The following is a 57,671-nucleotide window of genomic DNA, read 5'->3' as shown; positions in this document are numbered from 1 at the left end:
CCGTGCTCCAGGTAGCCGGCCACCTCCTCGGGGGTGGGCAGCAGGGCGCGCTCGGCGTCGGTGAGCCGGAAGGTTGCGGGCGGGGTCGTCGTCACGTGCGGGCTCGTCATGGGCCGGGCCTCCTCGTTCGGTCGGTGCGTGCTCGGGCGGTGCTGGTGCGGGTGTCCGGCGGTGGTGCCCGTGGTGGGCCGGACGGGCGCCGTCAGACGGAGGCGGTGGCGTTCTGCCGTTCGACGGCCTCGTAGAGGGCCTTGATGTTGGCGGTGCCGAAGGTTCCGGCGCCCTGCCGCTCGATCAGTTCCAGGAAGAAGGTCCGCCGGGAGTGCACCGAGCGGACGAAGATCTGGAACAGCTGGCCGCCGTGGTCCTGGTCCACCAGGACGTCGAGCTCGCGCAGGGTCGCTACCGGGATCGCGGTCTCGCCGAGGCGGGCGGTCAGGCCGTCGTAGTAGGCGGCGGGGGTGCTGAGGAAGTCGACGCCGCGCTCCCGGCAGGTCCGGACGGCGGCGGCGATGTCCCGGGTGCGGAAGGCCAGGTGCTGGACGCCCGCGCCGTCGTGGGCCTCCAGGAAGGTGTCGATCTGCCCGGGCCGGCGGGTGGTGTCGGGCTCGATCAGGGTGAAGGTGACGGCGCCGGAGCCGCTCTGCACGACGCTTGAGTCCATCCCCTGCTCGCCGACCGAGATGTACTCGCCGAAGATCCGGTGGAAGCCCAGCGCGGCCTCGCAGAACTGCACCGCGGGGGCCAGTTCGCCGGCCGGGACGCAGATCGCGACGTGGTCGAGCTCCTCCAGCAGGTGCTCGGACGAGGCGGCCGCGGCCTCGGCCGGGCTGTCGGCGACGAACCGCAGGGCGACGTCGCCGAAGCCGGCGACCAGCCCGCCCGCGCGGTCCAGCACGACCGCGCCGTGCCGCTCGGCGCGCTCCAGGGCGGCCTGCGGGTCGGTGCAGCCGAGCGCGATCACGGCGACGCCGTCCCCGTGCCGGGCCACGAACCGCGCGACCGGGTGGTCCGCCCCGGTGGCCGAGCTGAGCCGCAGCCGGATCGCGCCCTGGTGCAGGTGGACGGTGTGCAGGCCGGGCTGCGGGGCCGGCTGGTGGGCGTCGGGCGTGAAGCCGAAGCCCGCGCCGAGGTCGGCCGCGGACTGCGTGGCGTCGGCGCAATGGAACTCGACATGGGTGATGGCCTGGATGGACAACGGATCTCCCCGGACTGATGGTCTGACTGGTGGACCGCTACTTCGCGGCGCAGGTGGACGGCGGGCCGAAGACGAGGCTGATGTTGTGGCCGCCGAAGGCGAAGGCGTTGCTCAGAGCGGCCCGCAGCGGGACGGCTCTGGCCCGGCCGCGCACGTGGTCGAGGTCGCAGCCGGGGTCGGGGCTGTCCAGATTCGCGGTCGGCGGCAGCAGGCCCCTGGCGACGGCCAGCGCGGTGACCGCCGCCTCGACGGCTCCGGCGGCGCCGAGCAGATGGCCGGTCGACCCCTTGGTGGAGCTGACGGCGGGCTGGTCCTCGCCGAAGACGGTGCGCAGGGCGGCCGATTCGGCGAGGTCGCCCAGCTTGGTGCCCGTCCCGTGGGCGTTCACGTAGCCGATGTCGGCGGGCCTCAGGCCCGCGTTGGCCAGCGCCGAGCGCATGGAGTCGGCCGCGCCCTCGCCGTCGGGGCGGGGCATGGTCGGGTGGTGCGCGTCGGTGGAGGCGCCCCAGCCGATCAGGTCGGCGTAGCCCGCCGCACCCCGGGCGTCGGCGTGGGCGGTGCGTTCCAGCACCAGGACGGCGCTGCCCTCGCCCAGCACGAAGCCGTTCCGGTCCCCGTCGAAGGGCCGGCTGGAGCGCTCCGGGTCCTCCCAACCATGGGCGAGAGCACGGGCGTTGGTGAAAGCTGCGGCGATCGTCGGGTGCAACGAGGACTCGCTGCCGCCGCACACCACCACGTCGGCGTCACCGGCGCGGATCAGCCGCAGGCCCTCCGCGACGGCCTGGGCGCCCGCCGCGCAGGCCGTCACGACCGCCGAACTGTAGCCCCGCACCCCGTGCTTGATGGCGATCCGGGCGGCCGCCATGTTGGACAGCATGCCGGGCAGCAGGTACGGGCTGACGCCGGGCCGCCCGCGGTCCAGCCGCTTGTGCGACTGCTGCTCGAAGGTCTCCAGGCCGCCGCCGCCGGTCGCCAGCACCACCGCCACCCGGCGCGGGTCGGCGTCGCGCCCGACCACCAGGCCCGCGTCGGCGAGGGCGTCGTCGGCCGCGGCGAGGGCCAGCAGCACGAAGCGGTCCACGCAGCGGGTCTCGGTCGGCGGCAGCACCTCGCGGCCTTCGACCGCGGGGGCGAGCCCGGCCGCCTCCAGCCAGCCGTGCGCCGCGTGGCCCTCCGGCAGGGCCCGCAGGCCGGATCGGCCGGCGGCCAGCGCCTCGAAGACCTCGGCGGGCTTGCGGCCGACCGGAGTGACCAGGCCGATGCCGGTGACCACGGCGCCGGGCCGGGCCTGCCCGGCGGGCGCGGTGGCTTCGGGTCCCGGAGTCCCGGGCCCGGCGGTCACCGGGCGGCCACCGAGTCGAGGTACTGCTGGCGGAGCAGCACCTTGCGGACCTTGCCGGTCGGCCCGAGCGGGATCCGGTCGCCGTCGACCACCAGGACCTGGCGGACGGTGGCGGCGCTGTGCTCGTCGAGCGCGGCCGTCACCTCCTTGGTGCGGTCGGTCGCGGGGTCGGCGCCGGCGGCGAGCTGCAGCAGGACGTCGGTGACCACCCGCTCGCCGTCCTTGACAGCGACCACCGTGCAGTCCACCACCTCGGGGCAGGCGGCCAGCACCCGCTCCTCCGACATGGCGGTGAACAGCCGCTTTCCGTCGCCGAGTTCGACCGAGTCGACGGCCCGGTCGACGTGGTACCAGTAGCCCTCCTCGTCCCGGTACATCAGGTCGCCGGTGAGGAAGTAGCCGCGGACCCGGGTCCGGAAGGTGGTCGCCGAGTCGTTCCAGTAACCGAGCGCAAGGGTGGGCGAGTTCGTGCCCAACTCGCCCACCTCGCCCGGGCCGAGGGGCTCGCCGTCGGGGCCGAGCACCGCGCAGTCGACGAAGGCGTGCGGGCGTCCCACGCAGCGGCCGTAGCGCTCGGTGCCGGGGCCGTGGGTGATGAAGAAGTGCGAGTGGCCCATCTCGGTGGAGCCGAGCCCGTCCACGAACAGTGAGCCGGGGGCGCGGCCGCGGCCCTCCCGGGTGACGGTCTCCCGCGAACCGGTCGCGATCAGCCGCCTGATGTGCACCTCGTGGGCGCAGTCCCCGGTGTTCCACCACAGGGCGACCGAGTCCAGCTCGCGCCCGGCGAGGTCGTGGTGGGCCAGTTCGGACCAGGTGGCGGCGAAGCCGATCACGCCGCGCGGCCGCCAGCTCTCGATGGCGTCCAGCACGCCCGCGCCGGCCTGCCGGGAGAGCAGGGCGATCTCGGCCTGGGTGCTCAGTGCGAGGTTCACGGCGATCAGGGTGGCGGCGTGCGGCGCCGGCAGCGCGCTGAGCATCCGGTCGGAGCCCTGCGGGCGGGGCAGCGAGAGGCGGTGTCGGATCGCGGCGTACAGGCCGGCGTGCGAGTGCACGACCGCCTTGGGCATGCCGGTGGTCCCCGAGGAGTGGGTGATCGCCACCGGATCCCCCGACCAGTGGCGGTACGGCTCGGGGGCGGCGTCCGGGTCACCGGCGCCCAGCGTGCCGATCTCCGGCAGCGCCGGGGCGCCGGTCTCGTGTCCGGCCAGCGCCGCCAGGTGCTCGGCGTCGGCGAGGATGCCGGCGGCGCCGAGGCGGTTGATGTAGCGGGCGGCCCGCTCGCCGTCCAGGTTGGGGTTGAGCAGCGCGGGGATCGCGCCCAGCCGGGTCAGCGCGAGGAAGGACAGCACGTGGTCGGCGGCGTCGCCGGCGTAGACCACCACCGGGTCGCGCGGGACGACGCCGAGGGCGTGCAGCGCGGCGGCCCGGGCGCGGACCGCACGGTCCAGCTCGCGCAGGGTGAAGGGCTGCCAGGCGGCGTGCTCGTCCACCGGGGTGTCGAAGGTCAGCAGTGGCTCGTCCAGGCCCACGCCCAGGGCGATCCTGCTGGTCAGCACGTTGCCGGCGCCGACCTGCGGATCGTCCGCCAGAAGGCTGCGGATGCTGCGGATGCTCACGGTGATGGATCCCTCCCATGGCGCGGGCCATGTCGGTGCGAGATGCGGCGTGCGGGAGCCGCTCGGGGGCGGGTGACGGGGTGTGCGGCTCGGTACGGGGTGGCTGCGGTGCCGGGCGGTGCGGGTGGCGGTGCGGGTCCGGCGGTGGTGCGCGGGCGGGGGCTTCGGGAGTGGGCTTCGGGAGTGGGCCGGGTCAGGCGAGGGTGACCAGCAGGGCGACGGCCGTGTCGCCGGGCGGCGGGGGTGCGGCGGGGCCGCCCGGGCCGCCGGGGCGGTGCGACCTCGCCGGACGGGGTGGTTCGGCCCGTTCGGCTTCCTCGGCCGGCGCCGCCTGTTCGGTCTGTTCGGTCTGCTCGGCTGCGATGACGAGGACCTGGTCGGCGTCGCCGTCCGCGAGGAGCAGCGCCGCCAGTTCGAGGGCGTCCGGCGGCATTTCGCCCGGGACGGTGCCGAGCGGGCTGACGGCGACCACCGGGCCGGTCAGCTTCCAGCGGGCGGCGACCAGCCCGAGCACGGCGTTGGGGTTGGACTGGAAGAAGAGCAGCGGCGCCACCCGCCGCCCGGAGGCCGCGGCGTCGTCGATGGCCCGGGCGGTGGCACGGTCGCCGCCTTCGCTGGCCAGCAGCAGCGCCGTCCGGCTCGGGGCCCGGTCCGGGGCGTCGGCCGGCCCGAAGTGGGCCCGCAGACAGCGTTCGGCGGTCTCGGCGACCAGGGGGTTGAAGCTGGAGGCGGCGAACCCCGGGAGCGGGGGCAGCGCCACGGGGGCCGTCCGGCCGGAGCCGTCCAAGGCCTCCGGGCCGGGCCAGCGGCCCTCGGCGAGGATGCGCAGCCCGCTCACCCGGCGGCCACCAGGAGCGCCGTGTTGGCGCCGCCGAAGGCGGAGTTGAGGCTGAGCGCGTACCGGGTGGCGGTCCTGCGCGGGCCGTCCAGCACGAGGTCCAGGCCCAGATCCGGGTCGGGGCCCAGCCAGCCTGCGTTCACCGGCAGCAGGCCGTCGCGCAACGCCCCCACCGTGACGGCGAGTTCGAGCAGGGCGGACGCCTCCAGGGCGTGTCCGTGCACGGACTTGCTGGAGCTGACCGGGAGGTGGTCCAGGTGGCGGCCGAACACCCGGCGCAGCGCCAGGGCCTCGGCCCGGTCGGCCAGCGGGGAGCCGGTCCCGTTGGCGTTGACGTACCCGACCTCCGCCGGGTCGACCCCGGCTCGGGCGAGTGCGGAGCCGACGGCCCGGGCCAGCCCTTCGCCGTCCGGGACGGGACGGCAGACGTGGTACGCGTCCCCGGACCTGCCCCAGCCGGCCAGCCGGGCCAGTACGGGAGCGCCGCGCCGTTCGGCGGCCGGTTCGGCCTCGACGACGACGGCCACCGCGGCGTCCCCGAGCAGGGTGCCGCTGCGCCCGGCGCTGAACGGCCGCAGCTCGCCGTCGCGGGCCAGCGCCCGTCCGGCGTCGAAGGCCGCGAAGACCCCCGGCTCCACCAGGTGTCCGGCCGCGACCAGGACGCGGGTGTGCCGGCCCGAGGCGATCAGGGCGGCGGCGTCCGCCACGGCGCTGCCGGCCGCCACGCAGGCGCCGGTGTACACCCTGGTGACGCCCGGGACACCCCAGCGTCCCGCCACGGTTCTTGCGACCCGCGCGGCGGTCTCCCCGGTACGGAGGTCGCTGTGCAGGGCAAGCAGCAGCGGCATCGGGATGCCGTCGGGCGCGGTGGTGCCGTGCGGGGCCGCGACGTCCTTCTCGCCGGGTATCTCGTCGAGGGCGGCCTGCCGGCAGGCGTCGGCGATGACACCGGCCACGGCGTCGCCGAGCGGTAAGGGGTCGGGCAGCAGGGCGGCCCGGCGGGTCCGGCGCGCGGTGGCGTCGAAGCGGCGCACCTCGGTGAAGCCGGTCCGGCCGTGGGTGACCGCCTCGGCCAGCGGGCCGGGGCCGGGGCCGCAGGCGCTGAGCACACCGAGGCCGGTGATCACCGGCCTGGCGGCCGGCGGGACGTTGGCGCTCATGGCCGGGCGGCTCCGGCGGGCCGGGAACCGGTGGCCGGTCCGGCGGCGAGGACGGCCGCACGCAGCACCTCGGTGGCGTCGTCGACTGTCCGGATCGACTCGAACCGCTCGTCCGACAGCTCCAGCTCGATGTCGAAGCGCTGCTCGAACTCCGCTATGAGCCATGTCAGTTCGAGTGATCCGAGGGTGTCCTGGACGGCTCCGGGGGACCGCTCGCCGAAGGTGGCGAGCATCGCCAGGACATCCGTGCGGTCCGGCGGCGCGAGCCGGGTCACGCGGGGCTGCCGGAGGTGGCCGGGGTGGTGGCGGCGGCGATCCGCGCGGCCACGTCGGCGGTGAACTCGTCCAGGGTCATCAGCGCGGTGCCCTCCATCTCGTCCAGGTCGAACTTCACCCCGAACTCGTCCTCGACCTGCACCGACAGGTCGGCCAGCGCGAGCGACTCCAGGTCCAGCCCGGCCGGGCCGAGGTCGGTGTCGCCGGTGACCTCGGACACGTCGTACTGCATCTCGGTCAGTGCCGCGAGGACGAACTCGCGGATCCGGTCCTGCATGGTGGGCTCCTTGGGGTGCTGTGCGCCGGAGCGCACGGTGTCGGGGGTCGGGGAGAGCGGGTGCCGGGAAGGCGGCTTCGGGGGAAGCGGGTTCGGGGAAGGCGGGACGGGCGGGGGGGAGGGCAAGGCCGGGAGGGCCGAGGGGCCGGACGCGGGGGAGCGTCAGGATCCGGCCGGCGCCGCGACGGCGTCGCGGAGGGCCGCCGGGTCCCGCAGGAGCTTGCCGGTGGCGGTCCGGGGGAGGGCCGCCAGGAAGGAGAGGCGCCGCGGACGCTTGTAGGAGGCGAGCAGGCGGGTGACGCCGTCGCGGATGGCGTCCGCGTCGGCGGCCTCGTCCGCGGCCAGGAACGCCTCGACGGCTCCCTCGGCGAAGACCACCACGGCCTCGCGCACCTCGGGGAGTCCGGCCAGCGTCTGCTCGACCTCGGTGAGGTCCACCTTGAGGCCGCCGATGGACACCTGCGAGTCCCGCCGGCCGAGGACGGTGACCAGCCCGGTGCCGGCGTCCAGCCGGCCGGCGTCCCTGGTGTGCAGCCAGCCGTCGGACCAGCGGCCCGGGTCCAGCAGCCCCGGGTAGGGCGAGGCGGCCGTCCGGATGTGCAGTTCGCCGGCCTCCTCGCGGAGTTCGACGCCGGGCACCGGCCGCGCCTGCGGATGCAGCGCGCCGGTCAGGTCGGTGGCGATGACCCCGAGTTCGGTCATGCCGTACATGGTGCCCAGTGGCACACCGTAGCGCGCCGTGAAGGCCGCGGGCAGCCCCGGCCGGACCAGTTCGCCGGCCACGATCATCCGGCGCAGCTGCGGAAGTTCCGGCGGTGCCGAGGCCGCCGCCAGCAGCTCGGCGTGGAACGGGACACCGATCACGGTGGTGGGGCGCTCGTCGGCGGCGACGGCGGCGAGGATGCCGGCCGCCGTCATCCGTTCGGGCAGGCAGAGCGGTACCCGGGCGTGCAGGCTGTTGAGCAGCCCGCCGACCAGTCCGAGGACGTGCACCACGGAGGAGAGCAGCACCACCCGCTCGCCCGCCCGGGGGAAGTCGGCGAGGCTCGCGTAGCAGTCGAGTTCGCGGATCAGGTCACCGGCGGTCCGGGCGATCACCTTGGACGGCCCGGTGGAGCCGGAGCTTAGCTGGACCAGCGCGTGGCCGGTGCCGGCGGGCCGGCCGCCCGCCACCGCTTCGGCGACCGGGTCGGCCTCGGCCCAGCCCCGCAGCGCCGCCGACGGGCGGTGCCGGGAACCCACCAGGACCTGCGGCCGCAGCCGTTCGACCGCGAGACCGATCTCATGGTCGGTCAAGCGGTGGTCCAGCAGCACGACTTGGGCGCCGAGCTGCCAGCCGGCCAGCAGGCTGGTGACGAATCCGAGCGACGGTGGCAGCCGGAGCGCCACCGTCCCGCCATCGGTCAGGCCGGCGGTCGTCAGCTGCGCGGCCTGCTCGGCGACCAGGCCGCGCAGGGTCCGCCGGTCGACGGGTGCGCCCAAGCGCAGGCACTCCTCGTCCTCCGGGCCGGCCAGGAGGACGTGCTCCACCCAGTCGTGCGGGGCTTCGGCGTGCGGATGTGAAGAGGAGGGAAAGCCGGTCAACGCCACTCCACACAGAGGAGGTTGATATGGACGTCGGTTCACAAGCAGTACGGTCAATTCCGAATCCAGACAATCGCACAGACGAATCGTCAAATCAAGGTCTATACCAATGAGGTCTGGACCTCCTACGCTGCCGATCCGTGACTGGTCCGAGCGCGGCCGTCCGGGAGAGGAAGCCCGAGGATGCCCGTGGGACCCTTCACACTCGCGGATGTCGAGCGCGAAGCGCGTGCCCGACTCCCGTCCGAGGTCTGGGACTTCATCCAGGGCGGCAGCGGATCGGAACGGACCCTGGCGGCCAACCTCGCCCAGTTCGGCCGGTACGCCCTGCGTCCCCGGACGCTGGTCGACGTCTCGGGCTGCGACACCGGGCTGAACCTGCTGGGATCGGCCCTGGAGGTCCCGATCGGTGTCGCGCCGATGGCCTACCACCGGCTGGCCGACGAGGAGGGGGAGACCGCCACGGCCCGCGCGGCGGGCCGGGCCGGAGCGTTGCTGGTCGCCGGGATCTTCGCCAGTCGCACCCTGGAGGAGATCGCGGCCGCCGCCACCGGGCCGCTCTGGCTGCAGCTCTACTGGCTGCGGCGCCGCGACGCGCTGGCCGCGCTGGTCGAGCGCGCCGAGGCGGCCGGGTACCGGGCGCTGGTGCTGACCGTGGACGCCCCCCGGGTCGGCCGCCGGCTGCGGGACGCCCGCAACCGCTTCGCCGTCCCCGCCGGGATCCGCGCCGTCAACCTGGACCCCGCCCTGATGGCCGCCAGCCACCGGAGCGCCGCGGGCGCCTCCGGCATCGAGTCGCACGCCCGGGAGCAGTTCGATCCCGCCCTGAGCTGGTCGGACCTCGCCTGGCTGCGGGAGCGCAGCGGCCTGCCGCTCGTCCTCAAGGGGATCCTCACCGCGGAGGACGCCCGGCTGGCGGCCGAGCACGGCGTGGCGGCCGTGGTGGTCTCCAACCACGGCGGGCGGCAACTGGACGGCGCCCTGCCGAGCCTGGCCGCGCTGCCGGAGGTGGTGGCCGCCCTGCCGCCGGAGATCCCCGTCCTGGTCGACGGCGGGGTGCGCACCGGTACGGACGTCGCCGTGGCGCTCGCCCTCGGCGCCCGCGCCGTCCTGGTCGGCCGCCCGGTGCTGTGGGGGTTGGCCGCCGGGGGCGAGGCCGGGGTCGACCAGGTGCTGGGCCTGCTGCGCGGTGAGCTGGAGGAGGCCATGGCCCTGCTCGGCCGCCCCCTGCTGCGGGACCTGGACCGGGGCGCGCTGGCGCCCTGGCCGGGGGTGGCGGCGGGCGCCGGGTAGGCGGCGCACGGCCGGCCCGAAATCGAGGTGTACCAGTTCGTCTCGGAGCCCTTCGCCGCGCACCGGCCGGCGGCCGTGAGAACGGACGGTGGTATGTCGGCGAACAGTATTTTCGACAGTTTGACATGAACGGTCATCGGCGCATCAAAGAAAGACAAGGCGGAGCAGCGGACATGACAAAGCAGGCCTCCTTTCCCGGCTGGGACTGGGACGATCCGGACGCTCTCGCGGTACTCCTCGACGACTTCAGCGAGCAGGTCGCCAACTGCGGGAAGCTCGAACCGATCGACTCCGGGCTGCCGCGCGACCGCGAGGAGTTCCTCGGACTGGGGCTCACCGGCATCGAGTTCGCCGCCTTCCGGACGGCGCACCCGGCCGGCCTCGGCACCGACCTCACCGCCCTGAGCAGCCCCGAACTGACCAGCGAGCCCGGCACCCTGTACCGGGTGGACGGCGACCGCGTCTTCACCCAGCTGGACATCTCCGAGCCGCTGCCGTTCGCCGACGGCAGCGTCGACTGGGTCTACGCCGAGCACCTGATCGAGCACGTCACCATGCCGGTGGCGGTCGGCTGGCTGCGCGAGGCGCGACGGGTGCTGCGACCCGGCGGCGTCATCCGCGTCACCACCCCCGACCTGGCCCGCTACCTGGTCGGCTACGCCAACGACGACGGCTTCCTGGCCCGGCACCGGCGACGGCTCGGGATGCTGGGCTTCGGCCCGCCGATGCCGGCCCGCCCGGCCTTCCTGGTGAACCAGATCTTCCGCTACTACGGCCATCAGTGGATCTACGACCTGGACGAGCTGCGGCACGTGCTCACCAGGGCCGGCTTCGAGGCCGGACAGATCCGGCAGTGCGCCTACCGCCAGGGCGTCCGAGCCGACGTGGCCGACCTGGACACCGCGTTCCGGACGGACGAGACGATCTACGTCGAGGCCGACCGCTGACCTCCCCGGTCCCCGCCGGTCCCCGCCGGTCCCCGCCGGCCGCACCTGCCCTGCCGCTCCTCCGGCCCCGCCGACCCACGGGGTCCGCTCCCGCCCGACCCCGTACGCAACCGCGACTCCCCGCACAGACCGACGGGACACCCATGCCACTGCACCCCCAGGCCCAGGACCTGCGCGACCGCCGCGCCCGCTCCGGGGCGCCGCCCCTCTACACCCTGACCCTGGCCGAGGCCCGGGCCGCCGACCTGGCCGACATCCGGGCCGCCGCCGGTACCCCGGAGCCCGTGGCGGCGGTCGAGGAGCACCGGATCGACGGGCCCGGCGGCCCGCTCGTCCTGCGGCTCTACCGGCCGTCCGCGCCGGCGGGCCCGCTCCCCGGACTGCTCTACCTGTTCGGCGGTGGCTGGACCCTCGGCTCACCCGACACCTCCGACGCGATCTGCCGCCGGCTGACCAACACGGCCGGCTGCGTGACCGCCTCCGTCGGCTACCGGCTGGCGCCCGAGCATCCCTTCCCCGCCGCCGTCCAGGACTGCCGGGCGGCCGTCCGGTGGCTCGCCCGGTACGCCGCCGACCTGGGCGTGGACCCGGACCGGCTGGCCGTCGGCGGCGACAGTGCGGGCGGCAACCTGGCCGCCGCCGTCACCCTGCTCTGCCGCGACGAGGGCGGCCCGGCCCTGCGGCACCAACTGCTCGTGTACCCCAACACCGACCACCGGGCCGACACCGCCTCGCTGCGCGAGAACGACGACCCGGCGCTGTTCAACCGCCGCTCGGTCCGCTGGTACTGGAACCACTACCTGGCGGACGCCGCCGACGGCGGCCACCCGCTGGCCTCGCCGCTGCGGGCCGCCGACCTGACCGGGCTGCCGCCGGCCACCGTGATCACCGCCGAGTACGACCCGCTGCGGGACGAGGGCGAGCGGTACGCCGAGGCACTGCGGGCGGCCGGCGTACCGGTCGGCCTGCGCCGCTACCAGGGGATGCCGCACGGCTTCTTCGCCATGGCCGGCGTCCTGGACGCCGCCCAGGAGGCACAGCTCCACGCCGCCGAGCGGCTGCGCGAGGCGTTCCGGTGACGGCCCCGACCGCCCGGGACGCTGCCCGGGCCGCCGGACCGGGCCCCGTCCCGCCCGCTGCGGCGCCGGTACCGCCCACCGTCGCGCCGATCCCGCTGACCGAGCTGCACGGCTCGCTCTCCGACCCGCTGCTCGACGCCATGACCTTCCTCAACGAGGTCACCGAGCGCTACCCCGACGCCGTCTCCTTCGCCCCCGGACGCCCCTACGAGGGCTTCTTCGAGCCGGAGCAGGTGCACGAGCACCTCGACGCCTACCTCGCCCACCTGGCCGGGCGCGGGCTGAGCCCGGCGGCCGTCCGCACCGCCCTCTTCCAGTACGGGCCGACCAAGGGCATCATCGCCGACCTGGTGGCCCGCACCCTGGCCAACGACGAGGGCCTGGACGTACCGGCGGAGTCCCTGGTGCTCACCGTCGGCGCCCAGGAGGGCATGCTGTTGGTGCTCCGGGCGCTCTGCGCCGACCAGGACGACGTCCTGCTGGTCAGTTCGCCCTGCTACGTCGGCGTCACCGGCGCCGCCCGGCTGCTCGGCCTCGGCACCGTGCCGGTGCCGGAGGGGCCGGACCACGGCCCCGACCCGGAGGCGGTCGTCGCCGCCGCCCGCGAGGCCAGGGCCGCGGGCCGGCGGCCCCGGGCGCTCTACGTCGTCCCCGACTTCGCCAACCCCTCCGGCGCCAGCATGCCCACGCCGGCCCGCGTCCGGCTGCTGGAGGTGGCCGCCGCCGAGGGCCTGCTGGTGGTGGAGGACAACCCGTACGGCTTCTTCACCCGGGAGCCGGGGGCCAGGCCCACGCTCAAGGCGCTCGACCGGCGCCGGCAGGTCGTCTACCTCGGCTCCTTCGCCAAGACCTGCTTCCCCGGGGCCCGGCTCGGCTACGTGGTCGCCGACCAGCAGGTGGCCGGACCGGGCGGGCGGCTGTCCCTGCTGGCCGACGAGCTGGCCAAGCTGAAGAGCATGACGACGGTCAACACGCCCGCGCTCAGCCAGGCCGTCATCGGGGGCATGCTGCTGCGCAACGACTGCCGGCTGCGCCAGGCCAACGCGCCCGCCACCGCCTTCTACGCGGCCAACCTGGGGACGCTGCTGAGCGAGCTCGAAGGGCACTTCCCGCAGCCGGAGCGCACCCGGCTCGGGCTGGCCTGGAACCACCCCGAGGGCGGCTTCTTCGCTGTCCTGAGCGTGCCGTTCACGGCCGACGAGGCAGCCATGGAGCGCTGCGCCCGGGGCTACGGGGTGCTCTGGACGCCGATGGCGCCGTTCTACCCGGCGGGCGGCGGCGAGCGCCGGCTGCGGCTGTCGATCAGCTCGCTGACCGAGCCCGAGATCGTGGCCGGCGTCGCCGGGCTGGCCCGCTTCATCCGGGACGAGGCGCGGTAGGCGCCCGGCCGGGCACGGGTACGCCGAAGGGGCCTGGTCCCGCTCGTGGGAGCGGGACCAGGCCCCTTGGTGCGGCTGCGGTGGCTGCCGCCGGGGGTGCTACTTGGTGAGGCCGGCCTTGACCGAGCAGACCGGCCAGGCGCCGGGGCCCTGGGCGGCGAGGACCTTCTCGCCGATGGCGATCTGCTGCGCCTTGGTGGCCTGGTGCGCCTGCGGGGCGTACGCGGTGCCGCCGAACGCCGCCCAGGTGGAGGAGGTGAACTGCAGACCGCCGTAGAAGCCGTTGCCCGAGTTGATCGCCCAGTTGCCGGTCGCCTCGCACTGCGCGACCTTGTCCCAGGTCGACGCCGGAGCGGCGGAGGCGGAGTTGGCCGTGACGAGGCCTGCCACCGGCAGGGCCAGCACGGCGCCCGCCATCAGGGCCGTCCGCACACGGTTGCGCTTGACGGCGGTCTTGGTGGTGGCAGCGGCGGTCTCGTTACGGAAGGTCATGTATATCCTCTCGGGCGCCCTGGCACGGGCAGGTGTGAGCAGGCCCGACCGGGCCCGTTGGGTGCTGGGGGAGTGCGACGGCGGTGCTCCCGGCCGAGTGGCCGTTGTGCTCGCCGCACTGGTTTCGAAGTTACGGACCTCCACCGGCGGCATCAAGGTTTCGAAGGAAAGACCCAGGTCAGGGCTCTGTTACCGGCGGTATTCGGGGTCCATGGGCAGCGAGTTCACGGGGATCCGAGGCGCCGGCGCGGCCCGGATGTGGCCCCGGTCACCGGCTCGGGCGGGTGACCTCGGCCACATTGTCGACCGAGCGTGACGCGTTGCGGACGGACCGCCGACCCTCCGGGCCCCGGGCCGGGGCGCCGGGATGGCCCAGGTCACATCGCGGCCCGGCGGCGCGGGGCGAGGGCCCGTCGGCCTTGTTCGTGCGGGCCCGCCGGATGCCAGGACGGACCCCGACGCGGGTACGTCGTGGTCCGTCCTGGCATCCGGGCGGGCAGTGGCTGTCGGGCCGTCCCGTCACCGCACCCGGGAGGAGAACAGCCGGGCCGACCAGAACACGGCGGCCACCGTCATGGCGGCGACGATGAGCAGGCTCTGCCACACCGCGTTGTCGCCGAGACGGCCGGAGAAGAGCGCCCGCATGCCCTCGACGGCCCAGTAGAAGGGGTTCCAGCGGGCGGCCGCCTGCAGCCAGTGCGGTGCCAGGGCCAGCGGCAGCAGCACCCCCGAGAGCAGGGCGATCGGCTGGGCGATGGTGTTGACCACCGGGGCCAGCGCCGAGTCGCTCGGCACCAGCAGGGCGATGCCGTAGGAGATGGCGGAGGTCATCAGCGCCAGCAGGGCGAGCAGCAGATAGGCGAGCAGCAGGTCCAGCAGGCGGACCTGGAGCCCGAAGGGCAGCGCCAGCAGGGTGATGATGACGGCCTGCACCAGCAGCGCCACCACCTCCCGCAGGGCCCGGCCGAGCAGCAGGGCCAGCCGGCTCACCGGGGTGACCCGGGAGCGTTCGATGATCCCGGCGCGCAGCTCGCCGAGGAGGCTGAAACCGGTGAACAGGCCGCCGAAGATGACCAGCACGGCCAGCAGGCCGGGGACGTAGATCTGATAGGTCTCGGCGTAGGTGGTCGCCCCCATCGGGGCGAAGACCGGCTTGAGCAGCGGGGCGAACAGCAGCAGGTAGAAGAGCGGCTGGATGACCCCGACGGCGATCCAGACCGGTGTGCGGGCCATCAGCAGCAGTTGCCGCTGGAAGACCAGCCAGGTGTCGCGGGCGAGCTTCAACGGTGTCCCTGCCTCGGTCGGTCCGTGGGTCTGTCGGTCGGGCGGCGGTGCGGGCGTGTCGGGCCCTCGCGGACGGCGGACGGCGCAAGGGCCGCCCCGCCGGGTGCCGGTGTCAGTCCTGCTTGAGCGACCGTCCGGTCCGGGCCAGGAACACGTCGTCCAGGCTGGGCCGCTGGAGCTGGACGGTGCCGGGCGCCAGGCCCGCGCCCTCCAGGGTCCGCAGCAGCTGCGGGATCGCGGCCGCGCCGTTCTCCACGTAGAGCCGCAGGCCGTCCTCGCCCCGGAGTTCGAGACGGTGCAGGTAGGGCTCGGCGCGCAGGGCGTCGGCGGCCCGCTGGGACCGGTCGGCCGCGCCGTCGCCGAGTTCGAGGCCGACCAGCACCACGTCCCCCGCGATCTCGCGCTTGAGCTCCTCGGGCGTGCCCTCGGCCACCGTCCCGCCGTGGTCGATGATCGCGATCCGGTCGCAGAGCGCGTCGGCCTCGTCCAGGTAGTGGGTGGTCACGAAGACGGTCATGCCCTCGGTGCGCAGGCGCCGGATCTCGTCCCAGACCTGGCTGCGGCTGGGCGGGTCGAGGCCCACCGTGGGCTCGTCCAGGAACAGCACGCTCGGCCCGTGGATCACCCCGAGGGCGATGTCGAGCCGGCGGCGCTGGCCGCCGGAGTAACTGCTGCAGGGGCGGTCGGCGAACTCGGTGAGGTCGAAGGACTTCACCGCGTCCTCGGTGCGCCGGCGGGCATCGGCCTTGCCGAGGCCGTACATCCGCGCCTGCAGCACCAACTCCTCGCGGGCGCTGACGGCGTCGGCGGTTCCGCCGCCCTGGGCGACGTAGCCGATCCGGCGGCGGACCTCACCGGGGTCGGTGAGCAGATCCGCGCCGGCGATCCGGGCGGCGCCGCCGTCCGGCCTGATCAGGGTGGCGAGCATGCGCAGGGTGGTGGTCTTCCCGGCGCCGTTGGGGCCGAGGAAACCGAAGATCTCACCTGCCGCCACCGACAGGTCGATGCCGCGGACGGCGTCCACGGTGGCGGCCTTGCTGCGTTTCCGGGACGGGTAGGACTTGCGCAGTCCCTTGGTCTCGATCAACCAGAACTCCCGGGAGGGGATGGGTTGCCGGGGCACCTGGGGATTCGGTGCTGCGCGCCACCCTAGGGCTCCGGCCGCACCGAAAACAATGGCCTAGACCATTGGAAATCAGCTTGATCGAGTTCTGCCAACGGCTGCGGCCAGCGCCTCCAGGTGGTCCGCCGCCCGGGCGGCTCCACCGCCCGCCCGCAGGGCCGCGCCCACCCGAACGGCAGCCTCCCGGTGGGCCGTTCCGTCCAGCACCGTGCCGAGCGCGGCCGCCAGCGCCGCCGGGGTGACCCGGGGGAAGGGCACCCGCAGGCCCGCGCCGGCCGCCACCAGCTGCGCCGCGACGAACGGCTGGTCGTGCCGGATCGGCGCCGCCACCAGTGGAATCCCGTGCATCAGGGCCTCGCCCACGGTGTTCATCCCGCCGTGGCAGAGCACCGCGTCCAGTTGCCCACGGGCCATCAACTCCAGGACCGGCGCGCGGTCCACGGCCACCGTCCCGGCGGGCAGTGCGGCGGGCAGCAACTCCTGCGGCGCGGCGACCACGGCCTGCACGCCCGGCCCGCAGAGCTCCAGCGCCCGCGCCGCCCGGGCGTGGAAGTCCGCGCCGATGTCGCCGGCCAACGTGCCCATGGTGACCAGGACCTTGCGGCGGCCCGGGTCCAGGCGCTCCCAGGGGAACCCGGGATCGGCCGGACGCTCCGACAGCACCGGCCCCACCAGCGCGAACTGACCCGGGAAGGGCACCGGGCCGGTCAGCGCGGGCCCGGTCAGCGCGAGCACGAGGTCCGGTGAGAAGCGGGGGTCGGTGAACTCCTCCGGCGGCAGGCCGGCCCGCTGCCAGAGGTCGCCGAGCAGCCCGCGCATCCACGCCTCGACCTGCGGCAACGCCCTGAACGGGCGGCCCAGTTCCATCGCTCCGGGCGCCAGGCCGGCCCAGCGCAGCCCGTGCCGGTGGGCGACCAGGGCCCCCGCCGGGGTGTGCTGGTCGACCAGCAGGACGTCCGGTCGGAACGCCCGCACCACGCCGTCCAACGGCTTCGCGGTGAACCGCGCGTACGGGACGATGAAGCCCTCCCAGAGCGAGCGCAGCGCGGCGAGACCGTGCCCGCCCTGGGCCCGGAACAGTCGGCTGCCCGTGCCCAGGACCTGCTCCCCGGGCCCGAGCAACGGCCGCAGGACGGCCTCCGAGCCCGTCCAGGCGACCTCGTGGCCACGGGCGGTGAGCTCCCGCGCGATGCCGACCACCGGGTTCACGTGCCCGGTGAGCGGGGGCACCACCAGCAGGAAGCGGCTCATCCGGACACCCGCCCGGGCAGCAGGGCGCGCTCCAGGGCGCCGACGGTGAGCGACTCCAGGCCGGCCAGGTCGAGCCCGGCGCGCAGCGCCGCCAGGTCGGCGCCCGGGCCGAACCGCTCACGCAGCAGGACGGCCAGGGCGGCGAGTTCGCACTCGTCCAGCATCAGGTCGCCGTCCAGCCGGGCCTGCGGCGTCACCGACGCCGCCCATTCCGGCGGTGCGGCGGCGGCCGCCACCAGCAGCGCGACCAGTTCGGGGTGCACTTCGGCGCCCCGGCCCGGGGTCCGGGCAGGGGACGGTTCGGGGTGTTCCATGGGGGGCTCCACCTGCTCGACGGCACGGGGGCGGGGAATGCGCGACAGCCCGTGATCACTTGTGCGACCCGGCGGGCGTCGGAATACTAGCCCGGGTGACCGCACTGGAGGCAGTGGCCGTTCACCTGCCCCGCCACACCGTTCCCATCGAGGCGGTAGGGGCCCGGATCGGCCTGACCCCACGTCAACTTCGACTCTTCCGCCGCTTCCACGGCCTGGACCAGGTGCGCCTGGATCCGGACGGGACGCTGCTCGACCTGCTGACCGGCGCGTTGGAGGCACTGCCGGAACTGCGCGGGCGCGAGCACCAGGTCCGCTTCGTGCTGCACGCGCGGAGCATGCCGGTGGCCGTGCCCTACCCGCTGAACCCCCTGCACGACCTGCTCGACCGCTTCGGCCTGAGCGGCGCCAACGCCTTCACCGTCACCCACCACGCTTGCGCGGTGGGGCTGCTGGCGGTCGACCTGGCCGGCCGGCTGCTGGCCGGCGAGCCCGACCCGGACGCCCTGGCGCTGGTGCTGACCGGGGAGAAGACCTTCACCAGGGACGCCCAGCTGGTGCCGGAGACGTCCGTCTTCGGCGAGGGCGCGGCGGCCTGCCTGGTCCGGGCCGAGGGCGAACGCGACCGCGTGCTCGCCTACGCCGTCCGGCAGCGACCGGAGTTCGACGGCCGGCTGGCCGAGGATCCGGATCTGCTGGCGCGCTACCAGCGGGACTACCCGGAGGTGATGGCCGAGGCCGTCCAAGCCGCGCTCGACCAGGCAGGACTAGACCTGTCGGACATCGCGCTGCTGCTTCCGCACAACGTCAACCAGGTTTCCTGGCGGGCGATCTGTCGCCGGATCGGTTATCCGGTCGACAAGGTGGTGCTGGACAACGTGCCATCGGTCGGGCACAGTTTCGCTGCGGACGCTTTCATCAATCTGCACACCGCCACCACACGGGGCCTGCTCCACCAGGGTGACCGCTACCTGATCGCCGCCGCCGGCATCGGAGCCACCTTCTCGGCCATGGTCGTCATGCACTGACGGACCATCAGCCGACAATCCCCGTAGGTACATCCAGCCACCGCCGACCGCCGGCGCCCGGACCGCTGCCCGCGACCACCGGGCCGCGCGCCGGCGAGCTCCGGGCCGGGCCCGGACAAGTCCACTCCTCCACGCACGACGGGACGGGATAGCCATGTCAGACTCCGCGGTACGGACCGACGCCGAACTGCGCGGCCAGGTCCTCCGAAGCATCGGTGACCTGCTGCCGCGCGTACTGAAGCGCGAACTCGCCGAGGTGCCGGAGAACGCCTGCCTCTTCGACGACCTCGGCCTGACCTCGGCCGGCACCCTGGAACTCATCCTGGAGCTGGAGGAGTCGCTCGACATCCAGGTCGACGTCGAGGAGATCGGCGAGGACGACCTGCGCTCGGTCGCCAGCCTGGCCGACTTCGTCGCCGGACACGTCATCGCCGAGGACTGACCGGATGCCAGGCGCGACCGCCCCCGCCTCCGTCGTCGGCGCCGTCCGGCCGGGCGGTACGGCGGGGCCCGGACTGCGCGTCGCGCGGGTCGTCACCAGGGACTTCGGCGGCCGGTCGGAAACCTCGCTCGACCCCGACCTGCGGGTATTCGTCTCCGACCTGACCCGCCCGTACGGCGTCCCGCTCCGCGAGGACCTGCTGGCGGAGGGCGTCGGCCACTCCTACGGGGAGATGGCCGAGGGCCTGCTGCGGGACGCCCTGTCCGAGGACGAGCAGGTGGACCTGCTGATCCTCGCCTTCTCGTCCCCCGACGTACGGCCGGGCCGCTCCGCCGCCCTCCACCTCAGCCGGTTCTGCCCGGGCTCGCCGCTGGCCTTCGCCGTCTGCGACCAGGGATCCGCAGCTCCGTTCACGGCGCTGCGGATCGCCACCGACTACGCCCGGACAGGGGCCTGCCGTCGGGCGGTGGTCCTGGTGGTGGAGGCGGCCCACCTGCACCACGAACCGGCGCGGCCGGTGGCACTGCCGCAGCGGCACTGCGCGGTCCTGCTGGTCTGCGAGGCGGACGGCGGTGCGCGCGGTGACGGCGGCGGCGCGGTGGTCCGGCAGTCCTCCGGACCGGCCGCGGATCCGGCTCCCGAGCTGGTCCGGGCCGAGTGGGCGGCGCTCGGCCCGGCGGCGGCCCTCGTCCTCGGGTCCGGGCTCACCGCGCCGTCCCAGGTGCGGTACTCGGGGACCACCGCCCGGCCCGGCCCGGCCCGGCCGGCGGATCGGGACCCGACCGGACGGCGGCGGCCCGGGACGGGCAACCGCTCACCGGGATCTGGACCGCACTCGCCGAGCGGCTGCCCGGCTGGCGGGCCGAGCGACGGCCCGTGCTGGTGGCCGACCTCGACCGGCGGCTCGGACGGCTGAGCACCCTCACCCTGCTGCCGGAGGCCACGCCATGACCACCGGCGGGGCTCCGGACCTGCACCAGGACCAGGACCTGCACCTGCACCTGCACCCGGACCCGGGCGCCGGACCGGCGACACCCGACCTCGAACCCGACCCGGTGGACCTCTGGGTGATCCGGACCGACCAGCCCGCGCCGGTCGTCCACCGGCTGCGGCAGCTGCTCGACCGCACCGAGCTCCACCGGGCCGGAGCCGGCCGCGACCCCGAACGGACCGACCGCTTCACCGTGGTGCACGGCGTCGTCCGGCTGCTCGCCGCCGAGCGGCTCGGGGTGGCGCCCGTCGACCTGGTCTGGCGGCGCGGCCCGCACGGCAAACCGGAGCCGGTGCCCGACGGCTCGGTGGCCGGCTCCCGGCTACGGCTCAGCTGGTCGGCCTCCGGCGCGCTCGCCGTGCTGGCCCTGGCCGAAGGGCGGCGGGTGGGGGCCGACGTCGAGGAGATCAGGGACGAACGGGTGGCGGCCCGGGTCGCCAGCCGGTACTTCCCCGACACCGACGTCCGGTTCGTGGCGGCGGCCCGCTCGCCGGGCGCCCGGGCCGAACGCTTCACCCGCCTCTGGTGCCGCCGCGAGGCCTGCGTGAAGGTCTACGGCGGGCGGCTGGCCCAGGGGCTCGGCCTGCCGCTGGCCGGCCCCGTCCCGCTGCGGCTGCCGGACGCCGGTCCGCTCGACCCGGGGCCGTGCTGGGTGCGGGACGTCCCCGTGCCCGGGCCGTTCCGGGCCGCCGTCGCGGTCGAGGGCGACCGCCCGTTCCTGGTCCGCCGCCGGCGGTGGACCGCCGCCGGCCTCCCGTTCATCCGCTGAACCGTGGCCTCCTCCGAACCGAGCAGGGAAGAACAGGACATGACGAGTACTCACTTCACCATCCCCGACGGCGAGGCCGCCCCGATCCCGACCGGCGCACCCGGCGTCCAGCTGTACCCGGCGCCGTTCGAGGCCGTGGTCGCCCTGCTCCGCCAGGGCATCGACGCCCTGGCCGCGGACGAGGGGTTCCCCCGGCTGGCGATCCCGCCGGTGGTCCCACGGGCCCTGGTCGAGCGGGCCGGCTACGTGAAGGCGTTCCCGCAACTGCTGGGCACGGTGCACAGCTTCGCCGGGACGCCGGCGGAGTGGAAGGAGCTCGCCCCGCACGCCGTCGAGGGCGGCGCCTGGGACTCCGCGCAGCGCCCCGGCGACCTGGTGCTGCTGCCCGCCGCCTGCTACCCCGTCTACGCGGGGCTGGCCGGAAAGGAGTTGGCGCAACCCGAGCGGTTCGCCGTGGAGGGGCAGTGCTTCCGGCAGGAGGCCACCAGCGAGCCCGGCCGGCTGCGCAGCTTCCGGATGGTGGAGCTGGTCACGGCCGGCACCGAGGCGCACTGCCTGGGCTGGCGGGCGGCCTGGCTGGAAACGGTGGCCGGCTGGCTGCGCGGGATGTCGCTCAAGGTGGAGATCGAGGTGGCCGACGACCCGTTCTTCGGCCCCACCCGGCGGCTGTTCCAGGCGGCCCAGCGGGCGCAGGAGTTGAAGTACGAACTCAAGGTCCCGGTGGCCGACGGGCTGGTGCAGGCGATCGCCTCGGCGAACTTCCACAAGGACCACTTCGGCGAGGTGTTCGGGTTCACCGGGGAGGGCGCCCCGGGCAACACCGCCTGCATGGCCTTCGGGATCGAGCGGATCGCCCTCGCGCTGCTGCACGCCCACGGCGGGCGCCCCGCCGACTGGCCGCAGTCCCTCGTCGAGTCGATCCGTGGCGGGAACTGATCCGGTGTCACCGGATCACCGGTTTGGTATGGACCAATGAACGGGGGCGCTGATAGCGTCCCCACCCACACCCGCTGAGACGGGCCGGCCGAAGGACGCGTGCGACGTGACACGGACCAGGCGGATCACAGTCCGCTACAGCGCCGAAGGCGGCGGCTCGGGGCCGCTCACCATGGGCCAGGACAACATGATCCGCTGCATCCGGCGCGACGACCCCGAACAGATCAACAAGGAAGCCGTCTGGCCGGTGCCGGCCGGTACCGACCTGCCCGCGGCGCTGGCCGCACTGCGCACCCTGGCCGAGCGGCACGCCTCGCTGCGGACGGTCTTCCCGCCCGGTCCGGACGGCTTCCCGGCCCGTCAGGAAGTCCGGGGAGAAGGGGAGTTCACCGTCCGGGTGGTGGAGGCGGGCCCGCTCGACGAGCGTGAACTCGACCGGCTGGCCGACGACCTGGCGCGCACCGACAACGCCGTGGCCTTCGACCTGGCCGCCGACTTCCCGCTGCGCTGCACCCTGGTGACCGCGGAGGACCGGCCGGTCCGGATGGCGGTGGTGGTCTGCCACTCCGGCGCGGACGGTGCGGCCACCGCCCTGCTGATCCAGGAGTGGCTGTTGCTCGCGGCCGGCAAGGAACTGCCGCCCGCCACCGCGCGGACACCCCTGGAGGTGGCCGCGTTCGAGAGTTCCGCCTTGGGCCGCCGCCGTGCCACCGCCTCGCTGCGGCACTGGGAGCGGATCCTGCGCACCGGCCCGCAGGCCGTGTTCGCGGACTCCCGGATCACCGGGCCGCCGGACGTGGTCTCGACCCTGATCCTCCGCTCGCGGGAGGCGGCGGAGCATCTCGCCGCCGCCTCGCTGCGGACCGGGGCCAGCCCCTCCGTGGTGCTGCTGGCGGCCTTCGCCGCGCTGGTCGCGCACCGCGCGGATCAGCCCCGGCTGGTGATCGCGGCACTCTCGGCCAACCGGCACCGCCCGGTGATGGCCGACTACATCGGCACCCTCGCCCAGGACGCGTTCCTGTCCGTGGACACGGGCCTGCGGGACCTGGACGAGGTGATCGGCCACACCAAGGCGGCCTCGCTGGCCGGCTACTGGCACAGCACCTTCGACGCCGATCAGATCTGGCGGATGATCGACGACATCGCCCACCTGCGCGGCTCCCGGTTCGCCCGGCACGTGGTGGTGAACGACCTCAGTCTGACGATCCCCGAATCGGCCTCCGAGGCCCGGCCGGCCGCGGTGGCCGACCCCGAGATCAGCTGGTTCCCCGACCAGCGCGTTCCGGTCCGGCTGATGTTCAACATCCTGCGGGTCAACGGCTCGCTCGAACTCGCCCTGCTGGCCTGCCCGCAGGTGCTGGACCGGACGGAGATCGAGGACTTCGCCCGCGGGCTGCTGGCGGTGGTCAGGGCCGCCGCGACCGGCCCGGTGCCGCTGGCCGGGCTGGAGGCACTGACCGCGGTCCGTCCGGGCGTGCGGGAGGGGGACTGGCACCAGGTCGACGGGTCCTGGATCGACCTGGACGCCGTCCGCGAGCTGCTCGCCGACGTCCTGGGCGCGGACGTGGCGACAACCGCTGTGCGGGACTTGGACCTGGGGGCCGTGGCCGTTCCGAACACGGTCGTCCCGAACGCGGTCGTCCCGAACGCGAGTGTGACGAACGCGGCCGTAACGAACATGGTCGTCACGAACGTGGAAGCTCCGAGCGCGGCCGTTCCGAACGTGAACGTGACAAACACGGTCGTGTCGAACGCGGTCGTCGCGAACGTGGTCGTTGCGAACGCGTTCGTCCCGAAGGCGGCCGCCCCGGTCCCGAAGCTGACCGCCCGCGTCGAGCTGACCGGTGGCCGACTGGTCGCCCATCTCTGGACCGGCACCGCGGACCTGGAGGAGTCCCGACTCACCCCGCTCACCGTGCACCGGGCGCTGGTCGACGCGCTGCCAGGGCGGGACACCGCGATGGCTCCGCACCACTACGTGATCCATCGGGGCACCATCGCCGGGCCGGGAGGCGGGGACACCGGGGAGGCATCCGTACTGCTGGAGGGCGACGGCCGCGATCCGGAGACGGCCGCCCGTCAGGGGCAGCCGGCCTGACCGGGCGCCAGCACACCCCCGCGCCGGGCTGCTCCACCGAGAGCCGGCCGTCGGCCCGCCGGCCTCCCTCATCGTGACCGGCGGGTGACCGGCCGGACGTCGATGACCGCCATCCCGGCCGCCCGGGCCGCCTCGATGCCCTCGTCGCTGTCCTCGTACACCAGGCACCGGGCCGGCGGGACGGCCAGGGCGTCGGCGGCCCGCAGGAAGATGTCCGGCGCGGGCTTGCCGCGCCGGACCTCGTCCCGGGTGACCAGGGCGGTGAACAGTCCCTGGTAGGGGAGGTGCCGCATGGTGGTCTCGATGATCAGGCGGGCGCCGCCGGAGGCCACCGCCATCGGGAGCGTGCCGTGGTGGGCGTGCACCACCTCCGCGACCTCCCGATGGACCTCGATCCGGTCGGCGTTGGCGAGGAAGAGCAGGTCCCGGGCCGCGACGAGCTCCTCGACCGGGAGGTCCGCCCCGGCCGCGCCCTCCTCGCCCTCCTCCGCGAGGGCCCGGATCAGGTCGGCGGAGGAGAGGCCGGTCCGTGCGTCGAACCACTCCTGCCGGAGCGTCACCCCGTACGGGGCCAGGACGTCGGCCATCGCGCGGTAGTTGGCGTACTGGCTGTCGACGAGGGTGCCGTCCCAGTCGAAGAGCAGCGCTTCGGCAGGGCCGGGGTGGAGTTCGGGGAGCAAGGTGGCGGTGGCCTTCCTGGTCGGCGGTGAGCCGGTGGGTGACCGGCGTGGATCTGCGATCGACGCTGTCACACCCGCACGGGTTCCGCGCGCGTGTCGTCCAGGCTGATGCCCTTGGTCTCCGGCATCCACCGGGCCAGGCCGAGCGCGGCGGCCAGCGTGACGGCGCCGTACAGGGCGAACGCACCGCCCAGCGACAGGGCTTTGACGAGCGGGAGGAAGGTGGTCGCCACCACGAAGTCGGCCGCCCAGTGCGCCGCCGTGGCCAGGCTCATCAGCGCGCCCCGGGCCCGTCGCGGGTAGATCTCAGCGGCGAAGACCCAGAACACCGGCGCCGGGCCGACCGCCCCCGCGACGATGAATCCGCAGAGGAGCAGCGCGGTCGCGCCGGCGTGCCCGCCGGACCACTCGGTGGCGGCGATCCCGGCGGCCGCGGCGGCCATCGCGGCGAGTCCGCCCAGCATCAGCGGCCGCCGGCCGCCCCGGTCGAGCAGGGCGATCGTCACCACCGTGGCCGCGACGTTGCAGACGCCGACCAGGACGGCGCCCAGGACGCCGCCGGACGGGGTGAGACCGGAGGCGGCGAGGATCGTCGGGGCGTAGTAGATGGCGGTGTTGAGACCGGTGAGGTGGACCAGGACGGCGATGCCCAGGCCGAGTGCGACCCGCCGGGGCCCGGCCTCGGCGAGCGCCTCCCGGAACCCGGCGCCCCCACCGCGTGGCCCGCCACCGTCCGGCCCGCCACCGTGCGGCCCGGTGGTCGGCAGCCGCTCCGGTGCGGGCGGGAGGCCGAGCGCCGCGGCGGCGGCCAGGGCCCGTGACCGGTGGCCCGCGCTCTCCAGCCAGGACGGCGACTCGGGCACACCGGCCATGCCGACCAGCAGGACCAGCGCCGGCGCCAGCCCGGCCGCCAGCATCAGCCGCCAGGCGCCGTCGGACTGCAGGGCGTACGACACCGCGTAGGCGAGCAGCAGGCCGATGGTGATCATCAGTTGGTTGAGGGTCACCAGCGCGCCGCGGCGGGCCGGGGGCGCGATCTCGGCGATGTAGAGCGGCACCGCGAAGGAGATCGCGCCGAGGGCCAGGCCCACCAGGAACCGGCCGAGGACGAGGGCGGCCGGGCCGCCGGCCGCCGCGGACACGGCCGTGCCCAGGGCGAAGGCCGCGGCGGCGGCCGCGATCACCGGTCGGCGGCCGAAGCGGTCGGTGAGCCGGCCGCTGACGGGGGCGGTGAGGGCCGCGCCGAGCAGGGCGGCGGACACCACCACCCCCTGGGCCCACGCCGACAGGCCGTACTGCTCGCCGATCAGCGGCAGCACCCCGGCGATCCCGCCGGTGCCGTAGCCGAAGAGGAGGCCGCCGGTGGACGGGATCAGTAGCGCCAGGACGCGGCCGCGGGCGCGGGCCCCGGACATCACGACCCCTTCCACCTGGACTTCCCTGCCACCGGAGTCGGTCCCACCGGCGCTCGTCCCACCGGCGCTCGTCCCAGCGGCGGTCCCACCGGCGGCGGTCCCGCGGGCGTCCGTCACACGGAAGTCCGTCATGCCGGTACCGCTCCGCGGGTCGCTCCGCCGCCGGCCGGTCCGCCGCCGGCCGCTCCGCCGCCGGTCGTTAAGCCGGTCGTTAAGCCGGTCGTTACGCCGGCCGTCACGCTGGCCGTCACGTCGGCCGTGCCCACCGGCTCCCCGCCGGCCGCCGCGGACGCCACCAGCGCCGCGCCGACCCGAGCGGCCCGCCGGGAGTCGGCGAGCGGGTACGGTCCGGGGCCGCCCTCGGCCACCGCCCGGGCGAACGCGGCGACCTGCAGCTGGTAGTGGTCGGCGGCCGGCACGCTCTCGGCCCGGACACCGTCGGTGGTACGGACGGTGACGACGCCGTCCTCGCCGGACATCGCCCAGGCGTTTCGGACGCTGATCGTGCCGTGGGTGCCCTGCAGTTCGTACCAGGCGCGCGGTCCGTAGTCGATGCTCCAGTCGAGGACTGCGCCGCGGCCCTCGCCGAAGTCCATCCAGCCGATGGCGCTGGTCTCCACCCCGTGCCCGGGGCGGCGGGCGAACCGCGCGCCGACCCGTTCGGGTGCCCGGCCGAAGAAGAGCTGCGGGACGTCCACGGCGTAGCAGCCGACGTCCCAGGTGGCGCCGCCGCCGAGGGCCGGGTCCAGTCGGATGTTGCCGCTGCCGGTGGGGATCTCGAAGGCGAACGCCGTCCGGACGACCCGGAGTTCGCCGATCGTACCGGCGGCGAGCAGCTCCGCGGCCCGCCGCTGCTGCGGGTGGAAGCGGTACATGAACGCCTCCGTGGCGATCCGCGAGGCATCGGCGGCGGCCCGCTCGATCCGCCGGACACCGCCCTCGTCCATCGCCATCGGCTTCTCGACCAGGACGTGCTTGCCGGCGTCCAGCGCCCGCACCGTCCATTCGACGTGGTCGGTGTTGGGGAGGGCGATGTACACGGCGTCCACGTCCGGGTCGGCGAGCAGCGCGGCGTAGTCCTCGTGCGCGGTCGCGCCGTACGGCTTGGCCACCTCGACGGCCTGCGCGTGCCGCTCCGGGCGGCTGGCGACGGCGGTCAGCGCGCAGCCGTCGGTGCGGGCGATCGCGGGCAGCAGGAGGCCGCTGATGTAGGCGGTGGCGCCGAGGGCACCCCAGCGCAGCTCGGCTCCTGCGGGACGGGCGGGGGTCGGCGTGGTCATAGGGCGGGCTCCTGGATGAAGTCGGCGGCGCGCTCGGCGACCGCGACCACGGCGGCGTGGATGTTTCCGGTGATCATGCTCGGGATGACGGAGGCGTCGGCCACCCGCAGGCCGGCCACGCCCCGCACCCGCAGCCACGGGTCGACGACCGCCAGCTCGTCGTCGGCGGCGCCCAGCCGGCAGGTGCCGACCGGGTGGAACTGTGTCTGGGCGTTGCCGCGGACGAACTCCGCCAGCTCGGCCCGGCCGGCGATCGGGGAGGGCACCGGCGCCGACCGCAGCGAGCCGAGCGGCTCGGTGCCGGCGATCTCCTGGGCCAGCCGCACCCCCTCCAGCAGGGTGTCCAGATCGGTGGGGTCGTCCAGGTAGGCGGGGTCGATCAGCGGGTGCCCGAGCGGCCCGGCCGGGTCCAGGGTGAGCCGGCCGCGGCTGCGCGGCCTGGTCAGGGCCGGGCCGACGGTGAAGCCCCAGCCGAGCCGGGAGGCGTTGTTCAGGTCCTTCATGGGGGCGAACGACAGCTGGATGTCCGGCGCGGGGGAGCCCGGCAGCACGGTGACGAACCCGCCGGCCTCCCCGAGGTTGGAGCGGTCGGCGACCGGGTGCCCCTCGGTGGTGTCGTACGCCAGCGAGACCTGGACGTGGTCGTGCAGGTTCTCGCCGACGCCCGGCAGGTCCACGGTGGACGCGATGCCGAGCGCCGCCAGACGGTCCGCCGGGCCGGCGCCGCTGAGCAGCAGCAGCTGAGGGCTGGCCACCGTGCCGGCGCAGAGCACCACCTCGGTGCCGGCGCCGATGCTGTGGACCTCCCCGCCGTGGCTCACCCGGATGCCGCGGGCGCGGCCGCCGGTGATCTCGATCCGCAGCACGGTGGCGTCGGTCAGCACGGTCAGGTTCGGCCGGTCCAGCACCGGGCCCAGGTGGGTGAAGGCGGTGTTGGCCCGCCGGGCCGGCGCCTGCGGGGTGCCGGCCGTGACGGTGGTCCGGTACAGGCCGACCCCCTCCTGGGCGGCCGCGTTGAAGTCCGGGTTGGCCGGCAATCCGGCCTTCTGCGCGGCGGCGACGAAGGCGGCCGCGAACGGGTGCGGATCGGTGTTCTCGGCGACCGGGATCGCCCCGGGCACGGGCGCGTCCGCCGGGGCGTCCAGCCGTTCCAGGTACGGGAGGAAGGCCTCCGCGTTCCACAGGTCGCCGCCCCACCGGCTCCAGGCGTCGAAGTCGGAGGCGGCGCCGCGGATGTGCACCATCGCGTTGATCGCGCCGGAGCCGCCCAGGACCCGCCCGCGCGGCCAGGCCAGGCGCCGGCCGTTCAGCGCGGCCTGCGGCACCGTCCGGTACCCCCAGTCGAGTTCGCCGCCGAGCAGCCCGGGCCAGGCCACCGGGCGGGCGATCCGCGGGTCGTGGTCCGGGGGGCCCGCCTCCACCAGCAGGACGCTCTGCTCGGGCCGGGCACTGAGCCGGGCGGCGAGGACGCACCCCGCCGCTCCGGCGCCGATCACCACGAAGTCGTACGTCCGGGCCGGGATCTCCATGGACACCTCTCGTCCTGCTGTCGGGTGGTCTGTCAGGGGCCGGCCGGCGGCCTCGGGAGGAGGACCGCCGGCCGGCGGGGCGGGCGGTGCTCAGACGGCGAGGAAGCCGCCGTCCACGGCCACCACCTGGCCGTTGACGTAGCCGGACGCCTCGGAGAACAGCCACAGCACCACGTCCGCGACCTGCTGCGGGGTGCCGATCACGCCGGACGGGATCAGCCCCCGCCAGGTGGTGGCGCCGCCGACCGCCGCCTCCGAGGCGGCCAGCATCTCCGTCTCGATCGGACCGGGGGCGACCGCGTTCACCCGGACCCCGTCCCGGGCGTGTTCCAGCGCGCCGATCCGGGTGAGCGCGATCGCCGCGTGCTTCGAGGTCACGTAGGCGCCGATGCCGGGGAAGACGGTCCGCAGCCCGTGCACCGAGGTGTTGTTGACGATGCTGCCGAAGCCCTGCGCCGACATCAGCCGCAGCTCCTCCCGCATGCACAGCCACAGACCGCGGGTGTTCACCGCGAAGGTGGCGTCGAACTGCTCGGGCGTCAGGTCGACCAGTCGCCCGTCACCCGGGACACCCGCGTTGTTGAACGCGTGGTGCACCACGCCGTACGCCGAGCGCACCGTCGCGAACAGCTCCCGCACCTGCGCGGGGTCGGTGACGTCGCACGCCACGAACTGCGCCTCGCCGCCGGCCTCCTTGATCTCCGCGGCCGCGTCCTCGCCCGGTTCGGCGCGGCGGGAGGCGAGCACCACCCGCATCCCCGCCCGCGCGAAGGCCAGCGCCGCGGCCCGGCCGATGCCGGTGCTGCCGCCGGTGACGACGACCACCCGGCCGGCCGGGCCCGGGGGCACCGGCCGGCCGGCGTCGTCCGCCACCGTCACCCGAGCCGCCCGGCGGCCACCGGCACGGCGGCGGGGCCGAGCAGCCGCCCCATCCGGTCGGCGGCCGAGGCGATCTCGGGGACGGAGAGGTCGTCGAGGAAGCAGACCTCGCCGATCCGGGTCAGGACCGGCAGGTGCTGCTTGCCGTCGCGGTGCCGGACGGTGTCGGCCAGCGCCTCGGTCAGCAGGTCGACGTCGCAGAAGAGCGGGTGCGAGGGGCTGAGGCCGAGCCGGACCGCGGCGGCGATGATCCGCTCCAGCACGGCCTCGTCGATCAGGCCGCGCTGCGCCGCCAGGACGGCCGAGAAGACGCAGTCCATCGCCACGGCCTCGCCGTGCAGCAGCTCCGGCAGCGCCCGCATCTCCACCAGCGGGGAGAAGGAGTGCCCGTAGTCGACGCTGCGCCGCAGGTCCTTCTCCCAGAGGTTGGGCTGGAGTTCCTCCGCCATGCCGGCGATGGCGCGGCCGATCACCTCGTCCGGCACGCCGGCCGGCAGCGGACCGCCGTCCGAGGCCTGGAAGCGGGCCTCGATCAGGTCGGCGCCGTGCTCCTCGAGCAGCTCGAACAGCCGGAGGTCCTTGATCAGGGCCATCTTGAAGATCTCGCCCATGCCGTTGCGGATCTGCCGGCGCGGGACGGTGGCCAGGAACTCGCGGTCGATCAGGGTGCGCGGCGGCGGGCTGTAGCTGCCCAGCCGGTTGCGGTAGCCGCCGAAGTTGATGCCGGTCTTGGCCGCGACGCTGACGTCGACCTGGCCGAGCAGGGTGGTGGGCACCCGGATGTACGGGATGCCCCGCCGGTACAGGCTGGCGGCGAGCCCGACGACGTCCGCGAGGACGCCGCCGCCGATTACGATCGGGGGGTTGCTGAGGCGGTTGGTGCCGACCTCGTTGAGCTTGGCGACGACGTCGAGCACGTTGCCGATCGACTTGCTCTCCTCGTCACCCGGCATCGAGAGGTAGGTGACGGGCACGTCGTTGGCGTCGAAGTAGGCGCGGATCCGCTCGCCGTACAGGTCGGAGACGGAGTGGTCCAGCACCACCAGGCGGGTCTCGGTGCCGGTGGCGCCGCCGGGCAGGCTGAGCAGTTCCGGGTTGGCCGGGTCGAGCAGGCCGGGCGTCTCGACGATCTCGTAGGCGACGGGCAGCTGGGTCGTGATCGTCCAGCGCAGGGGCTCTCGGGACTGGGCTGCTGAATTCAAGGCCTGATCCTCAACTGTCAGAGGTGACGACACCCGCCGTCAGGACTTCGCGACAAGGCGGACTAACCACAGGGTGCTGCGGTCGATGGTGTCGTTCGAGGGAGGTGAGGCTCTCGCAGGCAGGGCAGCACTGGCCGGCCGTGCGGGGCGTGCCGCCGGAGGGCGCGCCAGGTCCGACCTGGCGTCCGGGTGACCTCCGGCCGTTCAAGGGGTGAATTCACCGTAGTCATATGACGTGGCGTCAATCAAGGACTCCCCGGGCGGGGGGGCGGCGTCCCGGCGTCGGCTCCGGACGCGCACCCTCGGCCCCGGTGGGGCGCTCTGGCCTGCGACGATCGCGCCACGCTCCGGATGTCACCGGTCACCGTCCGCACCCGGGTCGGGGTGTGGAAGTGACACAGACCACATGACGCGACTCTTGCCGGGCGGTGCGGGCCGCCGCAGGCGGGTCGCTGCGACGGGAGCGCGACGGCGGGGTGGGTGGGGTGGCGCCGGTGCCGGTGGTGCTGTTGCTCCTGACGCTGTTCGCGGGTACCGGTGGTCCTTGCGGTGCCCATGGGGTTCTCGGTACGGCTGTGGCCGGGCCGCGCCGTCCCAGGCGGGAAACGCGAACGGCGGCTCCGGAGCGGATGTACGCTCCGGAGCCGCCGATGCGGTGCCCTGGTTCGGTGCCCGGACGGGGGCACCCCGCGGGTGACGCCGTCACCGGCGTCCCAGGGCGGCGGGGATCAGAGGCCCTGCCAGGCGGGCTTGGCCGCGTAGGTGTCGCGGAAGTAGTCGGCGAGCTTGAGGCCCGCGGCGGCCGCCTCGTCGACCACCACGGTGGCGTGCGGGTGCAACTGGAGCGCGGAGGCCGGGACGGCGGCCGACAGCGGGCCCTCGACGGCCAGCGCGACGGCCTCGGCCTTCGCCTCGCCGGTGGCCAGCAGCACCAGGTGGCGGGCCTCCAGGATGGTGCCGATGCCCTGGGTGATGACGTGGTGCGGCACCTCGTCCAGGCTGTCGAAGAAGCGGGCGTTGTCCTCGCGGGTCTGCCGGGTCAGCGTCTTGATCCGGGTGCGCGAGGCGAGCGAGGAGCACGGCTCGTTGAAGCCGATGTGCCCGTCGGTGCCGATGCCCAGCAACTGCAGGTCCACGCCGCCGGCCTCGGCCAGCGCGTGGTCGTAGGCGATGGCGGCCGCGGCGATGTCCGCCGCGTTGCCGTCCGGGCCGAGGAAGGACGCCTCGGTGAGGCCGAGCGGCTCGACGACCTCGCGGAGCACCACCGAGCGGTAGGACTCGGGGTGGCCGGCGGGCAGGCCCACGTACTCGTCCAGCTGGCAGATCCGGGCCCGCGAGGCGTCCAGCGTCGCGGCCTGGACCCGGGCGGCCAGGGCCTGGTAGATCGGCAGCGGGGTGGAGCCGGTCGCGACGCCGAGCAGGGCGTCGGGCTTGGCGGACAGGAGATCGGCGATCGCCGCGGCGATGAGCTCACCGCCGGCGGCGGCGTCGGGGACGATCACGATTTCCATACAGGGTCCGCCATTTCTGGAGCGACAGAGAGAGGTCTAGACCATATTGCCGTGAACCCACCCCTCAGGTCCAGTCCGGTCGGTGGACGCCCGGGCCCCTCGGCGGGCCCCGCTCCGGCCGCTGGCCTGCCGATCCGCGCCGCCGCCCGCCGCGGGGCCGTCGTCCGGCCGCCCGGCGGGCCCCCGGCGGCGGCCGCTCCGGCGGTGAGGCGACGTCAGCGGAGGTACCACTTCTGGTTCGCGGTGCCGGCGCAGTTCCAGAGCTGGAGCCGGGTGCCGTTGCCGGTGCCCTGGTCCTTCGCGTCCACGCACTTGTCGGCCTGCGGGTTGACCAGGTCCCCGGCGCCGCTCAGCACGAAGCGCTGGGCCGGCCCGCCGTTGCAGTTCACCAGTTGGACGACGGCGCCGTTGGCGACCGAGGCCCAGGCCACGTCCATGCACAGGCCGAGCGCCCGGACCGAACCGTCGGCCCGGAAGTCCCAGGACTGCGCCGCCGAGCCGTTGCAGTCCTGCAGCTCCAGCGGCGTGCCGTCGGAGCCCTTCCCGCCGAGGACGCCGATGCACCTGCCGGACGCCCGGCCGGCCACCGGCCGGCCCGGCACGGTCACGGGCTGGGCGACGGCCGGGGCGGGTGGGTTGGCCAGAGCCGGGGCGGCGGACTGCGCGGGCGCCGCCGCCGGGGGAGCGGCCGCCGCCGGCGCGGGAGCGGACTGCGCCAGTGCGGGCGCCTGGGTCCGGACGGGCGTGCGGTCGGCGCCCTGCGGAGGCGAGCCCCCTGCTCCCGCCACCGCGGCCGGGGCGGCGGCGCCTTCGTGCTGCCCGGCCGGGGCGGAGCCGGCGGGATCGGGGGCGCCCTGGGCGGCCGCCTGGACGGTGACGGTCGGGGCGGGGCCGGGCGCGGCCGGTGCGGACCCGGCCGGCGAGGGCGTCCCGCGCGAGGACGAGGGCGCGCTGTTCGCGGCCGCCACCGGCTGTCCGGCGCTCACGGCCGGGGGCCGCCGGAGGAGCTCCGGCAGCTGCGCGGCGCCGAGCACGGCGGCCGTGGCCAGGGCGGCGGTGGCCGCCGTGACCCCCCAGGCCCGGGCACCGGGCAGCAGCCCGCGCGGCGGCGACGGGGTGTGCCGGGCGAAGGTGTCGGCGAAGCGGTCGGCGGGCGGGTCGGCGGGCCGCGCCGGCCGCGGGTCGGACGGGGGCACCGGGCCTCCAGGGGGCGTGAGGGTGTGGGCGCCACCCTCCTCCGCGCACACCACGGGCGGGTGAACAGTTGCCGCTCCGGAGGTGGCGGGCAGTCAAGATGTGCTGCCGGTTGGCTGGTTGAACGACATGACTTGGCCTGCTGTTCACCCCGGCACGAACTTTCGGACGACTTGCGTCAGTACCGTGGCCGCCGGTTGGGGATGTGCGACCTGCGCGCACATGACATGGGGGTCTCCGCCGCTGCAGACCGCCGTACGATCAGGAAGAGCAGTGTCATGGAGCGCACCGCCGGCCCGACCCACCGGGCGTCCGCCAGCCAGTCCGAGCCCTCGGGGGCCGTCCGTCCCAGAGCGGTGGTCGCACCGCCCGCCCCGGAGCGGCGCGCCGAGCTCCTGCTGGCCGAACGGGAACGGCTCCAGCGGTTCGTCACCAGCCTGTCCCGTCACGACCCGCACCAGGTCGAGGACATCGTGCAGGAAACCCTGCTGCGGGCCTGGCAGTTGTCCGACCGGCTGGACTGGAGCGACCTGCCGATCCGGATGTGGCTGTTCCGCGTCGCCCGCCACCTGCTGATCGACGGCCGGCGCAAGGACCGCGCCGTCCCGGTCGGCATCGCCGCCGAGGGCTTCCCGGACCAGGCGCCGGTCGCCGACCAGACGGCCCAGGTGCTGGACCGCCAGGTGCTGGTCGACTCGCTGCGCTCGCTCGACCCGATCCACCGGGAGGCCGTCGTGCACGTCCACCTGCTGGGCCGGGCCGGCCCGGACGCCGCCCAACTGCTCGGGATACCCGGCGGAACCCTCAAGTCCCGTACCCATTACGGGGTGCAGGCCCTGCGCCGGAACCTCGCCGACCGCGGCGTGGTCGCGCACGGGATCGCCTCGTGAGCGCCCTGCCCGCCGTGCCCGGCGGCACGGCCACGCTGTTCGGCCTGGCCGGACTCCTGCTGCTGATCGCCGTGCTCGCCCAGCTGGGCGCCCGGCGCGCCGGCGGCTGGCGGGTCGTCCGGCGCCGTCTGCGACGGGAGGCGGGCGCCACCGCCGCCGCGTTCGCCGCGCCCGTCCGCGCACAGCTCCGATACCGCCGCCACCTGCGGCTGCTGGTCCGCCTGCTCGGTGACCGGTCCGGCTGGGCCGACGCCGAACGGGCCGCGCTGGGCGCCGGGCGGGTCCCGGGCGTCCAGCCGTACGGGGTGCTGCTCGGCCGGACGGTGGTCGGGGTGCTGGTGGCCTGCGGGCCCGCCGCGCCGCCGCGGCCGCCCGAGCCCTGGGCGGTGGACGACACCGACCCCCGGCTCTGGTGGCTCGACCGCGCGGACGCGGCCGGGGTGGCCACCGGCGGGCGCCCGGCGCCGCTGCTCGCGGCGCTCGGCACGGATGGGCGGCACGCCGTCCTGCTCGACCTGACCACCGGGCCGGCCGCCACCGTACTGAGCGGTGAGAAGGGCACCGCCCGCGCGGTGCTGCAGGCCCTGGCGGCCCAGCTCGACGCCCGGTTGCCGGCCGGCGCCGTCACCGTCGCGGACGGCGTCAACCCCCGACACAGCGGCCCCGATCCGGCCGCCGCGCTGGCGCGGGCCGAGCGGGCCGGCACCGGCGGCGCCCCGGCCTTCGCGGTCTGCGCCGAGCTGCCGGCCGGGGCCCGCCCCGCCGCCGGCTCCCGGTTGCTCGCCCTGAGCGGCGCCAGGGGCTCGGCCCGGCTGCTGACCGCCGACCGGGCCGGGCTGAGCGTCCTCGGCACCGGCCTGCGGGTGGACGCAGTCCCGCTGGCCAGGGCGACCGCCCGCAGCCTCGCACTGCTGCCGCCCTACCCCGCGCACGACGCCGGCCCCACGGACGACAGCGACCTGGCCGAGCCGGCCCTCGACGCGGACGGCCCCGGCGGTCCCGTCGGCGCCGGACACCCCGGTGGCACGGAGCGGCCGGCGGCGCCCGCGCTCCCCGGCCGGTCCGCGCTGGGCGCGACGGTGGCGGGCCCGGCCCCGGCGGGGAAGTCCCAGGGCCCACCGGCCGTTCCCGTCCCGGTGCGAGGTCCCGGCCCCGACCCGGCGCGCCCGGCGAGCGGGAACGCGGTGGGGCCCCGGCCGGGCTCGGCCGAGCTGCCCGGCCGGTCCGCCCTCGCTCCGCCCGGCCCCGAGGAGCCGCCCGCACCGGACGAGCCCATGCCGGACGAGCCCATGCCGGACGCTTCCAGGCCGGACGATCCCGCGCCGGGCCGTTCGAAGCCGGTCGGTTCGAAGCTCGGCCGTCCCGAAACGGGCCGGAGGGTCGCCCCGGTGACCACCGTGGCCGGCCCGTCCGCTCCAGCCGGCCCGTCCGCTCCAGCCGGCCCGTCCGCTCCAGCCGGCCCGTCCGCCCCCGCCGGCCCGTCCGCCCCCGCCGGCCCGTCCGCTCCAGCCGAACCGGAACCCGGGCCCGCTCCGGGCCCGCCCCCGCTGGTGCTCGGCCCGGTGATCGTCCCGGGCCGGGCGACACCGCCCGGGGCGCCCCGGCCCACGGGCCTGCCGCCGGCGGCCCGGCCGCGGTTCGTCCAGCGCCCCGGCCCGGCGGCCGGCGACGGCCCGGCTCCCGGACCGGTACCGTCCGGGCCCGACCGGCCCGAATCCGTGCTGCCCGACCCGGCCACCCTGTACCCCCTGGTGCCCGGCCGGGCCGCCACCGGTCCGGTGCCGTCCGGCCCCGGCCGCACGGCCGCGGCGGCCACGCCCGGCTCCCCGGACCCGGTCGGTCCGGCCACCGCTCCGCCCGCCGCTCCGGCCGCCGCTCCGGCCGCCGCTCCGCCCGCCGCTCCGGCCACCGCTCCGCCCGCCGGCGGCGCCCCGGCGGCGCCCGGGGTCCGTGGTCGGCTCAGGCTGCCGCCACCGGCCGCGCCGCACGGCGACGAGGACACCTTCGGCCCGGTCCGGGTTACCGGTGGCCCGGAGGCCGGCCGGAGCGGTTCGGCTCCGGCCGTCGGCGGTCCGGACGTCCTCACGGCCGCCCTGGCGGCTCCGCCCGCCGTTCCGGTGCTTGCCTCGATCCCCGCCCCGCCCGCCGCCCGGCCCGGCGTGCCGGCCGTCCAGGTCCCGGTCGACGACGATCTCGCCGAGCCGGACCCGGACCCGGGTTCGGGCCCGCCGGGCGTCTCCGCCGCTGTCCCGTCCTGACCGTCCCGTCCTGACGACCTGACCCGACGGACCGTTGCGACCCGATCCGATCCGTTGCGACCCGATCCGATCCGTTGCGATCCGACCCGACCGTCCCGGCGCCGGCCGCGACCCGGGCCACCGCCCTCCCGACACCCGAGCCCGACCCCTGGAGACCACCCGGTGAAGCTCACCGTCACGCTCGTCGACAGCGCCGACGCCCGCCGCCGCGACCATGTGCTGGACCTGCCGCCCTACGCCACCGTCGGAGACCTGGCCGCAGCCGTCGACCGGACCCCGTCCGAGGGCCCCGGCCCCCGCGGCGAGGCCGGCGCGGCGGGTGGCGCGGCGGCGTTCGCGGCCGGCCAGGCAGCGGCCGTCGCCCCGCGTGCCCTGCACCTGGGCCCGGCCCCGCTGGACCCGGCGGCCCCGGTCGCCGGGGCGGGCGTGCTGGAGGGGGCGGTGCTCGGCCTGGGCGCCCCCGTCGACGACCTGGACCGGGTACGGGTGCCCGCACCGGACGGACGGCCCGGCGGTGCGGCGCAGTTGGAGCTGCACCTGGTCTCCGGCCCCGGCGCCGGGCGGAGCTGGCGGCTCGGGCCCGGCAGCCACGAGATCGGCTCCGACCCGGACTGCGCCGTCCGCCTGTCCGGCTCCGGCGTCCCCACCGGGGGCCTGTGGCTGACGGTGGGCCAGGACGGCTCGGCCTTCTGGCAGCGCTCCGGCGGCTCCCCGGTGGAGGTCAGGGCCTGCGTCCCGGGCCCGCCCGGGAGCGCGCCGGTCGATCCGCCCGCCCCCGGCCATCCGCCGGCCGCCCCCGGCACCGCCCCCGGGTCCCGTGCCTCCGCCGCCGCCCGGCCGACCGCCGGGACGCTCCCGCCCGCCGAGGCACTGCCCCCCGGCGCCACCGCCTGGCCGCTCGGCGGCGACGTGGCCGCCGGCGCCGCGCTGCTGCGCCTGGTGGAGCCGGTCGAACCGGACGCCGCCGTGGTGCCCTCCGCGGACGGCATCGGCGTGGACTACAACCGCCCGCCGAGGATCGCCCCGCACCTGGACGCCGAGCGGATCCGGCTGCCGATGCCGCCCACCGCGCCGTCCCGGCGGCCGTTCCCGCTGCTGCTGATGGTCGCGCCGATGGTGCTTGGCATGGTGATGGTGGCCGTCTTCCACTCCTACTTCTACCTGGTGTTCATCCTGTTCAGCCCGCTGATGGCGCTCTCCAACTGGATCGTCGGACGTCGCGGCAACCGCAAGGCGCACGAGCTGGCCGAGGCCCGCTACCGGCAGCGCCGCCGCGCCCTGGAGGGGGAGATCCGCACGGCGGCCGACCGCGAGCGGGTGGTCCGCGGCCTCGCGGGGCCGGACCCGGCCACGGTCGGCCTGACCGCCGTCGGCCCGGGGAGCCGGCTCTGGGAGCGGCGCCGCCGCGACCCGGACCACCTGGTCCTGCGGCTCGGCACGGTCGACCAGCCGTCCGTGAAGGAGCTGGACGATCCCGCCCGCGACGAGAACCACCGCACCGTGCGGTGGAACATCCCGGACGTCCCGATCGGGGTGGAGATCGCCGAGTACGGCGTGGTCGGCGTGGCGGGCGCCGGTGAGCCCGTCCAGGCGCTGGCCCGCTGGCTGGTCGCCCAGTCGGCCGTCCTGCACAGTCCGCGCGACCTGCGGATCGTGGTGCTCACCGAGCGGGCCGGGGCGGAGGCCTGGGAGTGGGTGCGGTGGCTGCCGCACCTGCGGCCGGCCGCGGCCGGCGGCCCGGTGGTGAGCATCGGCAACGACCCGGAGTCCACCGCCAACCGGATCTCCGAGCTGGTCGCCCAGATCCAGGCCCGGCAGCGGGCGCTGGGCTCCTCCATGGGCAAGGCGATGTTCAACGAGCCGGACGTGCTGGTGATCGCCGACCGGGCCCGGCAGCTGCGCGACGTCCCCGGCATGGTGCAGGTTCTCACCGACGGCCCCCGGGTACGGGTCTTCAGCGTCTGCCTGGACGAGCAGGAGCGGCTGCTGCCGGAGGAGTGCGCCGCCGTGGTGCTGGCCGCCGGCCACCGCCTGACGGTGCGCCGGACCGGCGCGCCGGACATCACGGACGTCCGCGCCGACCTGGTCGACACCGACTGGTGCGAGCAGGTCGCCCGCGCGCTCGCCCCGGTCAGGGACGTCAGCCCCGAGCACGACGCCGGGTTGCCGCAGCAGGTCAAGCTGCTGGACCTGCTGCGCCTGGAGCCGCCCGCCCCGGCCGAACTGCTGGCACGCTGGCGCCGCCGGCCCGCGTCCACCGGCTTCCTGCTCGGCACCGGCTACGACGGTCCGCTCACCCTGGACCTGGTGCGCGACGGCCCGCACGCCCTGGTCGCGGGAACCACCGGCTCGGGCAAGTCCGAACTGCTGCAGTCCTTCGTCGCCTCGCTGGCCGCCGCCAACCGGCCCGACGAACTGACCTTCGTCCTGGTCGACTACAAGGGCGGCTCGGCCTTCCGCGAGTGTGCCGAACTCCCGCACACCCTGGGCATGGTGACCGACCTCGACGCCCACCTGGTGGAGCGCGCGCTGGAGTCCCTCGGCGCCGAACTGCGCCGCCGCGAGCGGCTGCTCGCCGAGGTGGCGGCCAAGGACCACCCCGAGTACCGCTCCAAGCGGCTGGCCGACCCCACCCTCGCGCCGCTGCCCCGACTGCTGCTGGTCATCGACGAGTTCGCCACCCTGGTCCGCGAGGTGCCGGACTTCGTGCCCGGCCTGATCGGGATCGCCCAGCGCGGCCGCTCGCTCGGCATCCACCTGGTGCTCGCCACCCAGCGTCCCTCCGGCGCCGTCACCAGCGACATCCGCGCCAACACCAACCTCCGGATCGCGCTGCGGGTCACCGACTCGACCGAGAGCCAGGACATCATCGACACCTCCGAGGCCGTGCACATCCCCAGCTCCGCCCCCGGCCGGGCCCTGGTGCGCCTCGGACACCGCTCCACCGTGCCGTTCCAGGGCGCCTGGGCGGGCGCCGCCCGGCCCGGTACGGGCAGCGGCCCGGACCGCCCCGCCGGCGCCCCCGTCCGCGCCGCCGAACTCTCCTGGGGCCGGCTCGGCCGGCCGGTCGCGATGCCACTCGTCGACAGCGACCCCGGTGCCCCCGCCGCGCCGGCCCCCACCGACCTCCAGGCCCTGGTCGCGGCCCTGCGCGAGGCGGCGGCCGGCCTGGACGACTTCGTCCCGCAGCCGAGCCCCTGGCTGCCCGCCCTGGCGGAGCGCGTCCTGCTGGACGACCTCACCGCGCTGCTCCCCGACCACGACGGCCCCCTGCCGCCGATCCCGTACGCGCTGGAGGACGTCCCGCAGCTCCAGGAGCGCCGGGTGGCCACCGCGGATCTCGCGTCCTTCGGTCACCTGTACGTGATCGGCGCGCCCCGCTCCGGCCGCACCCAGGTGCTGCGCACCCTGGCCGGGTCCGCCGCCCGCGCCGCGTCCTCGGCGGACGTGCACATCTACGGCATCGACGCGGCCGGCGGCGGCCTGGCCGCGCTGTCCGCCCTGCCGCACTGCGGCGCGGTGGTCTCCCGGCACGACCTGGAGCGCCTGGAGCGACTGCTGCACCGGCTCACCGCCGAGCTGACCGCCCGCCAGGAGAGCTGCAGCGAGCACAACGCGGCCGGGCTGAACGAACTGCGCGCGCTGCTCCCCAGGGCCGAGCGGCCGGCGCACATCCTGCTGCTGATCGACGGCTGGGACGCGCTCTCCGGCCTGCTCGACGACCACGACAACGGGCGGCTGGTGGATCTGGTCACCCGGCTGCTGCGGGAGGGCGCGGCGGCCGGGATCCATGTGGTCGCCAGCTCCGAACGCTCGCTGCTCGGCGGCCGGCTCGCCGCCCACAACGACCACAAGCTGCTGCTCCGCCAGGGGGACCGCAACGACTACCAGCTCGTCGGGCTCTCCCCGGGCAAGGTGCCCGCGGCGGTGCCCGCCGGCCGCGGCTGGCACGCGCTCAGCGGCACCGAGACCCAGGTGGCGCTGCTGGCTCCCGGCGACGGCGGCCAGGAGCAGGCGAAGGCGCTCGCCGCGATCGGCATCGAGACCACCCGCCGGGACGCCGCGGTGCCCGCCGCCCGGCGGCCCTTCCCGGTCGCCTCGCTGCCCAGGTCGGTGGACTTCGCCGAGGCCTACGAGACGGTCGAGGCCGGACTGCGCCGCCCGATGTGGGGCCTGCTCGGCATGGGCGGGGACGACGCCGGACCGGTCGGGGTGGACTTCGCCGGCTCGTCCGCCGCCTTCGCGGTGCTCGGCCCGCCCGGATCGGGCCGCAGCACGGTGCTGGCCTCGCTGGCGGTGTCCCTGCTGGCCGGCGGAACCTCGCTGGTGGTGCTGACCCCGCGGCACTCCCCGCTGCGGGCGCTCGCCCGGCATCCGCTGGCCCGGGTCCTCACCGAGCCGGACCCGGCCGCCGAACTGGTCCAGGCGGCGCTGGACGACCTGGGCGGCCCCCGGGTGATCGTGGTCGACGACGCCGACCTGCTGGCGATGCCGGCCTGCGACCGGGTCCTCAAGGAGACCGCGACCTTCGGCCGGGACCGGGGCCTCGGCCTGCTCTACGCCGGCCCGGCCGACGCCCTCCAGGTGGCGATGGGCGGCTGGGTCACCGCCGCCAAGCGGGCCCGCCGGGGGCTGCTGCTGGCCCCGAAGAGCCTCCAGGAGGGCGACATGATCGGGATCCGGCTCCCGGTCCACCTGATCCGCGCCACCCCGGTCACCGGCCGGGGCTGGACCACCGGCCGGGCCGGCGAGGCGATGGCGGTGCAGGTGCCGTTGACGGTGCTGCGCGCGGAGGGCTGAACCGTCCGCCGCCGCCGTGGGGTTGACGGCGGCGGCCACGCGGGAGGGGCCGGGACGGGTGTCCCGGCCCCTCGGCGTCCTGCGGTCAGCTGCCCTCGCGCAGGCTGCTGGCCATGTCGGCGTCCATCTGGTGCATCTGGTCCTTGATCTGGCGGAACTGCTTGGCGAAGCCCTTGATGCCGTCCATGGCGGCCAGCAGGCTGGTGTTGAACTTGTCGTAGGCCTCCTGCATCGCCGGGCTGGACTGCTGGAACACCATGCCGTCGCCGAGCAGGTTGTTCACGTCGTTCTTGAGGTCGTTGAGCATCGGCACGATGTTGTCGCTGGCCGAGTCCAGGCGGGCCGAGGTGGCCTCGATCTTGTCGAAGTCCAGGGAGATGTTGGGCATGGTCGTCCTCTCAAGGGGGATGGTCGATACGGGTGTGCGCATCGTGCGGGTGGGCCTGGGGCCGGGTGGGCGTCGGCGCCGGCGTGCGGTCAGAACACCGGCGGGTAGGAGCCGTCGTCCGAGGAGTCCTCCGGCTTGCCGCCGCCGGTCTGCTGCCACTCCTGGCCCGGGCCGCCGCGGTGGTACTCGGTCTTCACGCCGTCGTTGTCGGTGACCGTCATGTCGCCGGTGCCGTCGTCGTGCAGATGGGTCTCGGCGTGGTTCTTGGTGCCGTCCGAGTACACGGTGTCGGTGGTGAAGGACTTGCCGTTGTCCGTGTAGCTGGTGGTGGAGGTGTAGGTCTGGCCGTCGTGGGTGACGGTCGTCTCCTCCTTGACCACGTTGTTGTTGCCGTCCAGGGTGAGATGGGTGTGGACCGAGCCGTTGGCGGTGTCGATGGTCTGGTCGACCGGCGGCGCGCCCGGGTCGGTGGCACTGCAGAACTCCGGCACCTTGCCGTGCTCGTCAGGGGTGCACTGGTCGGCGTGGGCGTTGCGGTAGTCCCAGGCGGACTTCCGGCCGCGCCAGGCGTCCAGCCCCATGTTGGCGCCCATCACCCCGAGGCCGTCGGAGATCTGCGCGTCCACGTCGAAGTAGCCGTCGGCGACGGCCCCGAAGACGTCGCCCAGTTGCTTGAGGTGGTCCACGGCCCGGTTCATCGGGTCCTTGGAGAGCCGGTAGAGGCTGCGGAACCCGTTGGTGACGTTCGGGTCGCCGAACACCGCCTGGGCGTCGCCCAGATTCCCCGAACCCAGCTGCGAGAAGACGCTGTTGGACAGGGTGGGGGAGATCCGGTCGGCCAGGTCGTGCAGGTCCTTGCGGGCCTCGTTGAGGATGCCGTAGTCCATCGCGAAGTCGGGCAAGAGGTCCCTCCGGTCGGGTAGCCGTGCTGCTCCGGCCTGACCACGTGCGGGAGGGGGCCGCGGTTCACCGCGCCCGCGCGTGCCGGCCGCCCGGCCGGGGGAACAGGCCCGTCCCGGCCCGGGTGAACAGGCCCGTAGCCGCCCGGTGAACCGCGCCGTGGCTTCGCACGTGGTCAGGCCGGGAGTGCTGTGCGCACGCCGGGGGAGTGCCCCGCCCGCCAGGCCGCGTACGGAGAGGACCCGAGATGGCCCAGCGTCCGACCGACTGGAGCGCGATCGGCCTGACCGCCGACCCCACCCCCGGGGACCCGGAGCGGATGGACGAGGTGCAGCGCTCGCTGGCCGACCTCGGGCGGGTGGCCAGGGAGATCGACGACGCGCTGGACGCGGTGCTCGACAAGACCGGGGACGGCGCCTTCGTCGGACAGACCGCGGACGCCCTCCGGGACAAGATCAGCGGCCCGCTGCGCGGCTTCGTGCAGTCCGTCGCCGACGCCTTCGAGAACTCCGCCCGGGCGCTCACCACGTACGCCGGCGTGGTCCGCGACCAGCAGTGGCGCGCCGACAACGCGCTCTCCCAGGGGCGCGGCCTGGCCAAGGACGACACCCGGCTGACCGAACTCGCGAGCACCGCCCGGGCCGCCGGCACCGCCCAGGACGAGGCCGGGCGGACGGCCGGCAGCGCGCTCAGCAGCGCGGCCCGGGGCATCAAGCAGCCGGTCTCCGACTGCGATCTCTTCTGGGAGGCCTTCCAGTGGCTGGCGATCGCACTGATCCTGCCGGCCCTGATCTTCGGCGGGCCGATCGCGCTGATCGCGATCGGCGTCAACCTGGCGATCTTCGTCAAGACCGCGGTGGACTTCGCCCAGGGCAAGGCCAGCGCGCTGGACCTCTTCCTCTCCGGCCTCGGCATGATCGCGCCGACCACCAAGGGCCTGCCGCTGCTCAAACTGATCAGTGCCGGGGCCAAGTTCACCTGGAAGGGCATCAAGGGCGTCGGCCAGGCGGTGGCCAACTTCTTCCGAGGCATGTTCACCGGCGGCGGGATGCACGGCTTCGCCTTCCTGCCCGGCCTGCGCGACTTCGCCTCGCTGACCGGCAACTGGGTGAAGTCCGGCGGCCTCTGGGTGCTGAACTCCGTCACCAAGCTGCCCAACTGGGCCGGCATGACCTTCCGCGGCAGCGGCCTCGCCGTCATCAACGGCATCAAGGCGATCCCCGGGCTGGTCCGCGGCCTGCCCGCCGGGCTCGGCCGGTTCGGCACCGCCTCCTGGAACTTCGCCCGCGCCGAACTCGGCGGCACCAAGTGGCTGCGGCTGGTGCTCCCGGTGGACGCGGCCGAGATCGGCCAGTACGGGCTGCGCGGCGCGCTGCGGATCGGGTTCGTGGAGCGCGGCGTGCTGGGCAAGTTCCGGTTCGGCGCGCCGATCCTGGGCACCGCCGGCCGGACGGCGGCGGCGATCCCGGTGCCGCCGCCGCTGCACCAGGTGGACGCCCTGGTGGACCTGCCGCGCGCGGACCTCGCCAAGATCCGGCTCGGCGACTGGTCGGGCCCGCGCGGCCTGGAGCTGCCGCACCTGGAGCCGGGCGGCCTCGGTCTGGGCTTCTCCCGCCCGCCGACCTTCGGCGTGCACAGCGGCTTCGCCGACCAGCTCTCGCTCGCTCCGCACGCGGTACGGCAGTTGGACGCCTTGCTGGACACCCCGGTGCGCGAGCTGCACGCCGTCCGGATGGGCGACTGGGCCAATCTGACGGTCACCCCGAGCGGCCTGCACCTGGACACCGGCCTCGGCGTCAGCGCGCACACCCCCGTCGGCGCCGGCAACCTGGCCGGCCACGCCGGCAGCCCCGGCACCCTGCACCTGCCGGGGACGCTCGGCAGCACGCACCCCGTGACCCCGGCCGCCCATCTCACCGACAGCCTCGGTGCCGGTACGGGCACCGTCCACCTGCCGGCCCTGCAGACCCAGACGGTGGGCCTGCTGCACCAGCCGGGCACCGCCGTGAACGGGCTCGGCACCGTCGGCACCGCAGGCACGGGCGCGCTGCACACCGCCGCCCCGCACGTTCCGGCGGTGCACACGGCCGACCTGCTCGCCCCGGCGAACGGCATCCACCCGGCGACCACCGTGCACCCGGCCGTGAACCTGAGCCCGAGCGCCGGCGTCCACCCCGGCGGCGCGTTCACCCCGGTCACCACCGCGCCCGCCACCACCGTGCACGGCCTCGGCCAGATCGGCTCGCCCGGGGCGCAACTGCACGGTGCGATGGACCTGCTGGCCACCGGCTCGCCGCTGAACCGGGCCGACGCCCCGGTCTTCAGCACCGGCGGCCACCTGGGGGAGCACCGCACCCAGGCGCTGACGGCTCATCAGGTCAACATCCATCTCTCGGAGTTCGCCCCGCCCCGGGCCGTCACGGCGCCGCCCGCCGTGCTGCCGGGCGTGCACGCCCCCGGCGTCGGAGCCGGCGCCGTCACCCGGATCGACGAGGCGCTCGGCCTGCTGGACCACGGCGGCCACGGCCTCACCCCGCCCCCGGTCACGTCCGCCGTGCAGCCCCCCGCCGCCCACACCCCGGGCCTGACCGCCCACACTCCGCCCCCGCTGGTCCAGGCCCCGCTCGTGCAGGCCCCGCCGGTGCACCCGTCGTCGGCCGCGGCGGCCCCGCACGGCGCAGGCGCCGCCCCCGGCAGGCTGACGGGCGCCCAGCTCGACCAGCTCTGGCGGCAGCAGAGCGACCGCGTGGTCGCCCTGTTCGGCGCAGCCGACGACCCGGCCCGCGCCGCCAAGCTCCAGGCCTGGCAGGAACTCACCCTGGCCCGGCACGAGTTCGGCAAGGCCGAGCGGCTGCTCGCCGACCTGGACGCCCGTCCGGGCTCCGGCTCCCGGCCGAGCCCCGTCCGGATCCACGCCCAGGCCTCGGTGGACGTCGCCGCGCAGCGCCTCGACGAGAGCCTGGACCGGCTCGGCGCACTCGGAGTCGACCCGGCCCGGATGGACCAGGACCTCGCCCGGCTCAGCGCTGACAGCCTGCGCGAGCGCCCCCGGCTGCTCGGCGGCTCCGGCGGCTCCCAGGCCATGCCGCAGCTCAACCCGCAGCCGGTGCCGCAGGTCCTCGTCCAGGCCGCGCCCCCGCCACCGGTGCTGCTCCCGCTGGCGGACGGCGCGGCGGCGGGCCCGAACGGCTGGCGGATCGAGACCACCGTCACCCCCGGCGGGCCGGTCCACCGGATGCTGGACGCGCACAACGTCCCCGACCCGCTCATGCAGCCGGTGTCCCGGCCCGGCGGCGGCTTCGACGTGCACAACGCCCACCTGGGCAGCACCGCGAGCTACGACGGCACCGGCCGGCTGGTCGCCGAGGAGATCCCGCTGGGCGGCCTGGACGGTGCACCCACCGGCCAGTGGGTGCACACCGACTTCGACGGTCACGGCGCCCCGACCCACGAGGTGCGCGACGCCACCGGCCCGCTGCCGCTGAACGTCACCGCCCGGCCCACCGGCGGCTTCGACCTGCGCGACCCGCTCACCGGCGGGCACCGCGGCTTCGACCAGGGCGGCGCCCTGGTCGAGGAGGGCCGCCCGCTGCTCGACGCGGGCGGTACCCGGGTCGGCCCCGTCCTGGTGCTGTCCCACGACAACGGCACGCTCACCCACACCCTGGCGGGCCCCGGCGGACACCGGCTGGACGTGCTGCCCGGCGGCGCCGGCCTGCGGGTCACCCACCCGGTCACCGGCCGGTCCGTCCACGTCGACGTGCAGGGCCGGTTCCTGGACGAGGGCCTGGCGCTCGGCGACGGCGCGGGTCTGCGCGGGGCCCGGTTCGCGGTGCCGGACGGCGTGGGCGGCCATGTGCTGACCGACGCCGCCGGCACCCGGCTGGCGCAGCCGGTCACCACCCTGCCCGACGGCACGGTCCGGATCACGGACGCCGCCACCGGTGTCTCGGTCCGCCACGGCGCGGACGGCCTGCGGGTGGAGTCCGGCCTGTCGCTGGCCGACGCCGCCGGAGTCCGGGGCGGCCACTTCCTGGTGGACGGCGCCCCGCACCGGATCACCGACGCCGCGGGCCGGCCGAACGGCCTGACCGCCGACCAGCTGGCCGGCGGCGGCTGGCGGGTCACCGACCCGCACACCGGTGTCTCCACCCGCTACACCCCGCAGGGCGGCTTCGCCGAGCAGGGCCTGGCGCTCGGCGACGGCGCGGGTCTGCGCGGGGCCCGGTTCGCGGTGCCGGACGGTACCGGCGGTCATGTGCTGACCGACGCGGCCGGCACCCGGCTGCCGCAGCCGGTCACCACCCTGCCCGACGGCACGGTCCGGATCACGGACGCCGCCACCGGTGCCTCGGTCCGCCACGGCGCGGACGGCCTGCGGGTGGAGACCGGCCTGTCGCTGGCCGACGCCGGGGGCCTGCGCGGTGCCCGGTTCGCGGTGCCGGACGGCGCCGGCGGCCACCTGCTCACCGACATCACGGGGGCCCGTCTGCCGGAGCGGGTGGTGGCCCACCCGGGCGGCGGGTTCCGGGTCGAGCGGCCGCCCACCGCCCCGGGCGGCGGCCTGCGCTACGAACGGCACGGCGCGGACGGCACGCTGGACGCCCGCGGGCAGCAGCTGCTGGACGCGGGCGGGGTGCAGGTCGGCCACCTGGAGCGCCCGGTCGGCGGCCCGGCCCACCCGTTGGCCCCCGCTCCGCACTGGCTGGACGGCGGGTTCCGGCCCGACCCCCGGCGGGTCGTCACCGCGGACGGCACCGGGTTCCGGGTCGGTGACCTCGACGGCGGCCACCAGGTCTTCGACGACGCCGGCCGGCTCACCGACGACGCGACCCGGCTGCGCGGACCGGGCGGCGCCCCGGTCGACCGGTGGGTGGTGGCGCACACCCCGCAGGGCGGTCCGCGGACCCTGACCGTGGTGGACGCCACCGACGCCCCGCTGCCGCACCTGACGGTCACCGAACGTCCCGGCGGCGTCCGCCAGATCACCGACACCACGGCCGGCGGCGACTTCGTGCGGCACGGCGCGGACGGCAGCAGGCTGGAGGCCGGCACCTCGCTGCGCGGCCCGGACGGCAACCCGAACGGGACCTTCGCGGTGGTCCCCGAGCCGAATCCGGCCGGCGTCCGGATGCCCGGCCGGCTGGAGGACGCGGCCGGTACGGCGGTGCCGCACCGGATCGTCACCGTCCGCGCGGACGGTGGCCTCCAGGTCACCTTCGACCGCCCGGGCGGCCCCCGGGACGGCGAGTTCACCGCCTACGACCCCAACGGCGGCGCCGTCACCCACCAGGGCGTCAACGTGCTGGACGGCGGCCGCCGCACCGACCACCAGTACGTCATCGACCACACCCCGGCCGCCGGGGCCACCTGGAGCCGGCAGCCGCACCCGGCCGCCGCGCACCCCGCCCCGGCGGCCGGCACCGGCGCCTTCCACCACGGCCGGGTCGAGATCACCGGCAACGGCGGCCGGATCCGGCTGCTCGGCTCGACGTACACGCCGGTGGAGGTGTTCGAGCGCCGGGTGCTGCCCGGCGGCGGTGTGCTGGACGCCTACCGCCGCACCGACACCATCTCCTTCGGCGACCTCAACCGCCGGACCGGCTGGGCCCACTGGGACGACACCGGAGCGCTGGCCGGGCACGGCACCCGCCGCTACGACACCTCCGGCTTCGGCTGGCGGGACGTCGACCACCGGGGCACCACCGTGCACGAGTACCGGGACGGCCTGCAGAAGACCGGCGGGGTGGCCGGCCACACCTTCGCCGTCCGGGGCGCCGGCGGCCGCTGGACCTGGCACCGCTTCGACGGCGCCGGCACGGAGCTGGCGCACGGCCCGCGGACCCCGCACCGGGACGGCGGCTGGACCGACCGGCTGGCCGACAACACCCTCGTCCAGAAGCAGTACGGGATGGCGCACGGCCCGGACAAGGCCGGCCACTTCCAGGAGCACACCTGGCGGGCCGGCGTCCAGCACACCTGGGAGCGGCAGTCCCCGCACGGCAAGGAGGTCGGCAAGCGCGAGGTGCTGACCACCGACCAGGGCGTGCTGGTCACCTCCCGGTGGTCCGAGCAGCGCCCGCCGGTCTGGGTGCGCGACCGGCTGGTGCACGCCGGCACCCCGCAGGGCGCCGCCGCCCACCTGGCGACCGACACCCGCTTCCAGACCTTCCACTGGAACAAGACCGGCGGGGTGAACGCGGGCGGCGTGCACGCCGTCGGCGGGGTGCGCTACGTCGCCATGGACGGCGCGCTGGTCGACCTCGGCGCCGACGGCCGGTTCGTCCGCTCGACCGTCAAACTGCACAGCGGCAACACCCTCAAGGTCGGCGACCACGCCACCCCGCCGGGCCACCCGCCGACCGACCCGGCGCACATCCCCTGGGAGGAGCCCGGCCGCCGCGGCTACCGGGCCGACCTGCCCCCGGCGCCCGGCGGCGGAGCGAACCGGCCGATCTGGCAGGACCGGTTCCAGGACCCGGCCGGCGGCTGGGTGGTGGCCCGCGAGGGCTTCGCGGACGGCTCGGTCCGCGAGTACCGGGTGCCGCCGCAGGTGAACCCGGCGACCGGTCAGGTCAACGGGCGCCTCGACAACCCCTGGGTGCAGCGCGACGCGCACGGCAACCTGACCGGCACCCACGACACCTGGAGCGACGCGCACGGCAACCCGACGCGGATCACCGGCACCGGCCGCCCCGACTCGGCGCGCTGGCACTGGACGGCCACCGACCACCTCGGCAACGTGACCACCGGCAACCGGACGGTCTTCCGCGGCTCCGACGACCCCCGGCTGCCCTGGGACGACTCCTTCCGCGACTTCGACGGCGCCGGCGCCCTCGTCCGCGAGCGGAACATGCTGGACGGCGGCCGGTGGACCGACTCCTGGCGGGGCACCGCGCCCGGCGGCGGCGAGCGCTGGTTCACCCGGAAGTACGGGCCGGGCGGTGCCGTCGTCGACTACGGCGCCGGGCAGCAGGTCCGCCGCTGGTGGAACGGCACCACCCGGGCCTGGGAGGACGGTTGGCACGCCGGCGCCCGGCACTTCCGGGACGAGTTCCGGCCGGCCGGCGGCGGCCCGGCCCTCACCGTCCGCGAGGTGCCCCCGCACCTGGCGCTCGGCGACGGACCGCTGCGGGTGCGCGAGTACGTGCCGGGCGGCGGCGCGCCGCATCCGGCCGGCGCCTGGAAGGAGTTCGACCACGGCGCGGTCGTCCGCGAGCGCAAGCCGCTCGGCGACGGCACCTTCCTGGAGAAGGACGCCTGGCGCAGCCAGTGGCGCCGCTACGACGGCAACGGGCGGATCGTCGCCCAGCGCACCGACAGCGGCCTGGTCTGGGAGAGCACCCCGGGCGGCGGCCTGCGGGTCACCGGCAACGAGTACGACTTCCGCGGCCCGCTCACCGAGATCCGCGGATTCGGCCGGCGGATCCGCGAGGCCAACCGGCTGCCCTGGGGCGACTCGGTCTCGGTGCGCGTCCCGCGGATGCAGAACGCGCTGGACGGCGTTCCGGGGCTGCCCGCCGCGGCCGGCGGCCGGGTGCCGCTCGGCGAGGCGCTCTACCAGCCGTACTGGAAGGTGCTGGCGAAGAAGGTCGCGCTGGAGTTCGGCCAGGAGTTCATCCTGGAGTTCGGCGCCAACCTGGCCGTCAACGGGATCGTGGCGGCGGCCAACCATAAGCAGTTCACCGGCAAGGACGCCCTGAAGGCCTTCGCCAACGCGGCGGTCGGCGCGGGCGTCAAGAGCCTGGTCAGCACCGGGATGCACGAGATCCGCGGCTCCTTCACCGGCGGGCCCAAGTCGGTGCTCGGCAACGTGGACGGCGGCAAGCACGAGTTCCGCCGGCCCAACAACCACGACAAGAACTGGTCCAACGAGTGGGCCGGCAACGAGACCCCGACCCGCTGGCGCGGCGGCACCTACGACTTCTTCTACAACGCGGCCCTCGGCGGCGTGGTCGGCTGGGTCAACGGCTCGATGAACGCCGCCGTCTGGGGCGTCACCGGTGCCGACGGCAAGACCCACGTGCTGAGCGGGATGGACGCCTTCCTGGACGGCGGCATCGCCGGCCTGGCCGGGCTCACCACCGCGAGCAGCGCCGCGCTGGCCAAGAACGCCGTGATCATGGGCGGCGGCAGCCGGTTCTTCCACCGGCAGGGCTTCGGCGAGTTCTGGCTCCAGTTGCCCTTCAAGATCTTCGAGAAGACCGTCACCTCGCTCTGGCTGACCAACGCCTACCGGGCGAGCATCAACCCCCCGTGGTACCGCAACCCGCTCCCGCCGGCCCCCGGCCCGCAGCAAGGACAGAACCCCTGATGGATCGTCGGACCACCCGTCAGAGCGTCGCCCGGCCGGCCGAGCAGCCGACCCGGATCCACGCCGTCGGCCCGCGCGGGCGCGGCGCCCACCGCCAGATCGGCGACGCCCTGCGGGCCGCCGTCCCGGGCGACACCGTGGTGGTGGACCCCGGCCGCTACGAGGAGGCGGTGGTCCTGGAGCGCCGGGTGGTGCTGGTCGCCCGCCAGGGCTCCGGCACCGTGGTGCTGGCCGCCCCCGCCGGCGCCGGCCCGGCCCTCACCGTCCAGGGGCCGGACTGCCTGGTCCGCAGCCTGGACATCGAGGCCGCCGACCCGGGCGAGCCCGCGGTCAGCGTCGCCCCCGGCGCAGGCGTGGTGCTCGCCCACTGCACCGTGCGCGGCGGCCGGATCGAGGTCCGCGGACCGGAGCGCGCCGAGCAGGACGGACAAGGCGAGCAGGACGACGCGCAGGGCACCTCCGCCGTCCTGCTGCGGCACTGCCGGCTGGAGGGCGCCCGGCTGGCGGCGCTGCGGCTGTCCGGCGGCGCCCGGGTCCGGGCCGAGGACACCGTGATCACCACCGTCGACGGCACCGGCGTGGTGCTGTCCGGCACCGCGCGGCTGGACGCCGTCCGGCTGCGCCTGGAGTCCACCACCGGCTCGGGCATCCGGCTGCGCGGCCGCTCCCGGCTGCGCCTCGGCGACTCGGCGCTGCACCGGACCGGCCGCGCCGGGCTGCTGCTGGAGGACGCCTCCCGGGCCACCGCCGACGGCACCCGGGTGGAGTCGGCCGGAGCCGCCGGCGTGCAGGTCACCGGCTCCGCCAGGGCCGAACTCGCCGACTGCCGGATCGGCGGCGCCGGCGCCAGCGCCCTGGTGGTGCAGGACGAGGGCCGCCTGGTCGCCCGCGGCTGCACCGTCCGGGAGCCGGCCGCCAACGGGCTGCTCGCCACCGGCTCCGCCCGCGCCGAACTCACCGACTGCCGGCTGGACGACTGCGCCTTCAGCGCCCTGCACCTCTCCGGCGACGCCGACGGCACCCTCACCGACTCCCGGGTCCGCGGCGGCGCCGAGCACGGCGTGCACCTGGCCGGCCGGGCCCGCGCCGTCCTCACCGACTGCGCCGTCAGCGGGGTCACCATGGCCGGCGTGGCGGTCACCGAGGAGTCCGCCGCGACCGTCACCGGCTGCCGGATCTCCGCCGCCGACACCGGGGTCACCGTCTCCTCCCCGGCAGGCTCCCGGATCGCCCACTCGACCGTCATCGCGACCGTCCGAAGCGGCCTGGAGATCGGCCCGGGCGCCAAGGCCGAACTCCTCGGCAACCGGGTGGCCGGCGCCGGCGCGGCCGGGATCCTGCTGGACACCGGCTCCGAGGTCACCGTGGAGGGCGGCACCGTGGAGGGCAGCGCCGGCTCCGGCCTGGTGGTGTGGACGGGCGCCCGCCCCAAGGTCAGCGGCCTGCGGATCGAGGGCGCCGGCAAGAACGGCATCTACTTCGCCCAGGACTCCGGCGGCCTGCTCACCTCCTGCGACGTGGTCCGCTCCGCCTTCCCCGCCCTGCACCTGGCCGCCGGCGCCGGCCCCCGGCTGCGCCGCTGCCGGGTGCTGGACTGTGCCGAGGCGCTGGGCGGCGAGGAGGGCGCGGCGCCCGTGTTCGAGGAGTGCGACCTCGGCGACCGCCCGGCGCCGCCGTCCGCCGCGCCGGCCCCCTTCGGGCTGCCAGCCGGGGCCCCCGTGCCGCCGCTCGCCGCCCTGACCCCGGCCGGGCCGCCGCCCGAGGTGGCCGAGGAGCACCTGGACGACCTGCTGGCGGAGCTCGGCACCCTGGTCGGCCTCGACCGGGTCAAGCACGACGTGCACTCCATGGTGAAGCTGATGCAGGCGGTACGGCTGCGCGAGGAGGCCGGCCTGCCCGCCCCGCCGCTCAGCCGCCACCTGGTCTTCGCCGGCAACCCCGGCACCGGCAAGACCACCGTCGCCCGGCTCTACGGCCGGCTGCTGAAGGCGCTCGGCCTGCTGCGCCAGGGCCACCTGGTGGAGGTCGACCGCAGCGCGCTGGTCGGCGAGTACGTCGGCCACACCGGGCCGCGGACGGCCGCCGCCTTCAACCGGGCGCTCGGCGGGGTGCTGTTCATCGACGAGGCGTACTCGCTGGTGCCCGCCGCCGGCGGCCACGACTTCGGCCTGGAGGCGGTCGCCACCCTGGTCAAGCTGATGGAGGACCACCGCGACGACGTGGTGGTGATCGCCGCCGGCTACCCGGCCGACATGGCCCGCTTCATCGGCTCCAACCCGGGCCTGTCCTCGCGCTTCACCCGCACCCTGCTCTTCGAGGACTACCAGGCGGCCGACCTGGTGGCGATCGTCGAGCACCAGGCGCAGGAGCACCGGTACGAGCTGACCGCGACGGCCCGGGAGCGGCTGCTGCGCCACTTCGAGACCGTCCCGCGCGAGGCCGGCTTCGGCAACGGCCGCTCGGCCCGCCAGACGTTCCAGGAGATGACCGAGCGGCAGGCCCAGCGGATGGCGGAACTCGGCAACCCCACCCCCGGTCAGCTCACCGCGCTGGAGGCGGAGGACCTGCCGCCGCTCGGCTGACCCGCTGCCGCCCCGGCCGCCGCCCCGTCGGGCGGTGGCCGTTCAGGGCAGGTCACCGGTCGCCGGAGGGCACCAGCATCCGGCCGAAGTCCCGCAACCCGGCCTGCGGCATGTACGCCCGGGTCAGCGCCACGCCGATCCGGGGCAGGTCCGCCTCGTCCCGGTAGACCAGGTGCATCGGCTCGTGCACGGGCTGGAACTTGGCCTTGAAGGAGTGCAGCGAACGGAACCCGTAGTACGGCTCCAGCGCCGCTCCCAGCTGGTCCAGGAACCGCTCCAGCGGACTGTCGGCGGTGCTCGCCCCGCGCGCCAGCGGCGCCCCGGACAGCGACAGGAAGGTCGCGCCGTCCTCCCGCACGGCCAGGCAGGTGGACGCGATGAGGAACTCCACCACCGGGCGGAAGGCCCCCTGCTTGCGCCGGCGCATCACGTCCAGCGTCCAGCCGACCGGCGTGCCGCCCTCGCCGTAGACCGGCATCCACGAGGTGACCCCGTGCACCTGTCCGTCCGGGTCGATCGCCAGTCCCACCCGGACCTCCCGGTCCAGCGCCTCCTCCACCCCGCCGAGGGTGAAGCCCATCTCGGGCAGGCCCATGTCGCTCACCCACTCCTCGGAGATGGCCCGGACCTGCGCCACCACCTTGGCGGGCTCGTCGGCAAGCGCGCCGAGCCGGTACTCCATGCCCTCCTTCTTGGCCCGGTTCAGCGCCGTCCGGACGTCCTGCCAGGACTTGCCGCGGAACTCCAGCCCCTCCAGCTCGATCACGGTGTCCTCGGCCACCTGCACGTGCTGCCAGCCCATCCCCTCGGCGGCCACCGCGGTCCGCTCCGAGGCGGAGAACAGGCACGGCACCACCCCGGACGCGTCGCACATGCCGGCGAACTCCGTCAGCGCCCGGTTCCGGTCGTCCGGACGCCCGACCGGGTCGCCCAGCGCGACGGCCACCCGGGCGTGCGTGCGGTAGGCCACGTAGGCCCGCCCGTCCGCGGCCGACAGGTAGGAGTTGTCCCGCCAGGTGGTCATCCAGGAGAGATTGCCGCCGCCGTACCGCTTCAGCAGCGCGGTTGCGCCGGCGCGGTCCAGGCCGCCCTTGGCGGCAGCCTTGCGCCGCTTGCGCCGCGAGGGCGCGCGGAACGCGTCCCGGGCGCCGATCAGCAGCACCAGCTCCATCGTCCAGATCACCGCCTGCGGCAGCAGCACCGGCAGCCCGGTCACCTCCACGTCCGCGTCGGTGGTCACCGAGAGCACCAGCACCACCGCGGCCAGCAGGCCGACCAGCACGTTGAGGACGGCGAACCCCACCGTCCAGCGCCAGGCCAGCCGGCTGCCCCGGCGCAGCCCGTTCACCAGCAGCGCGATGAACACCAGGCTGACGGCCAGGCCCAGGTGCGAGTCGGAGAGGCCGTGGGTGTCGCCGAGCGGGCCGTAGCCGGGCGCGAGCCAGACCACGATCTGGGTGACCGCGACGATCACCAGACCGGTCACCGCCCCCAGCCGCCACTCCCGCCGGCTCGGCGGACCGGTGCCCGCCGCGCGGTCCCCGGCCAGCCGCCGCCCGACGGCCAGGCCCAGCACCACCGCCAGGAAGTGCTCGACGTCGCTCACCGTGCCGGAGTACAGCAGCCAGATCACCGCGAAGGCGATCAGCGCGGCCCGCAGCCGGCTCCGCCAGGGCGCCCGCATGGCAGCCGAGGCCGCCGCGGCGGCCGCCAGCGCGCCTGCCGAGAAGCCGGTGTCCAGGTCGTGCGACAGGGCCTCGGCCCAGTCCCAGCCGCTCTGGCGCAGCGCCAGCAGCAGGGCGGCGCAGCCGAGCGTGGCGGCGAGCTGCCCGGCGCAGCAGATCAGCGCGGCACGGGCGGTGCCGAGCCGCCACTCCGTCCAGCCGACCAGCAGCGCCAGCCCGATCAGGACGAGCAGGTACACCACGGGGTCGGAGGCGAAGAAGGCACCGGTGACGAAGGTCCACAGGCGCCCGGCGGTCAGCGAGGGGGTGCCGTACGCCACCTGCGGGTACCAGGACTTGTCCTCGGCGGACGTCCACAGTGTGCCGCTGGCGAGCGCGACCAGCAGGACGGCCACGCAGACCCCGCAGGTGAACGGGAGCCGGGTCACGAGCGCCACGGCCCGCCCGCGGAACCGGTCGACCCCGGTCGGGGCGGCCTCCGACGGGGCGCCGGCCTCCTCCTCGGGCGGCCGCTTCTGCTGCTCGGGCTGTTGTCCGGCCTGCTTCCGGGAGGCCTGCTGCTTCTGGGAGGCCTGCTGATTCCGGGCGGCCGGCTGCTTCGCGGAGGGAGGCTGCGAGGACTGCTTCCGGGCCGGTTGCCGGGCCGGCTGCTCGGGCGACGGCTGCTGCGACGCCGGTCGTGGTGGCGCCTCCTCCCGTGAGCTCTGCTCCTGTGACGCCTGCCTCGACCGAGCGCCGTCGGCGTTCTCCATCGTTGCTGTCACCCGCCTCCGGCGCGTGTCCCGCGGCGCGGCCGGAAGGCCGGGCCCGCAGGCCTGTCCATGCACCTATCGTTGCCGGTCGGCGGGGGCGGCGCGACTTCGGCGGCCCGGGCCGCCGGCGCGGCCCCGGGCGGTGCGGGGCCGGGCCCGCAGGGTCCGGGCGAAGCCCCCGTGCAGGTCCGTGCCGCCGTGCAGGTCCGTTCCCCCGCGCAGGTCCGTGCCGCCGTGCCAGGCCGGTCCGCCGGCCCGCGGCGGCGCAGGCCCCGGCCCGGTCCCCCTTCGGCCACCGGGCCGGTCAGGTCATTTTCGGCGGGGCCGGACGTGGCGGGCGGCGGGTGTCTTTGTGAGCATCCTGGTGAGGAATGCGGCCACCCCGGTGCGGCGGCGGCAGGACGGGAAGAAGGAGGGGATGTTCGGTGACAGCGTTTCGGTGACGGCGTACCTGCGACGGCGGCTCAAGGACCCGGTGGTGGTCCTGACGGTCCGTGCGACGGTGGCGGCGACGCTCTCCTACGCCGTCGCGCTGCAGCTGAGCAGCGAGCCGGCGCCGCTGACCGCGCCGCTGACCGCCCTGCTGGTCGTCCAGGTCACCCTCTACTCCACGCTGACCACCAGCATCCGCCGGGTGAACTCGGTGGTGGTCGGGGTGCTGATCGCGATCGGGTTCAGCTCCGTGATGGGCCTGTCCTGGTGGAGCCTGGGCCTGATCATCCTGGCCTCGCTGACGATCGGGCAGTTCGTCCGGGTCGACGAGTTCGTCAACGAGGTGGCGATCAGCGCCATGCTGGTGCTCGGCGTGACCCGGCTCGCCACCCAGGCCTGGGACCGGGTGCTGGAGACCCTGATCGGCGCCGGGGTGGGCCTGCTCTTCAACCTGGTGTTCGCCCCGCCGGTCTGGGTGGACACGGCCGGCGAGTCGATCGAGGACCTGGCCCGCCGGGCCCGCCACCTGCTGCTGCGGATCGCCGAGGAGTTGGGCGGCCCGACCCCCGTCGAGCAGGCCGCGGCCCGGCTGCACGAGGCCCGCAAGCTCGACCAGGCCATCGCCGACGTGGACGCGGCCCTGCGGCAGGCGGAGGACAGCCTGCGCCTCAACCCGAGGATCTCCGAGGGCCTGCTCTCCCGGCTGGTGCTCCGGACGGGGCTGGACACTCTGGAGATCTGCGTGGTCGTGGTGCGGGTGCTGGCCCGCTCGCTGACCGACCTGGCGAAGCGCCGGGGGGAGGACGAGCGGCTGTTCCCGCCGGATGTGGCGCTGGCGCTGGAGGAGTTGCTCACCCACATCGGCGGCGCGCTGGTGAGTTTCGCGGTGCTGGTGTCGACGCAGGTCAGCAGCAACGCCGAGGAGGCCGAGGACCGGCTGGCGGCCGAGCTGTCGGCGGCCTGGGGCAGTCGCGAGCGGGTCGCGCAGATGCTGCTGCGGCGGGTCCAGGAGCACCCGGAGGCCTGGCAGTTGCACGGTTCGCTGCTGGCCGAGATCGATCGCATCCTGGACGAACTGGACCTGGAGCACCGCGGCCGGCGGCTGATGGAGGAGCTGGACCGGGCCTCGGTCGCCAACCGCGAGCGCTTCACCCGGCTGGGCCGGCTCCGGCGTTTCGCCCGCGGCGAGGGCTGAGCACGGGCGGGCCGTCGTGTGCGGGCCGGGTGAAGATTCCGCCAGGCGCGTCGAGCGTGGTGCGGCGG

41 protein-coding genes (1 of these 41 running past the window's edge) are annotated in these 57,671 nt (G+C 75.5%); 16 read left to right on the top strand and 25 right to left on the bottom strand.

Translation table 11 applies throughout. The features are described from left to right. The 9 genes from J2S46_RS04445 to J2S46_RS04405 all read right to left on the bottom strand — a co-directional run. Nucleotides 1-110, bottom strand: the 5' portion of a protein-coding gene (locus J2S46_RS04445) for a phytanoyl-CoA dioxygenase family protein (protein ID WP_191293989.1). It extends 826 nt beyond the left edge of the window; 110 of the gene's 936 nt are visible here — the first part of the coding sequence; it begins with the start codon at nucleotides 108-110; the stop codon falls past the left edge of the window. A gap of 92 nt (nucleotides 111-202) precedes the next feature. Beyond that, on the bottom strand, nucleotides 203-1,198 hold the full coding sequence (gene hppD, locus J2S46_RS04440) for a 4-hydroxyphenylpyruvate dioxygenase (RefSeq protein WP_191293988.1): 996 nt from the start codon (nucleotides 1,196-1,198) through the stop codon (nucleotides 203-205). 37 nt (nucleotides 1,199-1,235) lie between these two features. Beyond that, complete coding sequence (locus tag J2S46_RS04435) at nucleotides 1,236-2,540, bottom strand: beta-ketoacyl-[acyl-carrier-protein] synthase family protein (RefSeq protein ID WP_191293987.1); 1,305 nt, start codon at nucleotides 2,538-2,540, stop codon at nucleotides 1,236-1,238. Then, a complete protein-coding gene (locus J2S46_RS04430) occupies nucleotides 2,537-4,156 on the bottom strand; it encodes a class I adenylate-forming enzyme family protein (protein ID WP_191293986.1) in 1,620 nt (539 codons plus the stop codon). The genes J2S46_RS04435 and J2S46_RS04430 overlap by 4 nt, the downstream gene beginning before the upstream one ends. 193 nt (nucleotides 4,157-4,349) lie before the next feature. Beyond that, on the bottom strand, nucleotides 4,350-4,994 hold the full coding sequence (locus J2S46_RS04425; protein ID WP_191293985.1) for a hypothetical protein: 645 nt from the start codon (nucleotides 4,992-4,994) through the stop codon (nucleotides 4,350-4,352). Further along, a complete protein-coding gene (locus J2S46_RS04420) occupies nucleotides 4,991-6,154 on the bottom strand; it encodes a beta-ketoacyl synthase N-terminal-like domain-containing protein (protein WP_191293984.1) in 1,164 nt (387 codons plus the stop codon). Before J2S46_RS04420 ends, J2S46_RS04425 begins: the two co-directional genes overlap by 4 nt. Continuing rightward, nucleotides 6,151-6,429: an acyl carrier protein gene (locus J2S46_RS04415; RefSeq protein ID WP_229913314.1), complete on the bottom strand. Its 279-nt coding sequence runs from the start codon at nucleotides 6,427-6,429 to the stop codon at nucleotides 6,151-6,153. Before J2S46_RS04415 ends, J2S46_RS04420 begins: the two co-directional genes overlap by 4 nt. Next, nucleotides 6,426-6,707: an acyl carrier protein gene (locus J2S46_RS04410; RefSeq protein ID WP_191293983.1), complete on the bottom strand. Its 282-nt coding sequence runs from the start codon at nucleotides 6,705-6,707 to the stop codon at nucleotides 6,426-6,428. The genes J2S46_RS04415 and J2S46_RS04410 overlap by 4 nt, the downstream gene beginning before the upstream one ends. A 162-nt stretch (nucleotides 6,708-6,869) precedes the next feature. Beyond that, complete coding sequence (locus J2S46_RS04405; RefSeq protein WP_370882164.1) at nucleotides 6,870-8,297, bottom strand: class I adenylate-forming enzyme family protein; 1,428 nt, start codon at nucleotides 8,295-8,297, stop codon at nucleotides 6,870-6,872. Between the two features lie 177 nt (nucleotides 8,298-8,474). Here J2S46_RS04405 and J2S46_RS04400 point away from each other — a divergent pair, with 177 nt between their 5' ends. From J2S46_RS04400 to J2S46_RS04385, 4 genes are all read left to right on the top strand, one after another. Further along, a complete protein-coding gene (locus tag J2S46_RS04400) occupies nucleotides 8,475-9,584 on the top strand; it encodes an alpha-hydroxy acid oxidase (RefSeq protein WP_191293981.1) in 1,110 nt (369 codons plus the stop codon). A gap of 173 nt (nucleotides 9,585-9,757) precedes the next feature. Further along, complete coding sequence (locus tag J2S46_RS04395; RefSeq protein ID WP_191293980.1) at nucleotides 9,758-10,531, top strand: methyltransferase domain-containing protein; 774 nt, start codon at nucleotides 9,758-9,760, stop codon at nucleotides 10,529-10,531. A 143-nt stretch (nucleotides 10,532-10,674) separates the two neighbouring features. Next, nucleotides 10,675-11,610, top strand: coding sequence for a LipP1 family hormone-sensitive lipase (lipP1, locus tag J2S46_RS04390; protein WP_191293979.1), 936 nt, complete (start codon nucleotides 10,675-10,677; stop codon nucleotides 11,608-11,610). Beyond that, nucleotides 11,607-12,989 carry an aminotransferase-like domain-containing protein gene (locus J2S46_RS04385; protein ID WP_229913313.1) on the top strand — a complete coding sequence of 461 codons (1,383 nt, stop codon included), beginning with the start codon at nucleotides 11,607-11,609 and terminating at the stop codon, nucleotides 12,987-12,989. The genes lipP1 and J2S46_RS04385 overlap by 4 nt, the downstream gene beginning before the upstream one ends. A gap of 99 nt (nucleotides 12,990-13,088) precedes the next feature. Here J2S46_RS04385 and J2S46_RS04380 read toward each other — a convergent pair whose 3' ends face one another. The 5 genes from J2S46_RS04380 to J2S46_RS04360 all read right to left on the bottom strand — a co-directional run bounded on the left by J2S46_RS04380 (nucleotide 13,089) and on the right by J2S46_RS04360 (nucleotide 17,453). Then, the gene (locus tag J2S46_RS04380; protein WP_370882163.1) at nucleotides 13,089-13,481 is read right to left on the bottom strand and encodes a transglycosylase family protein; all 393 of its coding nucleotides are present in this window, start codon (nucleotides 13,479-13,481) and stop codon (nucleotides 13,089-13,091) included. 519 nt (nucleotides 13,482-14,000) lie between these two features. Further along, a complete protein-coding gene (locus J2S46_RS04375) occupies nucleotides 14,001-14,765 on the bottom strand; it encodes an ABC transporter permease (protein WP_191293590.1) in 765 nt (254 codons plus the stop codon). 112 nt (nucleotides 14,766-14,877) lie between these two features. Further along, nucleotides 14,878-15,888, bottom strand: coding sequence for an ATP-binding cassette domain-containing protein (locus J2S46_RS04370; protein WP_229913262.1), 1,011 nt, complete (start codon nucleotides 15,886-15,888; stop codon nucleotides 14,878-14,880). Between the two features lie 72 nt (nucleotides 15,889-15,960). After that, entirely contained in the window at nucleotides 15,961-17,139 is a 1,179-nt protein-coding gene (locus J2S46_RS04365) for a glycosyltransferase (protein WP_191293588.1), read from the bottom strand. Further along, nucleotides 17,136-17,453 (bottom strand): hypothetical protein, encoded by a 318-nt coding sequence (locus J2S46_RS04360; RefSeq protein ID WP_191293587.1) that lies wholly within the window; start codon nucleotides 17,451-17,453, stop codon nucleotides 17,136-17,138. Before J2S46_RS04360 ends, J2S46_RS04365 begins: the two co-directional genes overlap by 4 nt. Before the next feature lie 95 nt (nucleotides 17,454-17,548). Here J2S46_RS04360 and J2S46_RS04355 point away from each other — a divergent pair, with 95 nt between their 5' ends. The 6 genes from J2S46_RS04355 to J2S46_RS04330 all read left to right on the top strand — a co-directional run bounded on the left by J2S46_RS04355 (nucleotide 17,549) and on the right by J2S46_RS04330 (nucleotide 23,717). Then, a complete protein-coding gene (locus J2S46_RS04355; protein WP_191293586.1) occupies nucleotides 17,549-18,481 on the top strand; it encodes a 3-oxoacyl-[acyl-carrier-protein] synthase III C-terminal domain-containing protein in 933 nt (310 codons plus the stop codon). 154 nt (nucleotides 18,482-18,635) lie between these two features. Next, the gene (locus J2S46_RS04350; protein ID WP_191293585.1) at nucleotides 18,636-18,923 is read left to right on the top strand and encodes a phosphopantetheine-binding protein; all 288 of its coding nucleotides are present in this window, start codon (nucleotides 18,636-18,638) and stop codon (nucleotides 18,921-18,923) included. A 4-nt stretch (nucleotides 18,924-18,927) separates the two neighbouring features. Continuing rightward, complete coding sequence (locus J2S46_RS04345; RefSeq protein ID WP_191293583.1) at nucleotides 18,928-19,839, top strand: 2-hydroxy-acid oxidase; 912 nt, start codon at nucleotides 18,928-18,930, stop codon at nucleotides 19,837-19,839. 31 nt (nucleotides 19,840-19,870) lie between these two features. After that, the gene (locus tag J2S46_RS04340; protein ID WP_191293581.1) at nucleotides 19,871-20,683 is read left to right on the top strand and encodes a 4'-phosphopantetheinyl transferase family protein; all 813 of its coding nucleotides are present in this window, start codon (nucleotides 19,871-19,873) and stop codon (nucleotides 20,681-20,683) included. Between the two features lie 39 nt (nucleotides 20,684-20,722). After that, nucleotides 20,723-21,619, top strand: coding sequence for a class-II aminoacyl-tRNA synthetase family protein (locus J2S46_RS04335; RefSeq protein ID WP_191293580.1), 897 nt, complete (start codon nucleotides 20,723-20,725; stop codon nucleotides 21,617-21,619). Nucleotides 21,620-21,725: 106 nt separating this feature from the next. Then, the gene (locus J2S46_RS04330; protein ID WP_191293578.1) at nucleotides 21,726-23,717 is read left to right on the top strand and encodes a condensation domain-containing protein; all 1,992 of its coding nucleotides are present in this window, start codon (nucleotides 21,726-21,728) and stop codon (nucleotides 23,715-23,717) included. A 68-nt stretch (nucleotides 23,718-23,785) separates the two neighbouring features. Here the strand turns inward: J2S46_RS04330 and J2S46_RS04325 are convergent, their stop codons facing one another. The 8 genes from J2S46_RS04325 to J2S46_RS04290 all read right to left on the bottom strand — a co-directional run bounded on the left by J2S46_RS04325 (nucleotide 23,786) and on the right by J2S46_RS04290 (nucleotide 33,409). Beyond that, entirely contained in the window at nucleotides 23,786-24,397 is a 612-nt protein-coding gene (locus tag J2S46_RS04325; RefSeq protein ID WP_191293576.1) for an HAD family hydrolase, read from the bottom strand. A 68-nt stretch (nucleotides 24,398-24,465) separates the two neighbouring features. After that, nucleotides 24,466-25,827, bottom strand: coding sequence for an MFS transporter (locus J2S46_RS04320; protein WP_229913261.1), 1,362 nt, complete (start codon nucleotides 25,825-25,827; stop codon nucleotides 24,466-24,468). A gap of 113 nt (nucleotides 25,828-25,940) precedes the next feature. Next, entirely contained in the window at nucleotides 25,941-27,092 is a 1,152-nt protein-coding gene (locus tag J2S46_RS04315) for a Gfo/Idh/MocA family protein (RefSeq protein ID WP_229913260.1), read from the bottom strand. Beyond that, nucleotides 27,089-28,621 (bottom strand): GMC family oxidoreductase, encoded by a 1,533-nt coding sequence (locus tag J2S46_RS04310; protein WP_229913264.1) that lies wholly within the window; start codon nucleotides 28,619-28,621, stop codon nucleotides 27,089-27,091. The genes J2S46_RS04315 and J2S46_RS04310 overlap by 4 nt, the downstream gene beginning before the upstream one ends. 90 nt (nucleotides 28,622-28,711) lie before the next feature. After that, nucleotides 28,712-29,500, bottom strand: coding sequence for an SDR family NAD(P)-dependent oxidoreductase (locus tag J2S46_RS04305; protein ID WP_191293574.1), 789 nt, complete (start codon nucleotides 29,498-29,500; stop codon nucleotides 28,712-28,714). Then, nucleotides 29,497-30,702, bottom strand: coding sequence for a sedoheptulose 7-phosphate cyclase (locus J2S46_RS04300; RefSeq protein WP_229913259.1), 1,206 nt, complete (start codon nucleotides 30,700-30,702; stop codon nucleotides 29,497-29,499). The genes J2S46_RS04305 and J2S46_RS04300 overlap by 4 nt, the downstream gene beginning before the upstream one ends. 728 nt (nucleotides 30,703-31,430) lie before the next feature. Beyond that, the gene (locus J2S46_RS04295; protein ID WP_191293573.1) at nucleotides 31,431-32,213 is read right to left on the bottom strand and encodes a glucosamine-6-phosphate deaminase; all 783 of its coding nucleotides are present in this window, start codon (nucleotides 32,211-32,213) and stop codon (nucleotides 31,431-31,433) included. A gap of 215 nt (nucleotides 32,214-32,428) precedes the next feature. After that, the gene (locus J2S46_RS04290) at nucleotides 32,429-33,409 is read right to left on the bottom strand and encodes a ricin-type beta-trefoil lectin domain protein (protein WP_229913258.1); all 981 of its coding nucleotides are present in this window, start codon (nucleotides 33,407-33,409) and stop codon (nucleotides 32,429-32,431) included. A gap of 276 nt (nucleotides 33,410-33,685) precedes the next feature. Between J2S46_RS04290 and J2S46_RS04285 the strand changes: the two genes are divergently transcribed. The 3 genes from J2S46_RS04285 (at nucleotide 33,686) to J2S46_RS04275 (ending at nucleotide 41,355) form a co-directional block, all read left to right on the top strand. Beyond that, nucleotides 33,686-34,297, top strand: a complete 612-nt coding sequence (locus J2S46_RS04285) for a sigma-70 family RNA polymerase sigma factor (RefSeq protein WP_191293572.1) — start codon at nucleotides 33,686-33,688, stop codon at nucleotides 34,295-34,297. Beyond that, nucleotides 34,294-36,555, top strand: a complete 2,262-nt coding sequence (locus J2S46_RS04280; protein WP_191293570.1) for a serine/threonine-protein kinase — start codon at nucleotides 34,294-34,296, stop codon at nucleotides 36,553-36,555. The genes J2S46_RS04285 and J2S46_RS04280 overlap by 4 nt, the downstream gene beginning before the upstream one ends. Before the next feature lie 162 nt (nucleotides 36,556-36,717). After that, a complete protein-coding gene (locus J2S46_RS04275) occupies nucleotides 36,718-41,355 on the top strand; it encodes an FtsK/SpoIIIE domain-containing protein (RefSeq protein WP_191293569.1) in 4,638 nt (1,545 codons plus the stop codon). An 85-nt stretch (nucleotides 41,356-41,440) separates the two neighbouring features. Here the strand turns inward: J2S46_RS04275 and J2S46_RS04270 are convergent, their stop codons facing one another. Together J2S46_RS04270 and J2S46_RS04265 are read right to left on the bottom strand one after the other, a co-directional pair. Beyond that, nucleotides 41,441-41,743, bottom strand: coding sequence for a WXG100 family type VII secretion target (locus tag J2S46_RS04270; RefSeq protein ID WP_073926773.1), 303 nt, complete (start codon nucleotides 41,741-41,743; stop codon nucleotides 41,441-41,443). Between the two features lie 89 nt (nucleotides 41,744-41,832). Continuing rightward, nucleotides 41,833-42,645, bottom strand: a complete 813-nt coding sequence (locus tag J2S46_RS04265; RefSeq protein WP_191293568.1) for a hypothetical protein — start codon at nucleotides 42,643-42,645, stop codon at nucleotides 41,833-41,835. 245 nt (nucleotides 42,646-42,890) lie between these two features. Here J2S46_RS04265 and J2S46_RS04260 point away from each other — a divergent pair, with 245 nt between their 5' ends. Together J2S46_RS04260 and J2S46_RS04255 are read left to right on the top strand one after the other, a co-directional pair. After that, entirely contained in the window at nucleotides 42,891-50,957 is an 8,067-nt protein-coding gene (locus J2S46_RS04260) for a putative T7SS-secreted protein (RefSeq protein ID WP_191293567.1), read from the top strand. Continuing rightward, entirely contained in the window at nucleotides 50,957-53,539 is a 2,583-nt protein-coding gene (locus J2S46_RS04255; RefSeq protein WP_191293565.1) for a right-handed parallel beta-helix repeat-containing protein, read from the top strand. The genes J2S46_RS04260 and J2S46_RS04255 overlap by 1 nt, the downstream gene beginning before the upstream one ends. A gap of 52 nt (nucleotides 53,540-53,591) precedes the next feature. Here J2S46_RS04255 and J2S46_RS04250 read toward each other — a convergent pair whose 3' ends face one another. Continuing rightward, the gene (locus J2S46_RS04250) at nucleotides 53,592-55,988 is read right to left on the bottom strand and encodes a bifunctional lysylphosphatidylglycerol flippase/synthetase MprF (RefSeq protein ID WP_229913257.1); all 2,397 of its coding nucleotides are present in this window, start codon (nucleotides 55,986-55,988) and stop codon (nucleotides 53,592-53,594) included. A 406-nt stretch (nucleotides 55,989-56,394) separates the two neighbouring features. Here J2S46_RS04250 and J2S46_RS04245 point away from each other — a divergent pair, with 406 nt between their 5' ends. Continuing rightward, nucleotides 56,395-57,603, top strand: coding sequence for an FUSC family protein (locus J2S46_RS04245; RefSeq protein ID WP_191293597.1), 1,209 nt, complete (start codon nucleotides 56,395-56,397; stop codon nucleotides 57,601-57,603). Nucleotides 57,604-57,671: the final 68 nt, after the last annotated feature.

Source organism: Kitasatospora herbaricolor, from assembly GCF_030813695.1.
Classification (GTDB): Bacteria; Actinomycetota; Actinomycetes; order Streptomycetales; family Streptomycetaceae; genus Kitasatospora; species Kitasatospora herbaricolor.
Note: the sequence above shows the minus strand (reverse complement) of the source record. Positions and strands in the feature narration are given on the sequence as shown.

What these genes read in the sequence shown, in the direction of transcription:
- J2S46_RS04285 (WP_191293572.1), top strand. Translation starts at nt 33,686, where the DNA reads ATGGAGCGCACCGCCGGCCCGACCCACCGGGCGTCCGCCAGCCAGTCC.
- J2S46_RS04255 (WP_191293565.1), top strand. Translation starts at nt 50,957, where the DNA reads ATGGATCGTCGGACCACCCGTCAGAGCGTCGCCCGGCCGGCCGAGCAG.
- J2S46_RS04365 (WP_191293588.1), bottom strand. Translation starts at nt 17,139, where the DNA reads ATGAGCCGCTTCCTGCTGGTGGTGCCCCCGCTCACCGGGCACGTGAAC.
- J2S46_RS04340 (WP_191293581.1), top strand. Translation starts at nt 19,871, where the DNA reads ATGACCACCGGCGGGGCTCCGGACCTGCACCAGGACCAGGACCTGCAC.
- J2S46_RS04315 (WP_229913260.1), bottom strand. Translation starts at nt 27,092, where the DNA reads ATGACCACGCCGACCCCCGCCCGTCCCGCAGGAGCCGAGCTGCGCTGG.
- J2S46_RS04360 (WP_191293587.1), bottom strand. Translation starts at nt 17,453, where the DNA reads ATGGAACACCCCGAACCGTCCCCTGCCCGGACCCCGGGCCGGGGCGCC.
- J2S46_RS04260 (WP_191293567.1), top strand. Translation starts at nt 42,891, where the DNA reads ATGGCCCAGCGTCCGACCGACTGGAGCGCGATCGGCCTGACCGCCGAC.
- J2S46_RS04410 (WP_191293983.1), bottom strand. Translation starts at nt 6,707, where the DNA reads ATGCAGGACCGGATCCGCGAGTTCGTCCTCGCGGCACTGACCGAGATG.
- J2S46_RS04345 (WP_191293583.1), top strand. Translation starts at nt 18,928, where the DNA reads ATGCCAGGCGCGACCGCCCCCGCCTCCGTCGTCGGCGCCGTCCGGCCG.
- J2S46_RS04270 (WP_073926773.1), bottom strand. Translation starts at nt 41,743, where the DNA reads ATGCCCAACATCTCCCTGGACTTCGACAAGATCGAGGCCACCTCGGCC.
- J2S46_RS04335 (WP_191293580.1), top strand. Translation starts at nt 20,723, where the DNA reads ATGACGAGTACTCACTTCACCATCCCCGACGGCGAGGCCGCCCCGATC.
- J2S46_RS04380 (WP_370882163.1), bottom strand. Translation starts at nt 13,481, where the DNA reads ATGACCTTCCGTAACGAGACCGCCGCTGCCACCACCAAGACCGCCGTC.
- lipP1 (WP_191293979.1), top strand. Translation starts at nt 10,675, where the DNA reads ATGCCACTGCACCCCCAGGCCCAGGACCTGCGCGACCGCCGCGCCCGC.
- J2S46_RS04395 (WP_191293980.1), top strand. Translation starts at nt 9,758, where the DNA reads ATGACAAAGCAGGCCTCCTTTCCCGGCTGGGACTGGGACGATCCGGAC.
- J2S46_RS04310 (WP_229913264.1), bottom strand. Translation starts at nt 28,621, where the DNA reads ATGGAGATCCCGGCCCGGACGTACGACTTCGTGGTGATCGGCGCCGGA.
- J2S46_RS04295 (WP_191293573.1), bottom strand. Translation starts at nt 32,213, where the DNA reads ATGGAAATCGTGATCGTCCCCGACGCCGCCGCCGGCGGTGAGCTCATC.
- J2S46_RS04400 (WP_191293981.1), top strand. Translation starts at nt 8,475, where the DNA reads ATGCCCGTGGGACCCTTCACACTCGCGGATGTCGAGCGCGAAGCGCGT.
- J2S46_RS04420 (WP_191293984.1), bottom strand. Translation starts at nt 6,154, where the DNA reads ATGAGCGCCAACGTCCCGCCGGCCGCCAGGCCGGTGATCACCGGCCTC.
- J2S46_RS04350 (WP_191293585.1), top strand. Translation starts at nt 18,636, where the DNA reads ATGTCAGACTCCGCGGTACGGACCGACGCCGAACTGCGCGGCCAGGTC.
- J2S46_RS04245 (WP_191293597.1), top strand. Translation starts at nt 56,395, where the DNA reads ATGTTCGGTGACAGCGTTTCGGTGACGGCGTACCTGCGACGGCGGCTC.